This is a genomic window from Corynebacterium sp. HMSC14B06, from assembly GCF_001807075.1.
In the GTDB taxonomy this organism is placed as follows: Bacteria; Actinomycetota; Actinomycetes; order Mycobacteriales; family Mycobacteriaceae; genus Corynebacterium; species Corynebacterium jeikeium_D.
This window is the reverse complement of sequence record NZ_KV787359.1, coordinates 1-57,671: the sequence shown is the minus strand read 5'-3', so window position 1 is coordinate 57,671 and position 57,671 is coordinate 1. Positions and strand designations below refer to the sequence as shown.

The following is a 57,671-nucleotide window of genomic DNA, read 5'->3' as shown; positions in this document are numbered from 1 at the left end:
AGCGGCTCACACTGGATGCGTTGTTCCCCTACTGTATGTGATTCGGCGCACTTATGAACCGTCTTTTTCCATAACCGCCAACCGCCAGCCCGGTATAGCGCCGCTCACATTTGCCATTTCATTCGCTTTACGACGAGCACCCTGCGAACAGACCCCACCCCTCCCCAATGACCATTCGGGCATTCAATCCTGACGCCACAACCAGCCCTCCCCCACCCGCATTGACTGCAGCATCCCCGGCACTCTTTCCTCCAGCCACAGAACACCACACACAATGGGAAAGTGTCGCGCCTCACAGACATTTACTATTGCGACCTGCGTATCAACGGCCAGCGACCAATCACGTCGCTACAGCCTCGGCCTTCAAACCAGACCATAAAAGCGAGATGACAACCGAGACCCTGGCCACTACCCAGGGATGCTCCGGCGGGGTACTGACGGTGTAACGGCAGTGTATTTAGAAGCCCGTTTCCACCTTTACGGCCATAATTTCGGGGGTAGCGAAACACCCCCTAAACCCCAAACACTGTTAACGGCCGGCTTTGATAAATACCAAAATATAAATCACCCCAAAGCGGGGGGAACATTATTCGCGAGCCCGCCATAGGGAAATAACAGTACAAATGTACCGGCCGGTCACAGGCGAAAATTGTTAAAGCCAAGCTACACATCACAATGTTTGCAATCTTCACAAGTGTTATCCGTATTACATACTTGAATTCACATCGGAAGCTGCTTGACGAACGTAGCGCTATGCCCCAAAATGTGAGACATGGCACGCGGAAGCGGACATTGTTTTTGTTCGCGTGTTTGCGTGCAGGGGTACAGCACTTTGCTAGCGCCCCCTGCATTCACGTGACACCGCGGTCACTATCGGGTCAGCCTGTAGATCGGTTCTGTCGGAATTGTTCTTAAGTCAGCACCCGGAGTTCAAAAAGCAAGCAAAAGGAAGTGACTCCGTTTATGTCTAACGTTGGTAAGGCACGTACCGCCGCCGAAATCCAGAAGGATTGGGACGAGAACCCGCGCTGGGAAGGTATCACCCGCGACTACACCGCTGAGCAGGTTGCTGAGCTCCAGGGCTCCGTCGTCGAGGAGAACACCCTCGCTCGCCGCGGCGCTGAGATCCTGTGGGAAGGCGTCAACGTTAAGGACGACTCCTACATCAACGCTCTGGGCGCACTGACCGGTAACATGGCCGTTCAGCAGGCTCGCGCTGGCCTGAAGGCTGTCTACCTCTCCGGTTGGCAGGTTGCTGGTGACGCTAACCTCTCCGGCCACACCTACCCGGACCAGTCCCTGTACCCGGCCAACTCCGTGCCGAACGTCGTTCGCCGCATCAACAACGCTCTGCTCCGCGCAGACGAGATCGCTCGTATCGAGGGCGACGACTCCGTCGACAACTGGCTGCTGCCGATCGTCGCTGACGGTGAGGCTGGCTTCGGTGGCGCTCTGAACGTCTACGAGCTGCAGAAGGCTATGATCAACGCTGGTGCCGCTGGTACCCACTGGGAGGACCAGCTCGCTTCTGAGAAGAAGTGTGGCCACCTGGGCGGCAAGGTCCTGATCCCGACCCAGCAGCACATCCGCACCCTGACCTCTGCTCGCCTGGCTGCTGACGTCTCCAACACCCCGACCGTCATCATCGCCCGCACCGACGCTGAGGCCGCTACCCTCATCACCTCCGATGTTGATGAGCGCGACCAGAAGTTCATCACCGGTGACCGCACCTCCGAGGGCTTCTACCACGTCCAGAACGGCCTGGAGCCGTGCATCGAGCGTGCAAAGTCCTACGCTCCGTACGCTGACATGATCTGGATGGAGACCGGTACTCCGGACCTCGAGCTGGCTAAGAAGTTCGCTGAGGGCGTCAAGGCTGAGTACCCGGACCAGCTCCTGGCTTACAACTGCTCCCCGTCCTTCAACTGGTCCGCTCACCTCGAGAAGGACGAGATCGCCAAGTTCCAGAACGAGCTGGGCAAGATGGGCTTCAAGTTCCAGTTCATCACCCTGGCTGGCTTCCACGCCCTGAACTACGGCATGTTCGACCTGGCTTACGGCTACGCTCGCGAGCAGATGTCCGCATTCGTCGACCTGCAGAACCGCGAGTTCGAGGCTGCCGAGAAGCGCGGCTTCACCGCTGTCAAGCACCAGCGCGAGGTTGGCGCTGGCTACTTCGACCGCATCGCCACCACCGTCGACCCGAACTCCTCCACCACCGCCCTGAAGGGCTCCACCGAGGAGGGTCAGTTCTAAGTCACTCGACTTAGGGCTTAGGTCAAGGACCTAACTTCAACACCCAGCGAGGGTTGCACTTACAGCCCTCGCTGGGTGTTTTTGTGTGTTCATCGACGTGTCGACTCCGGGCCGTCGTGAAGCGTGCCTGAGAACCTCAGCACCTACACACGTAAGCAAAGGTTGCAACGGTTTTCTACACAAGTTCAGCAAAGCCCGCGATATGCTGGGCAGTATGTCGAAAACCTATGTCGGATCCCGCCTCCGCCAGCTACGCCGCGAGCGCGACCTCAGCCAGGCTGCGCTCGCACAGGCGTTGGGCCTCTCGGCTAGTTACGTCAACCAGATTGAGCACGACGTCCGCCCGCTGACTGTGCCCGTGCTGCTCCGCATCACGGACACATTCGGCGTTGACGCGACTTTCTTCTCCCGAGATGACGACTCCCGCCTCCTCGCTGAGGTTCAGGACGTGGTGATGGACAAGGAGATCGCTAAGTCCCCCATGGACCTGCAGGCGATCTCGGAAATGGTTCGCGACCATCCCGACATCGCCCGCATCATGGTGGATATCCACCGCCGCTACCGCAACGTCACAGACAAACTCTCTCTGGCCACCGAGGAGCGCAACTTCGGCAACAGCACCGACACCGCCTCCGGCTCACAGGCGCTGACCATGCCACATGAGGAGGTCCGCGACTACTTCTACGCCCGCCAGAACTACATCGCTTCGGTCGACACCGCCGCCGAGGAGCTGGCCCGCGAGCTGCGCATCACCGACGAGACCACCGATGTGGTCTCTGTGCTGGCCGACAGGCTGTCCAACGACCATGGGATTCGGATTGCGCTGGAATCGTCGTTAGGCGATGTGCAGCACAGCCTTGATCGGCGGACGAAGACGCTCTACCTCGCGCGGCACCTCTCGCCGGGACAGCGGGCCTTCCGCATGGCCACGGAGCTGGGGTTTTTGGAGCAGGGCGAGACCATTTCCGAGGCTGTCGCGTCCGGGCATTTCATGTCGGAGGAGTCGCGGAAGCTGGCGCAGCGCGGAGTCGCGACGTACTACGCGGCGGCCCTGATTCTGCCGTATGAGTCGTTCCATGCGATGGCTGAGTCGAAACGCTACGACATCGAGCTGTTGTCGCGCACTTACGGCGTGGGCTACGAGACCATCTGCCACCGACTGTCCACGATGCAACGCCCCAGCTTGCGCGGTATTCCATGGACATTCGTGCGCGTCGACCGCGCGGGTAACATGTCCAAACGCCAATCCGCCACGGGCTTCCACTTCACGCATTCGGGCGGTACCTGCCCGCTGTGGAACGTCTACGAGACTTTCTCCTACCCCGGCAAAGTCATGCGGCAGGTCGCACTCATGCCGGATGGTCGGCCGTACATGTGGATTTCGCGGACCGTGGAGCATCACGCGGCCCGTTTCGGCAAGCCAGGTAAGGTTTTTGCCATCGGTTTGGGCTGCGAGGCCCGTCACGCTGAGCGCACCGTGTACGCCGATGGTCTCGATCTCGCGGACCTCGACGCCGCCACTCCGATCGGTGCCGGCTGCAGGGTCTGCTCCCGCGAGGCCTGTCCGCAGCGCGCGTTCCCGCCGATCCATCGCGATATCGACATCAACATGCACCGCTCCACCGTCTCGCCGTACTAGTTCGCTTTACGACGGGCGCAGGGCCGGCCTGTTTGCGGGGGGCTTGGTTCGCGCAGGATGCCCCCCCCCCCCCAAAAAAAAGGAAGACCCCAAAAAGAAAGTGCTTAAGTTTATGACACTTTCGCACCGATTTTCACGGTCAAACTGTCATAAACTTAAGCACTAACTCGTATTTGCCTGAACCGGAACCAGCCCAGTGAGAGCCAGGACCAGCGAAAACTGGCCCCAGGCCAAAGCCACAACCTCTTACAGGTTGATCATCTTGCCCATAACGCCCTCAGCTGCTTCCTTCATAGCCTCGGACATGGTCGGGTGAATGTGGACGGCGCGGCCGATTTCCTCAGTGGTCAGCTCGTACTTCTCAGCCAGAACCAGCTGCGGCATGAGCTCCGAAACGTTGGCGCCCACCATGTGACCACCCAGCAGCTCGCCGTACTCAGCATCTGCAATGAGCTTCACGAAACCAGCCGGCTCCGCCAGACCCTGGGCCTTACCGTTGGCAGAGAACGGGAAGGTGGAAACCTTAATCTCGCGGCCGTTCTCCTCTGCCCACTTCTTGGCCTGCGCCTCGGTCTTACCGAAGGAACCAACCTGCGGGTTACAGAAGGTTGCGCGCGGCATCATGTTGTAGTCCGGGATGGTCTCGGTCTCGTGTCCCGCCATGTGCTCAGCTGCGATAACGCCCTGTGCCTCAGCGACGTGTGCCAGCTGCAGCTTCATGGTGACGTCACCGATGGCGTAGATGTTGTCGACGTTGGTGCGCATGTACTCGTCGATGACAATCTCGCCGCGCTCGCCCAGCTCAACACCGGCCTTGTCCAGGCCGATGCCCTCGGTGCGCGGTGCGAAGCCGATGGAGACCATAACGCGGTCGACGGTCAGAGTCTGCTCGTCGCCGCCATCCTTGGCCTCGACCTTGACCTCAACCGAGTCACCATTGTCCACGATGGAGGTGGTCTTGTGCCCGGTCATGAGCTTGACGCCCAGCTTCTTGTATTCCTTGGCAATAACCTTGGAGACGTCTGCGTCCTCGTTCGGCAGAACGTTGTCCATGAACTCGACGATGGTGACGTCCACGCCGTAGTTAGCCAAGACGTATGCGAACTCCATACCGATGGCGCCAGCGCCGACGATAACCATGGAGTCCGGCAGCTCGTCGGAGAGAATCTGCTCTTCGTAGGAAACGATGTTGCCGCCGACCTCAACGCCCGGCAGGGAACGGACGACAGAGCCGGTTGCAATAATCGCCTTGTCGAAGGTAATTTCCTTGCCCTTGTCATCGCCATCAGTGATGGCCATGGAGGTCGGGCCAGTGAATTCACCGAAACCGTTGATTTCGGTGATCTTGTTCTTCTTCATCAGGAAATGAACACCCTTGACGATGCCCGCGGACACCTTGCGCGAACGCGCGTGTGCGGCACCGAAGTCAAAGGAGACATCGCCGGAGATACCGAAGGTCTTAGCCTCATGGTTGAAAATGTGCGCCACCTCGGCGTTCTTCAACAGAGACTTGGATGGGATACAGCCAACGTTGAGGCAGACACCGCCCCAGTATTGCTTCTCCACCACAGCGGTCTTCAGCCCCAGCTGGGATGCACGGATTGCTGCGACGTATCCGCCAGGACCGCCGCCGAGTACTACAAGATCAAAATGTTCAGCCACGTGCACAAGTCTACGCACGACTTGTCTTTACTTCACGCGCGAGTCCCGGTTTTACCTACTGCGGTCGGCTACGGTGGTGGGCATGGGCACCGACACGGACACCGACTTGGGCAACAATCTCTCCTTCCTCTCCACTGATCTTGTCCCCGATTGGCTGGACGATATCGACGGCTCCCAGGCGCTGGCGTGGGCTCGCGCGCAGTCGAAGGCCACCGTCGCAGGTGTCGATTCGCTTGCCGACGACACCAGCGACCGCACCAACCTGGAACAACGCATCCTGGCTGCGCTCAACACCGATGCCCGGATCGCATACCCGGTGCGGCGCGGCGAGTACCTCTATAACTTCTGGCGGGATGCCGAGCATCCTCGGGGCCTGTGGCGGCGCACCTCGTTGCAGAGCTATCTGGCTGGCCAGGAGGATCCGCAGGCGACCGAGTGGGAAAATCTCATCGACCTCGATGCGCTGGCGAAAGCCGAGGGAGAAAACTGGGTCTGGAAGGGCACGGTGTGCCGTTATCCGGAGTATGACCGCGCGTTGATTCTGCTCTCTCGCGGCGGGGCCGATGCCACTGTGGTGCGGGAGTTTGACCTCGTCAACTGCACTTTTGTGGAGGATGAGCCGTTCTACCTCCCGGAGGCGAAGTCCGATGTCTGTTGGTTGGGTCGTGACGAAATTCTCGTTGGCAGTGACTTTGGTCCGGGGTCACTGACGGATTCGGGCTACCCGCGGCAGGTGCGGAGGTGGCGGCGCGGCACGCCGTCGTCAAGCGCGGATGTGATTTTCTCGGGCCACAGTGATGATGTGGCCGTGGGCGGCTGGTTCGACGCGACGGAGGGGTTCGAGCGGCTGTTTGTCGAGCGTGCGCATGATTTTTATAATTCGCAGCGGTTCGTGGCAGCGGAGCGTTCGGGCAAGTTGGCGGCGCAGCAGAATGGGGACTTTTCCCTGCAGATCCTGGAGGTACCGCAGGACTGCCGGACGAGTGTCCATAGGCAGTGGTTGGTGCTGATGCCGCGCACGGAGTTCAATGGCATTCCGGCTGGTGGCGTGGCCGTTGTGGAGCTCGAAAAGTGGCTGGCGGGCTCGCGTGAGGTGGAGGTGATTTTCACCCCTGATCCGCACACCTCGTTCCAGCAGCTGGCGTGGACGAAGAACTTCCTGGTGTTGACGCTGTTGGAGGATGTCGCGACGAAGTTGGTCGTGTTGCGGGAGGGCTCGTGGGAGCCGGTGGAGGCTTTCGGCGAGTTACCGGCACAGGCCACTGTGAGCGTGATTGATACGGCCTCTGAACGCGACGATGAAATCTGGTTGGTGTCGACCTCGGCAACGCAGCCGGCAACTCTCTGGTACGGGCAAGTCGGCAACCCGCTCACGGAAGTGCGGCGTGCTCCGGCGCTCTTCGACAGTGAGGGGATGGAGACGCGGCAGCACTGGGCGACCTCGGCCGATGGCACGCGGATTCCGTATCGCATCACCGGCCGCTTCAGCGCGGGCGCTGGTGCAAGTGCTGACGCAGGCGCTAGTGCAGAGACAACCACAGCCACACCCACTCCGAACCCAGCCCCTACCCTCGTGCACGCCTACGGCGGTTTCGAGGTCTCACTGGTCCCGCAGTACTCGGCGATTCGTGGCCTGACCTGGCTCGAGCGGGGCGGGTACTTCGTGGAGGCCAACCTGCGTGGCGGTGGCGAATTCGGCCCGACCTGGCACTCCTCGGTGGTCAAGACTGAGCGGATGAGGGTCTATGAGGATCATCAGGCCGTGCTGCGCGACCTGGTTGAACGCGGCTACTGCACGCGCGAGCAGCTGGGCGTGCGCGGTGGTTCCAACGGCGGGCTGCTGACCGCAGTCTGCCTCACCTCCTACCCGGAGTTAGTGGGCGCAGTGGTGTCCCAGGTGCCGCTGGCGGACATGATGCGCTATCACAAGCTGTCCGCGGGAGCCTCCTGGATGGCCGAGTATGGAAACCCGGACGACCCCACCGAGCGGGCTGCGATTGCGCAGTATTCGCCGGTCCAGCGCGTCGTCAAGCGAGAGCAGCGCGCCTACCCGCCAGCGTTGATTACGACGTCTACCAGGGACGACCGCGACCACCCGGCACATGCGAGGAGCCTGGCGTGGCTGCTGGAGGAAGCGGGACAGCCGGTGGATTATCACGAAAATACCGAAGGAGGCCACGCCGGTGCGGCGGATAATTCGCAGGTCGCGTTCGTCGAGGCACTCATATCTACGTGGCTGTGGAACAAGCTCAAGTAAGGTAACAGCCGTGAGTAGCGCTGATTTCACTAATCCTTATACCGGTATTGCGTTCAACCTGGGTTTCCGGGTGAACAAATACGAGCTGGACCTCGACTATCGGGTCGGGCCGAATCGTCTGAAGGCGACGGCGACTCTGCATATCGAAATCAATGCTTGGACCTCACACATCACGCTCGACTTTGCGGATGCGCTGGGGGCCGATTCGGTGGATGCGATTTCCGATTCGCAGGCACACTCAATCGATGTAAAGCGCTGGCGCCATTCGGGACGCAAGCTGCGCGTCACCTTTGACCGCGAGTTGGCTCCCGACGAGACGCTGCGGCTGATTGTGACTTACTCGGGCACGCCACGTCCGGTGCGCTCGAAGTGGGGCGAAATTGGCTGGGAGGAACTGGAAAACGGCGCGCTCGTGGCATCGCAGCCGGTGGGCGCGGCGTCGTGGTACCCCTGCGATGACGATCCCGAGGTCAAGGCGTTCTACGAGTTCACAATGGTCACCGACGCTCCCTACGAGGTCGTCGCACCAGGGCTTGCCGACGCTCCGGTGAACGTGGGCGGATCGCGCCGCCGCTGGCGGTTTGTCACCGAGGAGCCCATGGCCTCCTACCTGGCCACCATCAATGTCGGCCAGTTTAAGAAGGTCGAGCTGCCGTGCCAGACCTCGACCGTAGTGGCCTGGGTGCCCTCTGAGTTGGTGGCCAATGCCCGCCATGACTTCCGAGATCAGGGCCGCATGCTCGATGAATTCGCCAAGCTCTTTGGCCCTTACCCCTTCCGCGCCTACCAGGTGGTCATTTGTGAAGACGACCTGGAGATCCCCATCGAGGCACAGGGTCTGTCCATCTTCGGAGCCAACCACGCCGACGGCAAGGACACATGGAATCGACTGATTGCCCACGAGTTGTCGCACCAGTGGTTCGGCAACAGCGTCGGCATTTCGCAGTGGCGCGATATCTGGCTCAACGAGGGTTTTGCCTGCTATTCCGAGTGGGTGTGGTCCGAGGTCAGCGGCGGTGCCAGCGCGGATGTGCACGCCCGCAAGCACTACCTGGACCTGCTTCAAGATGATCAGGACATCGTCATCGCCAACCCAGGGCCCAAGCTGATGTTCGACGACCGTCTGTACAAGCGCGGCGCGCTGACTGTGCACGCTCTGCGTCTGCTGCTGGGCGACGAGGTGTTCTTCGACCTGGTGCGCCAGTGGACCACCACCAACCGCCACAGTGTGGTCGATGCAGTGGACTTCCGCGCACTGGCCAACCGCGTATGCCGTGAGCGTGGCATCACCACCTCGCACCTGGATGTCATCTTTGACTCCTGGCTGTCACGCAGCTCCTTGCCTGACTTCCCCACTGATCCGACGCGCTCCCCTGCTGACCAGGGCATCGGCGATAATGGTGCTCCAATCGTGGATGAGGAACTGACCGCTCAGTTTGAAAAGCTCGGCTACTCGAAGGCCAAGGACTAGAGAGCTAGAGGCACGTCAATGTCCGGTTTCAAATGGTTGTCGCTGGCCACGATTGTCGCGGCGATAGGCAGCTTCGCGGTGCTGATTATCTCGGCCCGTGCACTCCCCAATGCGGTAAACCTGCAGTTCGTGGCGTTCTGGGGGCTTTTCTTCGCGCTCACGGGTGTTCTCGGCGGGCTGATGCAGGAGACCACGCGCGCAATCGGTGCTGCGGAATCGCGGGAGCGGGATCGGGATCGAGAGCAGGGGCAGAGCCAGGAGCAGGAAGCCTCGGAAGCGGGTCAAACTCTCGGTGCTCGTCCCATCACAGTGTCCCTGGGCGTCGCCGCAGTTACTTTCGTCACCATGGCAGTGACGGGTCCGCTGTGGGCCCCACTGGTCGTGCAGGATGACGCCGGCACTGCAATTCTGCTCATGGCTTTTGGTCTGGCGCTGTACTCCATGCAGGCCACCACCTCGGGTCTGCTCAGCGGCCGCCAACTGTGGGGCCCCTACGCCGCGCTAATCATGATTGACATTCTCGTGCGCGTGGCTCTGGCACTCATCGCCTGGTACTTCGGCTGGGGCCTGCTGGCGTGGCTGATTATCACGGCCTTCGGCACTGTCAGTTGGCTCATTCTCGCGCTGTTTTCCCCGGCAACCCGCTCGGTCATGTTCGCGCGTGCCGACGTCCCGGTGCGCCGCTTCATCACTCTCATGGTCACGGCCATGGGCGCATCCGGCGCATCTGCTGTGCTGGTCACAGGTTTTCCGACAATCGTCAAGATTGCCGGCGAAGCGGTCACCACTGGCGCCGGGATAGCCGAGTCGCTTACCCCGCCGCATGCCAACAACTTCACCGCAGCGGTGACCATTGCGGGTATCGCCTACGCTGTAACGCTGACCCGCGCTCCGCTGCTCATGCCCTTGGAGAAGTTCCAAAACGCCATCATTGTGAGCTTTGTCCGGCATCGCTCCGAAGGCGTGCTGGCAGCGCTGGCCAAGCCGTTGGGGGCGCTGGCTGCTTTCGGCACCTTCGGGGCGGGCCTGGCATGGCTCATCGGCCCGTGGATTATGACTCTCATCCTGGACGATAGCTATCACGTGTCCGGGCCGGTGCTCGCAGCGCTGACGCTCGGTGCGACGTTGACCGCCATGTTGATGATTACCGGCTCGGTCACCTTGGCAGTGGAAAAGCACCACATGTATCTGATCGGTTGGTTGGCTGCGACCACGATCGCCGTTGCCATTCTTTTCCTCCCTGGGCACCTGTCGGTACGCACGGTCGCGGCTATCGCCGTAGGCTCTGCAGTAGGTGTTGTCATTCACCTGCTTGCGCTGCGCAAACTTTCCCCACGTGCTGCCAGGTCAGCCGTATCGGAGGCTTTTGCGGTGGAATAACACCACCCACATCCAATGCCGTCCCCCCCAAAAAAACCGTCCACATCCCCCTGCAACTCCCAAGGTTCGAGACTCACATGTCCACCATCACTAACCTCACGGTTCTCATGACCGTCTACCACCGCGTCGTCCCCGACCAGCTCGATGCTGCGCTGCAGTCGCTGTGGAACCAGACGCGTCCGGCCGCGCACGTCATCGTGGTTATCGATGGCCCGATCGGGCAGGAACTCGACCGGGTCGTCGTCAAGCATGAGCAGGCGCATTCGGAGATGACCGTGCTGCGGTGTGCGGAAAATGGCGGCTCGGGAGTGGCTTCGCAGGCGGGTCTTCAGTTGGTGGAAACGCCATGGGTGGCGCGGCTGGATGCGGACGATATTGCGCGTGCGGACCGCTTTGAAAAGCAGTGGGACGTGCTGACCGCTAATCCGGAGTTGGATGTGCTGGGCAGTGCAATGGCGGAGTTCGAGGGCACGCCGGACAATGTGGTGCGTGTGCGGACCCTGCCGCAGACGCACGCCGAGATTGCGCGTTATATCAAGATCAATTCGCCCGTGAATAACCCCTCCTCGATGCTGCGAACGGCGAAGGTGCGTGAGGTCGGTGGGTATCGCGACATCCGTCTGATGGAGGACTACGACCTCTGGGTGCGCCTCATGGCCGCCGGCGCGAAGTTTGAGAATCTGCCCGAGCCGCTGGTGTACTTCCGCGCCGACGGCATGTTCGAGCGGCGAACCTCGCGCGGCATCATCCGCGGTGAACGTCAGCTCCAGCGCACGCTGGTAGCTGAGGGGCTGATTTCCAGGCCGCGGGCGGTGTTTAACTTGGCGGTGCGGACACTTTTCCGACTTTTGCCAACTCAGCTCATGTCACGCGCGTATCGACGATTGTTTGTGCGGTAGGCTTCGGAGCGATGACTGACAACATGGATTTCTCGGACACCTGGCTGATTGTGCCGTGCTACAACGAGGGCCAGGTTATTCGTGAGGTTCTCGAGCACGCTCGCGAGACCTTCCCCAACATTGTCGCGGTCAACGACGGCTCTTCGGATAACTCCAGCCTGGAGATCCACAGGGCTGGCGCTCACCTGGTCAACCACCCTGTCAATTTGGGTCAAGGGGCGGCTATCCAGACCGGCGTGGAATACGCTCGCGCGCAGGCTGGCTCGAAGTACTTTGTCACCTTCGACGCCGATGGCCAGCACCAGGTCAAGGACGTAGTCGCCATGGTGCAGCGACTGCGCAGCGAACCAATCGACATCATTGTGGGGACCCGTTTCGGCCGCCCTCGCGCCGAAGATGACCAGGTGCCGCTGATTAAGCGAATTGTCCTCAAGACGGTGGTCATGTTGTCACCACGCACGCGCCGGCTCGGTCTTACCGACGCCCACAACGGTCTGCGCGCCTTCAACCGCACGGTGGCAGAGCAACTGAACCTGCGCATGAACGGAATGAGCCATGCCTCCGAATTTGTCGAGGTCATGGACAACAGAGGCTGGCGTACCGCTGAGCAGTCGGTGGATATCCTCTACACGGAATACTCCATGTCCAAAGGGCAATCCTTGTTCAACGGTGTCAATATCCTTGCCGACTCCCTGATTTCGAAGAGGCTGCCATGACCGCATCCATCGTTCAAATTATTTTGCTGCTGGCGATGGTGGGCCTGGTGGCTTACTTCGTCGCTAACCGTCGTAAAGCGCGCGCCAAGGCGGGCGTGAAGCTGGGCTTCGTCCTTTTCGTCGTCGCGTGCCTGTGGGCAATCGTGCGTCCCGACGATCTGACCGTGGTGGCCAACTGGATCGGTGTGACCCGGGGCACCGATTTGCTGCTCTACGTACTGGTGTTGGCGTTCGTGTTTACCACGGTGTCGTCCTACATCCGCTTCCGAGAACAGGAACTGCGCTACGCGCGACTGGCTCGTGCAGTGGCTTTGAAGACCGCTGTGCGTCCGGAAGAGGAAATTGTGATTTCGGGCAGCCAGCAGAACAGCCAAAAGGACAGCACGACGAAGGTCGAGAACAACGCTCCGTCCGACTAATCGGCACGCTAAGCGCATGTGAATCTGAGGCTGTGGTTCCATAGAAGCCATGAGCGAAGAAAATAAGGACAACGCCGCCGCTGACAACAGCAGCGATTCGCAGCAGCCCTCGGCAGACGCAGCGTGGCAGGAGACACCGCAGGAACCCCAGCAGGGTTCTCAGCCGGTACCCACTGAGCAGGACTTGGAGTCCTGGTCTGCCGACAGCGGTGGGAAAACTAAGTCGTGGTACTCGATCCCGAACGCCGCATGGGCGCTAGCTGTCGTCGCATTGATCGTTGTCGGCGCAGCGGGCTTCTTCGCTGGTTCGCGTTCGGCTAGCTTCAACGGCGTGAGCACCGTCAACATGGCGGGCGTTGCACCAGGCAAGGGGGAAATTGCGCCTGTACCTGGCCCGAATGGCTCTTTCGACGCCAGCATCTACGGCCCAAAGGCGGGAGCGCAGCTGAAGTCCCCGGAGGATATGGACAATGTCCACCGCCGCAATGAAAATGATCCTTTTGCTCTCGGTGCAGTGGATGCGCCGGTCGTAATCTCAATCTACTCGGACTTCGAATGCCCGTTCTGCGCGAAGTTCGCAAACGAAACCGAGTCTGCCCTCGTGGAAAAGTACGTCAATGAGGGACTGGTCCGCCTGGAGTGGAACGATATGGCCATCAATGGTGAGAAGGCCATCAAGGACGCTGAGGCCGGCCGTGCCGCGGCAGCTCAGGGCAAGTTCTGGGAGTTCTCCCGTGCGCTGTTTAAGAAGGCCGGCGAAAAGGGCCAGGGCCACCCGGAGTTCACTGAAAAGGAACTGATTGCCGTCGCTCGTGAGGCCGGTGTGCCGGACATGAAGCGCTTTGAAAAGGAACTTAAGGACGGCAAGTGGACCGAGGCGGTCGAGAATGCCACCCAGTTCGGTTCGATGCTGGGCATTTCCGGTACTCCGGGCTTCCTCGTTGGTACTCAGTTCGTCTCGGGCGCACAGCCTCTCGACGTGTTCGAGGACAATATCGAGCTGGCTCTCATCCACGCCAAGCGCGCGGAGGAAGCTGGCAAGTAACCTGGCTGACTCACGGCTAACCTACGCGGACGACTGCGCGAAGCCGCCCGCGTAAGCTGCGCTAGCCCTGATTCCGGAAGTACTCCACAGTACGAGCAACACCTTCCTGAATACTCATAGCTGGCTCCCAGCCGAGTACCTCACGCGCCCGCGTGGGATCCAACGCCGACCGCGCCACATCACCAGTGCGCGGCGGTGCAAACTCTGGATTATCCTCGGCATCCGCAGCCTGCGCCACCAACGAGTGCAGCTGCCGATCCGAGGTTTCTACGCCGGTGCCAATATTAAAGCGCATTCCACCACCGACCTCGCCGGATGCGCGGTAGAAAGCATCCACCACATCGTCGACATAGACATAGTCGCGGGTATTTCCGCCGTCGCCGAATACCTTGGTTGGCTCTCCCGCCAGCAGTCGCTGAGCGAAAATAGCCACCACACCGGCCTCGCCGTGCGGATCCTGCCGCGGGCCGTACACATTCGCCGGCGCGATGTGCGAGCATTCGAGCCCGTAAAGATTGCGGAACATATTCAAGTACAGTTCGCCCGTCGCCTTTGAGGCGGCATAGGGGCTCATCGGATTGACCGGCACGCTTTCCGACACCGGAAGCTCCTCCGGCGTGCCGTAGATGGAACCGCCCGAAGATGTAAACACAACCTTGCGGACACCGTGCTTTCGGGCCGCATCGGCAAGTTTGATTGTGCCAATGATGTTCAGCGTCGCATCCCGCACCGGGTCGGCCACGGAAATCCGCACATCAATCTGCGCTGCGAGGTGGAAAATAACCTCCGGACGGTTTTGCTCGAGCAGCTCGTCCCAGTCCACCTCCAGCACATCGGCGGTTATGAACTCAAAATCGTCGTTAAGCGATGCCTGCTGGAGGTTTTCCAGCTTTCCGTGGGAGAGATCGTCCAGCGCCGTGACCGCGTATCCTTCGGCCAGCAACCGGTCAACCAGCGTCGAACCGATAAATCCCGCACCGCCCGTCACCAGCGCACGCGGTTTCGCGCTTGCCGACGATTCTGTCATCGCGGTGGCCGGTGATTCGTTCTTGTGCTTCTCCATAGGAAGAACTATAGGCGCTTAGTAAGGAAAACCGCTTATACGTGTGCCAACCTCACATTGACGGGGTTGATTAGTCTTCCAGGGAATGCGAGATTACTCAGCGCGCTGTGGCAGGTTGACAGTGGAATTGAAGAAAATAACCAAGCCCATCAAGATGGCGATGACCATACCGCCACCGAGCATGACCGGGTAGGTCATCCAGGAGATGGACTCGGAGAGCTTGGTCAGAATTGCTGGGAATGCGAAGCCGATGTAAGTCAGGCAGTAGAAGATACCGGTCAGCCCGGCCATGTCGCGCGGGCCGGCGATGCGCTGTACTTCGTTGAGGCCGGTAAACATGGCCAGGCCGTAGCCGGTGCCCAGCACCAGCGCTGCAATAAACGCCGTCACTGCGGTGGGGTTGGTGGACATCCATGCGGCCATTCCCATGCCGATAACCACAATGCCCATTGCGATCAGCGAGCCGCGGGCGTTGTGCTCGGTTACAAAGCGTGGACCAATCTGCTGAATGCCAAAACCACAGAGCAGCGCAAACAGTGTGACCATCGCGGAGTAGAACACTGGCTGGGAGACGTGGTCCTGAAGCAGAGAAGGAATGATTGCATAGGCAACACCGGCTGCACCGAAGACCCACGGCGCTCCCATCGCGGCGACGAGCAGGAAGCGACGGTTAGTTACCGAAGGGGTGTGTAGAGATTCCCAGACGCTTTCGTGCGGAGCATTGCTGCCGCCCAGGTGCGGCGACTGGCGGGTCTCCGGCACAGCCACAAGACCGAAGATCGTTGGGATGGAAATCAGGATGTGGATGATATAAGCCAACTGCCCCGGCAGCGGTGCGAACTGCGCCAACGTGCCGGCAATACCCGCACCCAGGCCAAAGCCCAAGGTCAACGCCATGGACTGACGCTTCGCGCCCGAGGTGGAAGTGGCCTTGGGGTCAAAGCGTGGATCGGAAAGCTCCTTTACCCACGAGCCGCCCACGGCCATGACAATGCCGACTGCCAGGCCCGAGATAAAGCGACCGGTGAGAATGAGCGGAGCGATGGTCTCGCCCAGCGCGATGAGAGTCGAGCCCAGAATCGAGAGCACCGGCGCGGCGAGCATCACCGGCTTACGGCCGATACGGTCCGAGATTGGGCCAGAAATCAGCAGTGCCGGCGCGATGCCGAGAGCGTAGACCAGCAATAGAAGGTCAATGAACACCGGCGCCAGGTCAGCGTTTTCGCGGTACATCACCATCAGCGGTGTGAATTCATTGCCACCCCACGCGACGGCGAAAACTGCAATTGCGGCGAGCAGCCACAACGGCGTGCCTTTATTGGATTTGGCCCTGCCGTGAGGTACCTCATTTTCATTGCCGTTAGTTCCTGCGTGAGAAGACATGTCGTTTACTTTACGACGGTCCCCAGCGCCTTACGCACAATGGTGCAGATTTTAAGCCACCGGAGCTAACCACAAGAGGTGTGCCGAGATAGTTGAGCAGGCGGGGCGGGGCAACTGAGTCGGTTAGTGCTGTGGCGACTAGTGGAGTGGTGGCTAATGCGGTGGCGTGCCCAGTTTGGTCACCTCGGGTTGGTCTCGGCACAAATGCCCCTGAAACCTGGGGCTCACACCCCCGTCTCGGGGTGGCATGTTGCCGACCTTGCATCCCTGCCCCATCCGGGGGCAATGACCTTTTCGACACTACATCGTTATTGTTCCGTTACTTCTTTCGTATCTTGCGCCCCTTTCGCCGCACTATTCACACCACTTCTGATTATATAATTACAGATTAGTTCAATGTGGGGGTAGCCGAACAGCCATAAAACGCAGATTTCCCCTATTTAAGACAGTCTCACGCACAAACGGCCATCAGCTCGCGCACATCAGGCCGGAAACGGCCCGTCGTTAAGCAGCATCCATTCCACACCCTTTACATACCCCCGATTCCACCTTTTTCAGACATCTAGAAAATGAATTCGGTCACAAACAAAGGAAATCTACCGCCATTCACCAACCCCCATTACCCCCGTTGCCCACTTTTTGTCGTCGCTCGCTGAAGTTCAAACGCTGGTCGCTACCGGTCTGGCTGTGTAAGAATTCGACACCGTCAAACAATCTGTCCATTCCCCAAACGCTGGCTGAGAAAAACCTGGGGCGATTTCTGCACGACCGCTGAGATCGCCAAGGTCCTCGATGGCCGTGCGGACGGGTATGTAAAGAAAGTCTTGTTGTTTTATGACTACTTCGATCATCGCGAATGATCCCAAGCAGCGCCGCAAGGTGCTCACGGGAACTCTCGTGGGTACGACCATCGAGTTTTATGACTTCCTGATTTACGCTCAGGCCGCAGCTATCGTGCTCGCTCCGCACTTCATCGAGCCGGCTGCGAAGTCGAACCCACAGGTCGCTCAGGTGCTCGCCTGGGCAACCCTGGGTATTTCCTTCCTCTTCCGCCCGCTTGGCGCTATCGTCGCCGGCCATATCGGTGACCGCTACGGCCGCAAGATGATTCTGGTCTTCACCCTCATCGGCATGGGTGCAGCTACTTTCTGTATCGGTCTGCTGCCGACTTATGAGTCAATCGGCATCGCTGCACCTATCCTGCTGGTTCTGCTCCGTATCTTCCAGGGCCTTTCCGCGGGTGGCGAATGGGGCGGTGCGGCCCTGATGTCCGTGGAGTACGCACCGAAGGAAAAGCGCGGTATCTACGGCGCATTCCCGCAGGCCGGTGTTCCGCTGGGTCTGACCCTGGCTACCGGCACCATGCTGATTGTTATGGCTATCATCGGCGAGGAAGCCTACATGGACTGGGGTTGGCGTGTGCCATTCCTGCTGTCCTTCATCCTGGTTCTGATTGGTTACATGATTCGTCGCACCGTCGATGAGTCCCCGGTCTTCCAGGCTATGCAGGCTGAGTCTGCTGAGCGCTCCGCTCCGCTGCCGGAGCTCTTCCGCAACCACTGGGGCAAGGTCATCCAGGGCGCCCTGATCTTCGCTGCTCAGCAGGCTACCGGTTACCTCGTGATCGCATTCTTCGGCGCTTACGCACAGAAGACACTGGGCTACTCCGCAACCGTCGCTTGGACAGGCACTCTCGTCGCCGGTATCTGCTGGACCATTTTCATGTTCATGGCTGGCGCTTGGTCCGACCGTATCGGCCGCGCCAAGACCTTCATCATCGGCTACGTCCTAATCATGATTTGGGAAGCCGTCATGTGGAGCCTCCTGGATAAGGGCCCGTTCCTCTACGTCATGACCGTCGCAGTCCTCACTCTGCCGCTGGCACTGACCTTCGGCCCGCAGCCGGCCATGTACTCCGAGATGTTCCCGGCTGAGGTTCGCTACTCCGGCGCTTCCATCGCTTACGCCATCGGCGCTGTCCTGGGTGGTGCATTCGCACCGATGATTGCCCAGATGATCATGGACGCCACCGGTAACCCGTTCTACATCTCCATCTACCTGATGGCCATGGCTATCCCGGCACTGATTGCCCTGTTCCTGCTGCCGAAGGGTCTTGAAGACCGAGACCTCATCGAGCACCCGGAAACTAACCTCGACGAAGTTAAGTCGCGCGTCTAGTTCCCACAGCTAGGGGGGTCTGCCCCACCGAGGGTCTGATTACGCGAGCCGTCGTCAAGCACTGCACAACGCAGTATTTGCTTGACGACGGCTTTTGCGTTTCCGCCTTCGTTCTATCCCGGTAGCTTGTTTCCGACCCGTGGCCCCGATTTCCTCATGAGTTTCTCAGTCGAAAGCGGCTGACAAGCCCCAGATATCCCATTAACGTTGGGTTATGGCACAGACTTCTTCCAGCTCCACGCGAATCCCCCGCCGTCGCTCGACCGATGGTCCGAAGACGCTCCCCTCCCGTCCTGAACCGGAAGTGGCAGGTGCACTGCAAAAGGCCCTGGACGGCTATTTCCCCGAGGCGCGCGCTGATGTCCGCGTCCTTCTAGAAGACCCCTCCCTGCGGCCCACCTCTGGGCTGACCGTGGAGGAGGCCAGGCAGCACACCACCGAGTCACTGTCCAAGGTGCTTAAGACCGGCATGCCCTATGGGGCTTTCCGCACTGACCAGGGCGGCACAGGAGATACCGGTGGCACTCTCACCGGGATTGAAATGCTTGGCCACACCGACTTGTCGTTGATGGTGAAGTCCGGAGTGCAGTGGGGCCTTTTCGGCGGCGCTGTCAGCAACTTGGGAACTGAGCGTCACGGCGAGTTGGTGCGTGACCTCATTGAGCTGCGGGCTCTCGGCTGCTTTGCGATGACCGAGCGCGGCCACGGCTCGGACGTCCAATCACTCGAGACCACGGCGCACTACGACCCCGAGACGGAAGAATTCATCCTCAATTCCCCTACGGCTTCCTCTGAGAAGTGGTTTTTGGGCAATGCCGCGCGCGATGGGCGCTGGGCTGCGGTCTTTTGCCAGCTCTACACACCAGGGCAGGAAGAATCCCATGGTGTGCACTGCATTGTCGCTCGAATCCGCAATGATGATGGTTCGCCTGTCGACGGAGTTGCTATCGGCGACCACGGCACCAAGGGCGGCCTCTTGGGCGTGGACAACGGCACTCTCATGTTCGATCACTACCGCGTGCCGCGGGAGAACCTGCTTAACCGTTTTGCAGATGTCTCGGCCACTGGCGAGTACAGCAGCGATATTGACAGCCCCAATGCACGGTTTTTCACAATGCTCGGTGCCCTCGTGCGCGGCCGCGTGACAGTCGGTGCGGCCGCTGGTGCGGCAACCCGCACCGCATTGACCATCGGCACCAAGTACGCACACTTGCGGCGCCAATTTGCTCCCGACGATTCGCTGCCGGAAAAGAAGCTCATTGAGCACCGCCAACACCGAATCCGACTACTCCCCCGCATTGCGCGTTCGTACGGTCTGCAATTTGCCACCAACCTGCTAATCAAGCGGATTCACGACCTCGAAGCGGAGGGGCTGGACCGTGCGAATCTCACCCCGGAGCAGGCTCGCGATTTGCGTGAAGTGGAGGCGCATGCCGCCGCATTGAAGGTCGCCAACACCGCACATGCCACCGACGCCATCCAGGAGATGCGTGAGGCCACCGGTGGAGCTGGCTACATGGCGGAGAACCTGTTGACCATTCTCAAAGAGGACTCTGACGTATTCACTACCTTTGAGGGCGACAACGTGGTGATGTTGCAGCTGGTCACCAAGGAACTTTTGGGTGGTTTTGCCCGGGAGGTACAGAGTTTTTCCAACCTGGAAATGGTGCGCTTCGGCCTCGACAATTTCAGTGGCATTTTGCGCCGTCGCACCGGTGCGGACGCCGTCGTTCAGAACCTCTTGGATGCGCTGACTGACGCTGATGAGTCCTCGCTCTTTGACCCCGCCAGCCAGATGCAATTGCTCATCGAGCGCGAGAATCGACTTCTCAAGTCCCTTGCTCGCAGGCTGCGCCCGGCGCGGAAACTGCCTGTGGAAAAGGCCGCGAAGCTGGTGGACAAGGTCCAGGACCACATGATTTCCTGCGCGTGGGCGCATATCGATCGCATGATTTTGGAAGCGTTCTTTGAAGCTGAATCCACACTCACAGATGAGCGCTCTCAAGAGGTGCTCGAGCAGGTTCGCGATGTGTTCTTCCTGTCGGTGGTCTGCGATAACGCCGGCTGGTTCTTGGAGCAGTCACTGCTCACCGGTACTCGCACCAAGGGCGCGCGGGCGGGCTTGGCCGATCTTGTTGATTCCCTTGGCCCCTGGTCTGAGGTGCTTGTCGACGCCTTCGGTGTCCCCAGCACCATGCTGGATATCCCCATGATGGAGCCTCACGACGCGATGACACCGAAAGCTAAGGCAAACCCGGCTAGTTAGCGTGTTGGCCGGTTGGCCGCTGTGGTGGCTGCTGTGGCGGTGACTGGTGTGAGGTAGCTACGGCCTGGATGCGCAGGTTGGCTACTGCGCCAAGAAACCTTCCAACCCAGCCACAGTGGCCTCTGCCAAGCGCTGACGGCCTTCGTTGGAGGTCAAGAGGGCAATGTCGCTGCTATCACGCATGTTGCCGTATTCGACCAGTGCCTTTGGTTTCGTCGATAGGTTGAGTCCGGTGAGGTCAGCGCGCGGATTCAGCCCCTGGCTACCGAGGTAGTTGGATGGAGCAAAACCGGCTGCGACAAAAGCATCGCGCAGCGCGGTTGCCAGCGCGGTAGATCCCTGCTCGTCATTATTGGCGAGCGGCTGCGAAATCGCAGACACATGGAATCCGCGGTTGCCCTCTCCAGCACCATCTGCGTGAAGGCTCACCACGGCATCGGCGTTGGAGGCATTTTCCTTCTCTGCACGGGCATCGATGCAATCTGCACGACCGGTGTCATCGACGCGGCTGAGCAGCACCTGAGCACCGCGCTGTTCGAGCAGCTGCTTAATTTCCTGCGCCATCAGCCAATTGAACTCATGCTCCGGGAAGCCGTCATTGGAAGCGGTACCGGAGGTATTACATGGCTTCTGGCCACCGCGGCCGTCAGTGACCATCATGTCCGCTGGTGGTGGGGTGCCGGCGTGTCCCGGGTCGAGGTAGATGACCTTGCCGGCTACAGCGCTGGAGCCGTCGGCACGCGAAGTAGCGCGATTAGCTTGCTGTTGTTGTGCATCGCCAGAAGCGACTGCGTCGGGGTTAGCAGAATCAGACATTGCAGACTCCTCATTCGGCGGAGTGGGGTTCGGCATCTGCATAGCCTCTTCTTCAGCTGCCAACGACGTTTGCGTTTCTGTCGACGCAGCTTGCTGAGCGCTTCCTGCTTTGGAAGCCTCCGTGTCGATGGTGCAAGCTACAAGACCGGCTGGCAAAATTGCCGCAGCCACCAAAGCCACAGCTAGTCGTCTTGCTGATCGCTGCACTGCTAGTCCCTGGTGTCCGGGCTGCCGCATAGTGCGTTCTCCTAGTTTCCGCGTACCTGCTATGTGCTGAGTAACAGTAGCAAACACTCGATTGAGAGTCGCCGGCTCCGAGATTTCCTCCCCCTTCGTTTCGGGAAGCACCGCACGTCGGGACGTGTGCAGGATTTTTCAGGACTTATCACCGAGGGGTTTAGTGATTCCCCTTCGCCTGTGCTGCCAAACCCGTAAGCATTAAGTCCACAAGCTTTTCTTGCACACCGGGAAAGTACTGCTCGACCGCTGCAGAGTTAGGAAGGGGACGCGACACCACAGCGAGCCCAAGGTGGAAATCAAGCGGTGCAACGTCCTCCGGGCATAGCCCAGCTGCTTTTGCCTTATCCAGCAGTCGCGTATAGCTCTGACGCAACTCCGTCATTCGCTTTTCGATAATGCCATCAATCTTTTTCGCCTCGCTCCCCAAACTGGTATTGAGATCGCTGAATAATGCCTGGGCAAGTGCCGCAACACTTAATTTCGCGATCGCGTGGACTGCTTCGTGCCAAGCGCCGTCCGGATCGTCGTCAAACTGAGCTACGGCTGCCTCAGTAACCCTGTCGATATCAGCTGCAACACGAGCACTGACTGCGCCGAGAAGCTCAATCCTGCTGGGAAAGTGCCTGCTTGCCGTAGCTAAACCGACACCGGCCTCCCTGGCAATCGCACGCATGGATACACCGGCTCCTTGCTCTATCAAGAGTTTTCGCGCTGCTTCCACGATGGCATCACTGTTCATCACTGCATCTTGTCTCACACTTGCATCCTAACAAACGGAACACTATGCTCCACTTTGTAAGTGAAACACTCTGCTCCAGTTAGGAGATAGGCCATGTCAACAGCTACGACTGAGACGAAAAAAGCCTCACCCGCCCCCCAAAGCAGTAGCCGTGATCTTCGGTATTCCGCTCGTCATCGGGCTCATGCTCTTCGCGTTCCTGGCACCGACATTTGCCTCCGGCCCGAACGATGTCCCCATTGCGCTGACTGCCCCCGCCCCAATATCCGAACAAATCACCCAAGCCATCGAACACAAAGCTGGCGACGATGCTCCTGATATCCAGGTGATGGACACCCCTGACGCCGTACGCGAGTCAATCCTCAATCGCGAAACTGTTGGCGGCATCGTCATCTCCCCGACGGGCGCTACCGCCTACACCGCTTCAGGCAACGGCGCACCTTACTCGCAGCTTATCGACGGCATTGCGACGACCCTCGAGTCTCAAAACATCCCTGTAGAGCGGGAGGATTTGGCTCCAACCACACAGGATGACCCACAAGCTTCCGGTGTCGCGCTCCTCGGCTTGCCGCTGGCTTTCGGCGGTATCATCTCGGCAGTTATAGCCACCTTCCTCTTCCGAGGTAAGAAGTGGACGAAATTGGGTGTCCTCGCTGGCATCGCAGTCTTCGGAGCCCTCGTGGCAACGTGGATGCTCCACTCTGTCTACGGCACGCTTTCGGGCAGCTTCGGCATGGAATGGCTGGCTATTTCTCTGGGAATCCTGGCTACCTCAATGCTTACCGCCGGGCTTGCGGCCATTATTGGCACTCCCGGTGTGGGCATCGGCGCCATTTTGACGATTTTCTTGGCGAACCCGCTCTCTGGACTGTCCACCGGCCCCTGGCTGCTTCCGGCCGGTTGGTCCACCCTTGGCCAGTGGATGCCCATTGGGGCGACTGGCTACCTAGTCAGGTCACTGTCATTTTTCGATGGCAACGGTGCTGGGGCAGCGTGGTGGGTTCTCATCGTCTGGGTTGCCGCTGGATTCGCTCTCCTCATGTTTGACCGATCCAAAAAATAAAAAACGGGACCCTTTTTAAAGGATCCCGTTTCAAACCGAGCCGCCTGCGAGAATCGAACTCGCGACCTTCTCATTACGAGTGAGACGCTCTACCGACTGAGCTAAGGCGGCACGCACATTGCGCCGAGCTTTCAAGCAAGCAGAAATAACCCTGCACAAAATGTACAAGCGGTAATACTACTGTACTGCCCCCATCGCTACCAAAATGGGGCCTGCAGTCCGCTGCATTAGGCGCGGCTACCGGCTTACCTACGACCAACCTGCCCCGCGATCTGCAATTTAGCCATCAATTCATCCATCAAGACCGTCAACTTCACTGCAGTCACGAGCATGCCGCGCACCTCGGTGACAGCATCGATGGAGGCCAATATCGCCTCCGGCGGAAGGCGTCGGGCTAGCTCCGTGGCTGTCCGACGACGGTCTGGATTTATGAGGTAGACCGCGCCATCGCCAAACTCAGAACCAGCACCAAAGCCCGAATCCCCCGAAGCAGTCTCACCACCACGTTCCGCCCCAAACGCCAGCACCAGGGCGTCACGGTAAAGCCCCATAATGTCGGTCAACGACAGGTCGATCAGATCTGACTCCGCGCGCCTGCGCCGCCGCTTCTGATTTTCCTCCAGCTCCTTGATAACCCCCTTAGAGCCGCGCAGTGCCGCCTGCGCACCCTTGCCGGACGCACCTACGCCCAGTGAGCGCTCGAGGTTCTCCAGCTCCTCAGCCTCTAGTGGCTCCATCCGCCGCTTGACCTCGCCTGCTACTTCGTTGGCCAGCTCACGCGCCGCCACGTATGACTTCGCCGGATCGAACACAGCCTCCACGAAATCCAGGGCCTTACCCCGCCAAGCACGCGAGCCCTCATCGGAGACAAAGCCACGCGCACGCCCAATGTGACCGTTGGACACCGTCGCGGCCCAGACCGCTTGCTCGTCGGTAAGCTCTGGCCGCTCGGCGCGCAGGAGGTTTGTGACATCGTCGATATGCGGCGTCGGCACATAGACATGGCGGCAGCGCGAACGGAGCGTAACGGAGAAATCCTCCGCGTTTGTCGTTGGTGCGCACATGATGATGACGGTGCGCAGAGGCGGCTCTTCCACCACCTTGAGCAGCGCATTTGAGGCGGATTCGTTGAGACGGTCGGCGTCTTCGATGATCAGCACGCGGCAATCCGCCGTCGTGGGCATCTTGTAAGCCCAGGGCCGCAGCTCGTCCCTCACCGTCGCCACCGAGATAATGGTGCCCTCCGGGCGCACGATTTTGATGTCGCCATGCGTTCCCGCCAGCGCCGTCCGGCAGCCCTCGCACTCACCGCATCCGGGGTTGTCATGCCGCGTGCACAGCAGCGCCGCCGCAAACGCCGTCGCCGTCACCGACCGCCCCGACCCCGCAGGTCCCGTGAACAGCCAGGCGTGCGTCATGTCCGAGTCGCGTGGCACATCGCTTAACGACGACCCCGCGTCCCCACCTTCCGGCGAAACCTCCACCCCATCGCCTGCCAGCGGTTGACCGTTGGCAAAGCGATAATGCGCAGCGCGCACAGCAGCCTGCAGCCGCTGGCGAACCCCACCGGTTTCGGGCATACGAGAAAACACGCTGCGCTCTGTCATCGGCTCTGTCATGGCCACAACTCTAGCGCGCCCCACGAGACTCTTGTGAGGTAACTACTCCCTGCAATCCGGGGTTGCCACTAAGGTAGTAATCATGCAACGGCTCTGGCGAAATCTGAAATGGCTAAGCGGGACAATGTGGCCTGCTTATGCCTCATTTATCTTCGTCTGCAACCTTGTCGGAGCCATGATTGTCGGCTTGTTCCTCGGCATGCTGTTGCCACTGAACCAAGAAACTCACCTGCCGCGGTTGGCTAATGGGGTCATCTATGCCCTGGCTGGTTACCTGGTTCTGGCAATTATTGCGGGAATCGGCACTACTTGGATCCTGTTCAAGCCGTTGTTGAAATGGCAGCGTCATCCGGATATGCACGATCCGCGGCGGGTACGATATCTGGTCATGCGCGTGCCTGTCTATCAGGCACTCTTGGGTACCGTCATCTGGTCTCTGGGCGTGATTGTCTTCAGTGGAGTCGCGTTCGCCTATGACAGCAAGATTGGCCTGATGGTGCTGCTCACCTCGGTGCTCGGTGGCGCCATGGTGGCACTGTTGACCTATCTAATTGCGGAGCGCATGGTGCGTCCGGTTGCTGTGGAGGCGCTGGCGCGTAGGGCCCCGGATTCTTCGCTGGAGCCACCGATTGGTCACCGCCTGCGCCAGACGTGGGTGTTGACCAGCGGTGTTCCAGTGGTAGCAATCCTGCTTGTGCTGATAGGTCAGCGCCGTGGTCTATTCACAGATGACGCGGCAGATTTGCTGCCCACCATCACCGCGCTGGCAATTCTGGCTCTGATTACCGGCTATTTCGGCACGATGTTGGCCACTATGTCCATCGTCGACCCGATTCGTGATCTCACGGGTGCGATTAACAAGGTCCGCCAGGGCCAGGTGGATACGCGCGTGCCTATTTACGACGGCTCCGAGATGGGCGTTCTCCAGGCGGGTTTCAATGAAATGATGCGTGGCCTGCAGGAGCGTCAGCGGGTCCGTGACCTCTTCGGCCGCTATGTCGGGTCTGAGGTCGCCCGTAAGGCTCTGGAAGAAAAGCCGACTTTGGGCGGCGAGAATCGCCTCGTCGCGGTGCTGTTTGTGGACGTGATTGGTTCGACCAACTTCGCGGAGAAGAACTCACCAGAAGTCGTTGTCCGTGAGCTCAATGCCTTCTTCGACCACGTTGTTGACTGTGTGCACCGCAATAAGGGCATTATCAACAAGTTCCAGGGTGACGCGGCTCTGGCTGTCTTCGGCGCTCCCCTGCCCCTCGATGACACTGCTGGGCACGCCCTCACAGCCGCCCGTGAACTGCGCGAGGAACTGCTCGACCTCCAGCTCACCGCGGGTATTGGCGTCTCCGCCGGGCACGTTGTCGCCGGCCACATCGGCGCCCGCGACCGCTTTGAGTACACGGTTATTGGTGACGCGGTTAACCAGGCTGCCCGTCTGACCGAGCTGGCCAAGGACACCCCGGGCCGTGTGCTCGCCACGGCTTCTACTATTCGCCTGGCTAACGAGGACGAGCAGGCTCGCTGGACCACCCTGAAGTCTGTGGAGCTGCGTGGCCGTACGCACATGACGCAGCTTGCACGCCCGGTGCGCCCGACGCTTGCCGACGAAGCCTAGGGCTCGTTGGGCGCCCAGTACCCCTAGACTTCTCAGACGGCGAGCACACTTACTCCACCGAGAATAAATCTCCTGGCTGGCAGTCCAAAGCTTCGCACAACATACTGAGCGTCGTGAATCGCACGGCCTTCGCCCTGTTGTTTTTCAGCACTGAGAGGTTGACCGGAGTGACCCCGACCTGTTCGGAAAGGGCTGCCAACGTCATTCCGCGGCTTTCAAGCAGCTCATCTAAGTGGCACACAACCTTCGCCATTTAAATGAGTCCTTCCTGGTCTTCCTGCATTCGCGCAGCTCGGAACAACATAACTCCGAGAGTGGAGATGACTATCATAAGGACAAACCATATTCCCAGGTGCTCATTGAAATCGGCATGATCACGCTGGTACCACGTGCTCAGATTCAGGCTACTTGCGACCCAGTTTTCGCCCATATGCTGCAGGAAACTACTTGCCGGATACATCGCTACCAGCCAGGAGATAGCCATAACTCGTCGCGCAGTCTTAACTGTAAAAAACTCGCCTTTCAGGTACGAGAGTGAGAACAACACGCAGAGCACGGCAATCGCGGCGACGATAGCGCATCGAACAACAGTCGCAGCAATAAACAAGGAGAGGACTCCACCACTCATAACCTCGATAGGAACCCCTTTGTCACTTCCCAGCACTTCGGGCAAAAGCAGGGTCAGATCACTGGGGAACTGCTGATGAAGAACCGGATGGCGGAGCTGGAGCAAAATGTAAGCCAGTGCAAACACTCCGGCAAAAAGGCTCACGATTACATCCCGGCGCTCCTTAGTTTGATTGACATACGGGTCATTTGGCTTCTTGGTCTGTGGAGATACCATAGCTAACTTCCTTACTGCACCGTAATTGGCGCGGTTAGTGAGATTATTCTGTGGGCAGACTGGGTCCGCCACCCAACACCAACACATCGTTATTCGATGTATCGATTTTCGATACTATATCGTTTTTCGATATACCGCAAGACCCCTGCAACAATCGCTGTCCACCGCGAACCTGCGCACCCTCCCGCCAATCCTTTACGTTGGAGGAATGACTGACAACCGCCCCAGTTCTAGCCCCACCCCTAGTCCCCGCATGCTTGTCCCCGATGCTGCGCGCGGGTTCGCTCTCCTCGGTATCGCAATCGCGAACATTGCCACTGCCTGGCTGGTTGCAGATCCCGAATTGCCCGCAGCATTCTTCGGCGGCGTCATAAACGACAGCATCGCCGACAAGGCCACCGTGCTGTTTACCGCAGTGACCGCGCATAACCGCGGGCTGCCGATGTTCGCAACGCTGCTCGGCTTCGGTGTGGGACTCATCGTCCGCAGTTTGGCCAGGAGGAACTTTCCACGGTCGCGGGCGCGGGTGGTCGTCGTAAAGCGTTATGCGTTCCTGGGGCTGTTCGGCATCGCGCACATGCTGTTTCTGTTCTTTGGCGACATCATGTTTCTCTATGGCATCTGCGGCATCATCCTGGGGCTGCTTATGGGGCTTAGCAACAAAGTGCTGACGATTCTCGCGTGGATTGCGTTGACAATTAATGCGGTATTGAGCCTGCTGTTTTTGGTTTTCACAATTGTGATGCCCGACGTCGGGTTGGACGGTTCCGACATGACCGAGCTCGTCAACGGCGGCGCGATTGAAGCGAGTTACCTGGATATGCTCGCCGCGAATCTCCAGGTCCTGACAATGAGCATCACTACCCTGCCGCTGCAGCTGTTCCTCTACCTGCCGGTGATGATGATTGGCTTCGTGTGGGCTCGCAAGGGCGTGCTTGACGACGTTGACGCGCACCGCCCCCTGCTTATTCGGTGGCTCGTGGTGGCTGTGGTCGTGGCTTTCGGTATCGGCATCCCTATGGGGTTGGCAGCGATTGGTGTTCTTCCAGCCGGACAGCACATGGCCTTCTTGGTAATTAATAACTTTGCCGGAGTGTTCGCCGGTCCTGGCATCCTAGCCGGGCTGGCGTTAGCGCTGCAGCCGCTCCAACGACGCCTGAACGAGGGCGCCGCTGTACCTGGTTGGCTGGTGCCGATTGTGGCGCTCGGCAAGCGTTCGATGACGGGCTACCTGATGCAGTCGGTGATCTTCTTTGCGCTGGTGTACCCGTTTACTCTGAACATCCCGCGCGATATGGGTGCATTTGTGCAAACTCTCATTGCTGTGGGCGTCTGGTTGGTGACATTGTTCGCCGCGTGGGCGATGGAGCGTCGTGGCATGCAGGGGCCGTTCGAGAAAGTGCATCGCCGGCTGTCGTACGGGCCGACAATGCGGGCGGAGTTGGCCGGGGTCGGTGGCCCCAAACCGGCTCCGCAGGGTGCACCGAGCGCGGCGGGCGCGGCGGGCACGCCAGGTGTGGCGGACGCGGCGGGCGCTTAAGACCTACTTGCCCTACTTGCCCCGGCGCGTCGCCTTCACCACGCGCTTGGTGGTGCGCTTGACTGCTTTCCTGGTGGTCTTCTTCGCAGCCTTCTTCGTGGTCTTGCGAGTCGACTTCTTCGCCGCCTTCTTTGTGCCACCATCGGCGGCTTCCTTCGCACGACGCTCAGACAGCAGTTCGCAGGCGCGGGCATCAGTCAGCGTCTCAGGGGTATCCCCCTTGCGCAACGAAGCATTGGTGACGCCATCGGTGACGTACGGGCCGAAACGGCCATCCTTCACCGACATCGGACGACCGGAGACATCGTTGTCGCCCAGCTGCTTCAGCGGCGGCTTCGCAGCAGCACGACCTCGGCGCTTCGGCTCAGCGTAGATACGACGCGCCTCGTCCAAAGTCACGGTGAAAATCTGCTCTTCGTTGGCCAACGAACGCGAGTCTGTGCCCTTCTTCAGGTACGGACCGTAACGGCCATTCTGAGCAGTAATAACCTCGTTATCGACCGGATCGACACCGACCTCGCGCGGCAGGCTCATCAGCTTCAGAGCCTCTTCCAGCGTCACGGTCGACGGTTCCATGGAGGAAAACAGCGAGGCCGTCTTCGGCTTCAGAGTTTCCTCGATGATTTCCGCGGTGCGCTTTTCCTTCTGCTTGGCGGCGGTCTTGGTTTCCCAGTTCTTCTTCCGCTTGCCCTCGGCAGCGCGCTGAGCGTCCTCTTCGGCGCGCTCAGCTGCGATGATCTCCTCAGCCTTGGCTACGACACTCTCGCGTTCTTCATCGGTGACCAGCTCGGTGACGTAGGGGCCGTAGCGGCCATCGCGAGCAACAATCATGCGACCATTAGCCGGGTTAATGCCCAGTTCACGGCCACCCTGTGGCATGGCCAGCAGCTTCTCAGCGGCAGCCAGATCCAGCTCGTCCGGAGTCATGGCCTCCGGGATGTTGGCACGCTGCACCTCGTCGGCACCGTTTTCACCGGCACCCGGGCACGTACGCTCCAGGTACGGCCCATAGCGGCCAACGCGAACGATAATCGGGTTGCCCTCGGCATCGTCGAAAAGGTGGAGCGAATTGACCTTCCGAGCATCAATCGATTCCAAGTTCACATCGATGATGTTCTTCAGACCACCGTGGGTCGCAATAGCGTCGGCTCCCTTGTGGCGGTGATCCTTGTCATCGCCGAAGTAGAAACCGGTCAGCCAGGTCGTGCGATCCTTATTGCCCGCAGCAATGCCGTCGAGCTCATCCTCTAGCTCGGAGGTGAAGTCGTAGTTGACCAGATCGGAGAACGCTTCCTCCATCAGCCCCACCACGGCAAAGGCCACCCACGAGGGCACCAGAGCGTTGCCGCGGGAGTAGACGTAGCCGCGATCCTGAATGGTCTTGATAATCGACGCGTAGGTCGACGGACGCCCAATTCCCAGGTCCTCCATCTTCTTCACCAAGCTGGCCTCGGTGAAGCGCGCAGGCGGGTTGGTGGAGTGGCTGTCGGCACTGAAGTCCGTGGCCGTCAGGCCCTGGCCTTCCGTCAACTGTGGCAGACGCTTCTCGGCGTTGTCGGCGACCTTGCGACCGTCGGAAAGCGCGGAGACCTCGACGTATGCCTTGAGGAAGCCCGGGAAACGAATCGTGCGTCCGGTGGAGGCGAACTCGACGGCGTGCGTGTCGGTGGCGCCGGCGATGGTGACCTTCATGGACGTGCCGCGTGCGTCGGCCATCTGCGAGGCGACGGTGCGCTGCCAGATTAGTTCGTAGAGTTTGAACTCCTCGGCATCCAGCGAGCCAGCCAGCTGACCTGGCGTTGCGAACGTCTCACCAGCCGGGCGAATCGCCTCGTGCGCTTCCTGCGAGTTCTTCACCTTGCGCGAGTACTGGCGCGGCGCATCGGCGACGTACTCCGAGCCGTAAAGCTCCAACGCCTGCTTACGCGCGGCGTCGATGCCGGCCTTGGACAGCGTCGTGGAGTCGGTACGCATGTAGGTAATGTGACCGTTTTCGTACAGACGCTGCGCCACACGCATCGTGCGCTCAGAGGTGTAATGCAGCTTTCGGCCGGCCTCCTGCTGCAGCGTGGACGTCATAAACGGCGGGTACGGCCGGCGGGTGTACGGCTTCTCCTCCACCGACGCGACCTTGAGCTCGGAGCCCACGAGGTCCGCCGCCAGGGTTTCGGCGAGCTGCTTATCGACGACCCGAATGCCCTCAGACTTCTTCAGCTGGCCACGGTCATCGAAGTCGCGGCCCTGCGCTACGCGCTGACCATCAACGCTGGTCAGGGTTGCGACGAATTCCTTCGGCTGGTTGGCATCGGAGGAAGCCGAACCGGTGTCCAGAGTTGCGGCGACGTCCCAGTACTCAGCGGAGATAAACGCCATGCGCTCGCGCTCACGCTCGACGATGACGCGCGTTGCCACCGACTGCACACGGCCTGCCGACAGGCGCGGCATGACCTTCTTCCACAGCACCGGGGAGACCTCGTAGCCGTAGAGGCGGTCGAGGATACGGCGACCTTCCTGGGCATCAACCAGGTTCTGATCCAGCTCACGAGTGTTGGCCGCGGCCTCCAAGATGGCCTGCTTGGTGATCTCATGGAACACCATGCGGCGCACCGGCACCTTGGGCTTGAGAACCTCCAGCAAGTGCCAGGCAATAGCCTCGCCCTCACGGTCGGGGTCCGTTGCGAGATAGAGTTCGTCGACTTCCTTGAGCTTGGCCTTCAGGTCAGCGACTTTCTTCTTCTTATCAGCGCTGACGACATACAACGGAGCGAATCCGTTGTCGACATTCACGCCCAGACGAGCCCAGGGCTCCTTCTTGTAACGAGCCGGAACGTCGGCTGCGCCACGGGGCAAGTCGCGAATGTGGCCCACCGACGCCTCCACGATGTAATCATCGCCGAGATACGGCTGAATCTTGCGAGCTTTCGTCGCCGACTCGACAATTACAAGGCGCTTGAGGCCGTCTGAATTCGCCATAGAAGTTTTTCTATCCTGCAACGTTGAATGTTTTTGACTGTTTAGATTCTTGTTTTCGTTTAAATCTTGGGGTTCTTGGCCGGACTCTGGCTGGGCTTCAGCTGTGAGAGGCCCGCAATCGGTTCCAACCGGTTCCGATCAGTGCAAATCAGTTCCCGGCCGCGTTCTCCCCGGAAGATTATCTGGAAAGAATATGAAGAATATAAGGAATACCGTACACACAATCTAGTTTGTCGCATGGATTCCTCAAGTATCGGGCGGATTATGGGTGTGACTGAAGGGGCTGCTGTGGGGGATCCCGGTGGCCGGCAGTTGCCGACCCGACGGCTGCTGTGCGGCTGGCCATGATCATCCCCGTGGCTGTCAGTGGCTGGCCACGACAGGCCGCAGCGGGCGCAGCCGCCGCAGCGGCCGCGTGATCGCGGGCTGCAAATGTGAAACTGTATGAGTTTATGACACTTTCAGGCCATTTTTTGGCCATTTTTGTCATAAACGTAGTCAGTAACTCGGATTGACCCACTGCCACCAGAAACACAAAAACCCCACGCAGAAATTACTTTCCACGTGGGAGAATCAAGGTTCACAGCATGAACACAACATGAACCTTGAAAAAGCCAAAAATTCCGCGAGTCAAACCGAGCAAAAGCCCAGTTCAACCCGGAAATGGCTACCTTACAGAGGCTTCACGTCCAGAGCCTGCGGCCCCTTCTGGCCCTCACCAATCTCGAACTCGACTGCCTGGTTCTCTTCCAGCGTCTTGAAACCAGTGCCCTGGATCTCGGAGTAGTGAACGAACACGTCGTTGCCACCGTCAGCTGGGGCGATAAACCCGAAGCCCTTCTCCGAGTTGAACCACTTCACAGTACCCTGTGCCATTACAAAACTTCCCAACTTCAGGATTCGATAAAACAAGTATTCGCCACGCACATCCGGCCACACACGATGGGGTAAACACGGCCAAAGCACCCTTTCGCCTCGTGCGAGTTTTTGCTGGGTGCCCGTTGGCGGGCGATACACTCAAAAAGTCTGCCACGTTTGGGGCGCGAGCGCCGATTAGGAACAGCTTCTTGCCACCCCCGTAAACCCGTGTTCGGAGTCCGGAGAAACTGGGGTGTCGAATAGCGAGAATGTGGCTGATAGGAAGCGTCGTCAAACATATGAAGTGCGCGTTTACAGGAAAGGGTGGCGTCGGTGGAGTCGTTTGGGCGGGAGCTGCTGGGGCCGGTTATTCGTGCGCATCCGCGGGCGACGGTGACGCACATTGCGGATCTTCCTGCGCGTGCTGGCGTGACCGCGCCTTGGCCCGAATGGGTGCCGGGCTGGCTGAAAGAAGTGCTGGTAGATCGCAAAATTGAGAACCTGTGGACTCATCAGGCGACAACCGCGAACCTTGCCCGCGAGGGCGTGCACTGCGTCGTCGCGACGGGCACGGCGTCGGGTAAATCGCTCGGCTACCTGCTGCCCGTGCTCACAGAACTGTCCGCCACCCCCGCGGCCACCGCGCTGTACCTCTCTCCGACCAAGGCGCTGGGCGCCGATCAGCTGGACACTGCACGCGCGATGGCACCGGCGTCACTGAGTTCGCTGATTTCGCTTTACGACGGCGACACCCCACAAGACGCCCGGCGCGCCATCCGCGACCACGCCCGTTGGGTGTTTACCAACCCCGATATGCTGCATGTTTCGGTGCTCGGCAACCATGTTCGGTGGACGCGGATGCTGCGCAACCTGCGCTATATCGTCGTCGACGAATGCCATGCCTATCGAGGCGTGTTCGGCGCCAACGTCTCTCAGATTTTGCGTCGCCTCCTGCGGCTATCCCGCGAGTACGGTGCCTCGCCGACCGTGATTTTTGCCTCTGCGACGACCAACGACCCCGCTGACCAGGCTCGTCGCCTCATCGGCGAGCCTGTCGAGGCCATCACCGAAGACGGCGCCCCGGTCGGCGAGCGAACGATCGCCCTGTGGGAACCCGGCCTGCTCCCCGACCTCCAAGGCGAGAACGGCGCACCCGTGCGCCGCCCCGCCCCGACCGAGGCCGCGGATATCATGGCCGACCTGCTTGTCGAGGGCGCCCGCACCCTGACCTTCACCCGTTCGCGAAGCAGTGCTGAGAAGGTAGCGCTCGGCGTGCGTGAGCGCCTGGAGAAGCGCCACCGCAGCGATATCGCCGAGCGCATCGAGTCTTACCGCGCCGGCTACCTGGCCGAAGAGCGCCGCGACATCGAGCGCATGCTCGATGACGGCACCCTGCTAGGTGTGGCCACCACCAATGCATTGGAGCTGGGCATTGACGTCGGTGGCCTCGACGCGGTGGTGCAGGCCGGTTTCCCGGGCACGGTCGCTTCATTCTGGCAGCAGGCCGGCCGCGCGGGTCGTCGTGGCCAGGGCGCGCTGGTGGTGCTGGTGGCTCGTGATGACCCCATGGACACGTACTTGGTCCACAACCCGTCCGCACTGCTGGGCAGGCCGGTGGAAAAGACCGTCTTCGATCCCCGCAACCCACATGTGGTGTGGTCACACCTCTACTGCGCGGCTGTGGAGAAACCCGTCACCACCAGCCAGCTTCAAGCGTGGGGAACTTTGCCCGTAGCCGAAGACATGGTGTCCGCAGGCTGGTTGCGCAAGCGCACCTGGGAAGGACAAGAGCCCGTCTACTACCCAACCGACCGCGATGAAGGGCCGCGTATCGCCACTGCTCACGATGCCGTGAACGTCCGTGGCGGCGATGGCCAGGAAGTAGCTATCGTCGACCAGACCGATGGTCGACTGCTTGGCACCATCGATCTTGGCCGGGCGATGCAGCAGGTCCACGACGGTGCCGTCTACTTGCACCGCGGCGAGTCCTACGTTGTTGACCAACTGGACTTCGACAGCCTCGTCGCCCTAGTCCACCCCGAGCAGCCACGCTATTCCACCAGCTCACGCATGGACACCACCATCCGCATTCTGGACGTTGACGATATGCGCCACTACCAGGGCCTACAGGTCGCCTCCTGCCAGGTCGAGGTCTTTCACCAGGTCACCTCCTATCTTCGTCGCCTGGATACCGGCGAGATTCTCGACAGTGTTGAACTTGACTACCCTCCGCAACGTTTGGTCACGCGCGCCGTGGCCTACACAATGCCCGAGTCCACCCTGCGCTCCTGGGGCGTGGGCTCCGACATCGCGCCGGGGGCTCTTCACGCAGCCGAGCACGCGGCTATCGGCATGCTGCCTCTGATTGCCACCTGCGACCGCTGGGACATCGGCGGTGTTTCCACGGTCATGCACGCCGATACCCAGCAGCCCACCGTTTTTGTGTACGACGGGCACCCTGGTGGTGCGGGGTTTGCCGACCGTGGCTACGAGGCCTTCGCTCAGTGGATTCGCGCAACCCGCGATGCCGTCGCCGCCTGCGAGTGCGAATCCGGCTGCCCATCGTGCATCCAGTCGCCCAAGTGCGGCAATGGCAACGATCCGCTGGACAAGGCCGGCGCAATCAAGGTGCTCAGTGGGGTGTCGCGCGCGCTTAACGACGGCCAGTAGCAGCATCCTCCACCGCTACCGGCCCTGCCCTGGACGTGGCTTTTCTCTCCTTTCGTTCGACGCTGACCTGCACGTCCTCCCCATCAATCTCACAGGTCACAAGGAGTGCGTGGTTAGCTTTTGCGATTGACCCCGCAGCTTTGCAGGCATCGTCGCTCTCTTGCGCAGCCACAGCGCCGGCCACCGCAGCCAGATCCGCTGCTACCGCTGCTTGCCGAGCCTGCACCACCCTCACCCCGGCTGTAACTCCAACCAAAGTCAGAACGACGAAAGCGGCGATGAACAGTGCAGCTGCGACTGTGGTGGAACCTTCTTCTTCGCGGAGAAGGCGGGCTGTCACGTTTCTCATGACGATGCCGCTCTTTCCCGCAGTGCGACCGCGCGTGCTTCCAGCGAAAATGGCCCCGCTGAGCGCCGAATGGTCACGCGCACGGTACCGGAGGTTTCCGATATCGCGACCTGCCCATCCGCGTCTGCGCGAAGCTCGGCTACTGTCTCCGCATCGCCCCGCGCCTCAGCCCGTGCGATGGCTCCGGCCGCGTCGGTAAGCCCTAGGTACATTGCGATTGTGACCAGCCCGGACAGAGCCGTGACCATGACCGTGACCAGCGCCGCGAGACCGAAAGCGGTTTCTACCGTCGTTTGGCCTTCGTCGCCGACGCACAGGCGATGAAGCGTAGAGCGGATGCGGCTAGACATCGGTGTTGAGCGCCCTTTCGATGATGTCGGTGAGCGCCTGGGTGATATCGCCGCCGGTCACGACGGTGTAGAGCAGGGCTCCGAAAGCGGCGGCAGCGATCGTTCCGAGAGCATATTCCACGGTTGACATGCCGTTTTCCTCAGTTGCCAGAGCGTGCAGACGCTTGTGCAAATACGAGCGCAGCTGGGACTGCGCAGCGGTCAGCGGATTGGTTGGACGGTTGGAGTTTTGAGTGGTCATGAGTGTTTCCCCCTGTGTGGATGTCGAGTGACAGGTCAGTTGTGAGGTGTGATGTGCATTGACGCGCGTTGATGCGGGTTGATGCGTGTTGGAATGCGGCGCGGCAGGCGGACCACGCGCACAACCGAAGTCACAGCTGAGAGCGCAACCAGCACTGCATCCGGCGCGTGCCAGCGCGCGGGGCTTGGCGCAGAAGTGTCCACGCTTCATGACGGCATCAGTCCTGCAAACATTTCGTCGGCAAGCCCAGCGATGGTGGGCACCAAACCCAGCACCACAAACGCGGGTAGAAAGCACAACGCCAGCGGCCCGGCAATGAGGACACCAGCCTTTTCGGCGACGGCTTGCGCCGCATCGTGCGCTTGACTGCGGTACATGGCAGCGGTGTCCTCCAAGGCCTGCGCCAGAACGGTGCCGGATTCGCTTGCTCGGCGCCCAGCTGTCGCCAGGGGCACGAGCGCGGGTGTGGCAGCAAGGCTTTCCCAAGTGGAGTGCGCGCCCACGGACAACCTGGCGGAACACTGTCGAAGTGGCTCGGCCAGCTCAGGGTTTGCACCATCGGCAGCTGCTGCCATGGCCTGTGACAACGGCATACCGGAGCTCAAACAAGCGCCAATGATGTCGAGGGCCGCTGCGGCATCGAGCAGCACAGCCGAGCTGATGCGCTCACCTCCAATGAGAGTTCGCACACGTTCCCGCACCTGTGCGGCAATCTGCGACACCCGATTGGTCACCTGTCGACGTAGGCCTCCTCGCACACGAGCATCCGACTCGGCTACCAATTCGGGCAGTCGGCTGCGGACGGGATTGAACGTCGGCAAGCAGAGGTAGACGGCGATGAGAAGTGCGGCGGCAATCATTGTCCGGCCTCCGCACGATCGATGATGGCGACCGCCCATTCGATGCCCGCGCACACCAGCCCGACACCGATGACCAGCACAATTCCTCCGATACCGCGACTGAGGAACTCGAATGGGGACGCTCCGAAAGCTTGCCCCATGACCAAACCGAACACCGGCAGCGATGCCAAGATGGCGATCGTCATGCGCGGTCCCGCCAGCGCGGCAGACGTCTGTGAGCGATGCGCCTGACGAGCCTGCAGATCACCCCGCGCGCAGTCCAGCAACCCAGCCAAACTCAGACCGTGTTGCTGCGCCACCGTCCACATACGCCCAATCCGGCGCAGTTGCTCCGAAGATTCTTCGCCCTCCCACGGGTCGGCGAAGTTCGCGCGATGCGCCGCGTGCGCGAGATGATCAGCCAACACAGTCTCATCCCCTGACCTGCGCAATTCCGCTGCTGCCGCGTTGAGCGCTCGTGAAGCCGCCGCTCCTGCGCGCAGCCGCGCGGTCAAAGTTTCCAGCGCTACCGCAGCGCTGTCCGCTTCCCGACGTTCACAGCGCCTCTCCCCCACAGCGCGCACTACTGCCCCTGCGGTGCGACCCAGCAACAGCCCGGCTATGACACCTGGAATCCCGGCGAGCCACAGCAACACGAGTGCTGGGCCTGCAACGATGAGGATTGATAGTCCTGCAGTTCGATTCGCACTGCCAGTGCTTACTGCACTCGACCCCGTGGAACCAGCACCAAGTCCAACCATGCGCTGCAACCACTTCAGCCCGCCGGACACCTCGCGGCCACGGCCTGCCAGTGCTCGCGAGCGCACCGCCGCCGAGCTGTCCGGCCAGATAGCGACCGCCGCAGCCGCTCCCCCAATGAGCATCGCCACGCTAAACCCTTCCCCCATAGCTGTTAATCTCCCCGTCTAATCCCCTGACTTTTCCTCTAGTCATTCCATCGGGTATTCCACCGGTTATTCCCCGCCGACCAGCAACTTCTGCAACGCTTCCCAACCCGGCCCAGGCCCATCCCGAGCAGTCCAGACCTCCACCACCTCCGGTGGGTTACCGCGTAGCAGCCCGATCTGTGCCAGCCTGCGAACATCAGCGCGTTCGACCACCAACACCACCTGCACCGCCGAGACCAACTGCGCATGCAGCCCGGCGCGACCAAGGCCACCGATCAGCCCCAAGGTCTCAAAGCGCGCCACGACATCCCCAATGCGGTTGGCGTGAATTGTCCCCGCCCCACCGCGATGCCCCGTATTCAACGCTGCCAGCAGATCCACCACTTCGGCGCCTCGAATCTCCCCGACGACAATGCGGTCGGGACGCATGCGCAACGCCTGCTTCAGCAACTCCTGCTGCCCAATCGCACCGGCGCCCTCCAGGTTGGCGGCCCTGGTCACCAGCTTCACCACATGCGGATGCTGAGGCTGCAGCTCCGGAGTGTCCTCGATACACACAATGCGCTGGTCAGGATTAACTTCTGAGAGCATCGCCGCCAATAGCGTGGTCTTTCCCGCACCCGTGCCACCGGCGACAATAAACGACAGCTGTCTCGCCACGATTCCCCGCAACACCGGCAGAATTTTCGGTGGAAATAGCCCGACATCGCATAGCTCCGCAAGTCCGCGACGAGCCGGACGCAGCACCCGCAGGCTAATCTGAGTGCCGGTCGCCGACGGTGGGGAAAGCACCGCATGAACTCGCACACCACAGCCGCCGACACCACCAGGAATATGGCCGTCTGCCCAGGGTTGCGCGTCGTCAAGCCTTCGTCCACACCGCGACGCGAGCCGCACCGCATACGCGCGCACCTCGCCCTCGTCCGCGAAGGAAATCTCGGCGCGCTCCAGTCCGTTGCCGGCGTCGACCCAGACCTCGCCCGGCGCGGTGACCAGCACATCGCTGACACCCGGGCGTCGCAACAGCGCATCCAACACACCCGCGCCCACTGTTTCCTCGCGAATCGTGCGTAGAATCTCCAGCACCTTCACATCGGAGACAACCCCCGAGGTCTCTGCGCGAATGATGTCGGCGACCTCGCTATGCGATGCCACCCCAGGCCGCTCCGCAAGCGCCGTCCGCACCGCCGCCAACAGCCTGACGTCATCCATCGCCACCACCGCCGACAAGGGCAAACATCGCTTCCAATCCCCGCGTCAGCTTGCCGACGGTTCCAGCGAGCCCGCCCACATCTATCTCGTGAGCTACCTTCTTGCAGTACTCAATCTCACCAACAATAGGCAGGTCGAGAGCGTATTCCACCTCTTCGACACTGATATCGCGGTGCTGCTGGTACCTCACTGCAAGATTTGGGGTGAACCCCGCCTGTGCACAGATGCTCGCCAAGTGCCCAGCGGCTGCGATGGCTCGAACGGAGGTGGGCAGGACTATGACGGTGTCATCGGCAAGTGCGCCGAGAGTGGTGACGTACTCCACCTGCTTCGGGCAGTCCACGATGACCGTAATTCCGGCATGAATAAGGCAACTAATGGTGCTGGCAATGTGCCGGACATCGTCGGGCCTGTCGGTTCTGTCGGCGCTGTCGAATTTGTTGTTCGCCGAGGCGTGGTTGTAAGTCGTCTCGGGCGTGCGACTGCGAGTCCACGTCAACACTTTCAGAGCGGGTGATCGCGGGCAGGATGGCAGTGCTTCGTAGAGTGCCGCTCCGTCGAGACGACCATCAGCAGCCGAGAAGTCCTGCCACCTCAATCCCGGTTCCGTTTCCATCCCGAGCACCAGATCAATGCCTCCCGCGAGCACGTCCGCGTCCACCAAACAGATGGGCCTTTCACGGGAAAGAACCAATGCACTCGCCGCCGCGGCAATGGAAGCCCCGGCACCGCCGACCGCAGGAACCAACATCAGGCACGTTGCCGTGGAATCGGTTGTAGTTGCCGGCACGTTCGGTACGGGTTCTGTACCCGGTGCTGTAATCACGTCTGCGAAGGCAGGTGACGCTGGGTTCTGATGGTGGTTCAGGTGGTTCGAGCGGTTTTGGCAATCGGAGGGCTTCGGAGCATCCGGGCGTACGTCGCCACGGCCGAGCAGCTCGACAATATCGACGTTGTCCGCGGGCAAACTGGCGCTGTAAACAGGAGCTAAAACCTCCGCTACCTGCGCATCTTCCGCCTCAGTATCACTGCGGACCAGAAAGATCGCTCCCTCACTATGAGGCCGTCCGGTCAATCTTCGGGCTGCCGGTGCATCGACGAACACCGCTGGTGCCCGACGCCACAGGGCCGATGACACTCCCGCTCCTGTCGATACTGATGATGGGGAAGGCTCTGGGGCTGATGATGATAGTGATGCTGGCGGCGAAGCAAATGTTTGTGCGGCCACTGACGCTGCAGCCACAGGTGGCACGGTCTCCTGCACACAGTCACGACCGGTAGCAGCGACTATGAGCGCAACCTCTTCACGCAGCGCTTCATCATCGACGGCGTTGACTACTGGATTTGTTGGAGCCTCGGTTCGCTGAGCCATGGACAGTTTCTTGATCGCCATGGCCATAGCGTGCACTACAGGGCGGATTCAATGATGCCCACAAGGGGCCAAAACCTCGCTGTCTGTGGATAATTTTCAGACTGTGGATAACTGCAGAACGCCACGTCGCCTTTGCCTTATGCCACTGCGTGGCATGACTACTGCGCGGCCTGGCCAATGCAAGTTAGTGACTGCGTTTATGACAAAAATGGCACGAAAAATGGCTTGAAAGTGTCATAAACTCATACAGTTTCACATTTGCAGCCTGTAACTTTTTCTACATAACCCTCAACATTGGGCAAAAAGGGGCGACGCCCCGCGCCGGGGGGGGATTGGCGCGAGGCGTCTTTAACCGGCTCGGGGGGGGGGGATTGAGCCGGGGCGGCCTCGCAGTCTGTTTCTAAAAAGAACAAGAAGGGGCCAGCCACGTCCAAGTATTACATATCCCGAGGAATCTGCAAATACCTTTCAAAGGATTTAATGCCCAATATGTTCGATGTCACGTCTCCTCGATTAATCGCGCCCAAAACTGCCACGCCCCAATCGCCCCAGTTCCCCACCCAGCAGTTAAACACTCATAATGCTCTCCCCGTGCCCGACATCCATGGGTAAGCTCGGAGTCTATGAACACCGGCGAGAACAAGGCTTCAACAACGCCGCAGCCGCGCGCTTCTACGGACACGAGCAGCTCTAAAGATGCCCAAATCGCTGCAGGCCTCCACGCCACCGCTGACTCTCGCGTCGCTGCGTTCTTTGACCTGGATAAAACCATTATTGCCAAGAGCTCGGCATATGCGTTCAACAAGCAATTCCTCGAGCGCGGCATCATTTCGCCGACAGACATGCTGCAAATGGCGCTCAGCCATGCCCTATACATGTCGCAGGGGCATGATGAGGCGCAAATGGAGGCCACCCGCGAGCAGTTTTCCGCTCTTATCGCTGGTCACAGCGCCAGAGAGCTGCGCCAGGTCGCCATCGAAACCCTAGAGCAGAACATCACGCCGTACATCTACGCCGAGGCTTTGGAGCTCATTCGTGAACACCGCGCACAGGGGCATCAGGTGTTCATTATCTCGGCATCGGCTCGGCAGATTGTTGAGCCCATTGCGCAGGCACTCGGTGTCTACAACGTGGTGGCCACCGAACTGGAGGTCCGCGATGGGATCTTCACGGGTGAAACGGAATTCTTCTGCCGCGGCGAAAACAAGGCCGTGCAGATGCGTCGGATAGCGGAAAAGCGCCAGTTCGACCTGGCCGAATGCTTCGCATACTCGGATTCCATCACTGATGAGCCCATGCTGTCTGCAGTCGGCCATCCCGTCGTGGTCAATCCCGATCGCGCCCTGCGCAAGATTGCGACGGAGCGTGAGTGGCCTGTGCGCCAATTCCGGAATCCCGTCCCGCTGTTTCGCGCGCCGTCGAAACGCAATGCTGCAATCCTTTCCGGTGTCACGCTGGCGCTTGGCGCGGGTGCGACGTTGTTGGCACTGCGCAAAAACGACGACGAGTCAAAGGCCGACTAACCCACCATCCAGCAGCCGGCCTGCCTACACCGCTTCGGCGATACCGCGTGCTTCCACGGCACCGGCCTTCAGCCCCTCCAGGTGCAGGAGAATCCACGCACGCAGGCCATCAGCGCTTCCCGACGCAAACCCCTCTGCGGCCTCGAAATACTCCTGGCGGTGGCGAGTCCAGTAGACCTCGGGCACGGCCAAGCCACGCGGATCCAGGCCGGTTGCGACAGTTGTCAGCCGCGAGGCGGCGCGGGCGATGATGCCGTTGTGGTACTCGAAGGGACGCAGAGTCAGCAGCTCACCGTGCACAATCGCCGAGAGCACGCCAGCATGGATCTGGCTGCGGCCAGTGATGAAGTCACCGAGCACGTGCAGACGCTGCTCCTTCATCGCGGATGAGAGCTTGTCGTCACCGACCGGACGGCCGGCCTTCATCCGCGCCTCGGAACCGTCTTCAGTTTCACCTGCGGGCGATGCGTTCAACGCAAACTTGGCCAGCACCTGCTGCGGAGCGCGCTGCCACACGCGGGTGGTCTCACCAATTGACTCCGGGGAAATGGTGTCGGCAACCCGCAGGGCTGCTGCGAGTACGGGATCGGTGATGTTGCCGTCGTCGGGAAGCGATGGCTCGCCGCCTTCTAGCCACGCCGATGCCCGAGCGCCACGCAGGACCGACTCGGAACCGGTGACGTTGTGCTTGCGCAGGTTGGCTTTGTGCCTATGGACGGACTGGATGGCCTTGGCCGCGACATCAGCCGCGTGTGCAACGCCGTCGAGCTGCCACAGGGGCGCGAGGGGGTCCTTGGGGTCAAGCTGCGGAATAGCAGCGGCGGGAGCACTGTCAGCGCCACCGGCACCCGATTCAGATGCCTTCGCCTGCGCTGCCTCACGCTCTGCGCGCTTCTTCGCCGACACGGAGGACACACCCAGGCTCATGCCAGCTAGGCCACCCTTTCCGACACCGGCGCCATTGCCGACAGCATTGCCGGCACCGGCACCAACTCCATCGGCTCCACGCACGTTCTCAGGCTGATTGTTCATATCCCACACCCTAATTCTTCACCGCTAAGTAAGTGACAAACTTATATAGAAATGGTCAAAGATGAGAAAAACTTCAACGAGTTCTTGGCTTTTTCGCCCTTATGGCGCGCCCTACCCACAATCAGAGGTAGTATGGCAGTTTGTAACTGCAGTTTTAAAGTTTCAAACCATCTTTTCCAACCATCTGCGTAGGAGGAAGTACACGTGAGCAACGACGATACGAAGGGTCTCTTTACCGACGGCACCGAACCGCGTGTTACCGCTATCCCGCTGAGTGATGTGGATAGCAACGCATCGGGTGATGCTAGCGTCGGCCAGCTCGTGTCTAATGCTTCTTCGCAGATTTCCGCTCTGGTTCGCTCTGAAATTGAGCTGGCCAAGGCCGAAATTGCTGGCGAGGCTAAGAAGGGCGCAGTTGGCGGTGGCTTCTTCGCGGTTGCCGGCGTCGTCGCGCTGTACTCCTCGTTCTTCTTTTTCTTCTTCCTCGGCTGGCTGCTGGATGTTTGGCTGCCAACCTGGGCTGCATTCCTCATCGTTTTCGTTCTGATGCTGGTCATCGCCGGTGTCGCGGCGCTGCTGGGTCTGAAGAAGGTCAAGTCGATCCGCAAGCCGGAGAAGACCATCGAGTCGATGCAGGAGCTGAAGGGGGTCGTGCCGTCGGGGTCGGCAAAGAAGTCTTCGCAGTCGAACGGTATGTACACCTAAAGGCTTAAAAAGTAATTGGGCGGGACTTGTTGGTCTCGCCCTTTTGTCTTATTCAGTCCCGGTTTAAGCCCTTCGGAAAAGGTATTTTCCCCTCATGACCTCCCTCAGCGATTCTCTTACCGGCCCCTGGCGTCATCGTCTCATTCACGTCCGCGGCCAGCGCCTACACATCGCCGAGTGCGGCCGCCCCTCCGATCCGCTCGTGTTGTTTATTCACGGCTCGACTGGCGGTTGGTTTGAATGGCGCGAGGTTTTGCCACTGCTTAACGACGACTCGGGCGACCCCCTCCCCGTGCATGCTGTGGCTATTTCTATGCGTGGCTACGGTCAGTCCGACCGAACACCGCATGGCTACGATCCGTTTGAGGCGGCCCAGGACATCGCCTCGTCGATTCGCTCGTTGGGGCACTCGACCGCACTGCTGGTCTGTCAGGGGTTCGGCACGTGGGTGGCATGGACGCTGGCCTCGCGGCAGCCGAACCTTGTTGCCGGAATTATTGGTTGTGGTGCTGCACATCCGAAGGTGTGGCTCAACCAGTTGAAGAGCCCGTGGTCGGAGGACTTCCGCAATAGCCTTGCCCCGCTGCTGCGCCGTTCGTGGTGGGACTCGCGGCCACGGGTGCCGCGTTTTCGCCGCAATAAGTTCAGCACGCAGGCAGCTGAGGCTCGCCAGCAGCGACTGATTGACCGCATTGTCCGCGAGTCCATGTCCACCGCCGGAGAGGGGTTCGCCGAGACCCCTGAGGGGAAACAGACCGCGGAACTCATGGCTGACAGCCTGGCCAGTGGCGCACTCCGCCCTGCACTGGCTCACATGAATTGGTGGACGCGACCGGCCCCAGTCGCTTTCCGCAAGTGGTTGGGTGCGATGGAGGGCTCGTCGAAAAGCGATGAGCACACGGTGCTGCTCGTCGGCGAGCAGGACACTCGTACCCCACCTGCGCTGGTGGAGCTCAGCTCCACCCACGTGCGCGTCATCCCGGGCTGTGGGCACTTCCTGCCGGTAGAAAAACCGCAGGCTGTGGCGCAGGCAATCAGAGATCACCTGCACTGGTTGCCGGAGGGATCTTAGGCTCCGGCACGGCTGAAGCCAGCCAGAACTCTCCTGCGGCTGGGACTAGGGGCTGCCCTGCCCACAGACACACAACTTACCGCTTACCCCGCCACGCACTCCCGCGTGCTGATGGCCCCGTAGTGATCCATCGCCTCATCAATGTGTGGCTGGACCTCGGCGTGCGTCAGCGCGTAACCAGTCTGGTCATTGTTCACACCGGCACCGAAGACCAAGCCCAGGATCTGGCCCTGTGGCGTAATCAGTGGGCCGCCCGAGTTGCCGTGGCGCACATCTGCCTTCAGAACATAGGACTGGCGCTCGTGTCGAGTCGACGAATAAATATCCGGGCCTCGAATAATAATGTTCTCCGTCACGCGCGCAGGCGTGGCTTTAAAGGGGCCGGACTCGGGAAAGCCCAGCACTACCGCGTCATCGCCCGGACGAGCTTCCTGGTCCGCCCACTGCATAGGCTCCAGGGGTAGGTCGGTGGTCCGGAGCAAGGCGACGTCGTCAAGCGGATTGTAGTGCACGACGTTTGCGTCAGCCATGCCGACCACAGTTTCCAGCCGAACAGTGGTGGCGCCGGCGACCACGTGCGCATTGGTGAGAATCAGATCCGGTGCGATGACAAAGCCCGTGCCCTGCAGCAAGCGTTCGCACTGCGGGGCCTCGCCCAAGACGCGGACGATGGACGGTCGAATACTGTCGACGACACCTTGTGAAATCACATTGGGGTCGGCGGGTTCGTCGGGGACGTTCTGCTTGTAGCCGAATGGCGGAGCGATGGCGGGCATTCCATCGTCGCGGAGCTGACGGAGGATGCCACTGAAGCCGTCACTCCATTCGTCGGGCGCGACCTGGTCAATGAGGTTCATGCCCTTGGACTCACGCACCCAGTCGGCGAACTGCCCGGGCACGGCGGTGGCCAGGGGTACGGCGATCATCCATGTCACTACCAGCGCAGTCACGGACTGCACGATGGCACCAAGGCTCGAATCCAGGCCGACTGCCAACGGCGAGCGAATGGTATTCCGCAGCGACTGCCCTGCCACTGTTCCCACCGCATGACCAATCAGGGCGAACAGAATCACTGTGCCGAGGCCCAGAAGAACCTTTCCCGACTGGTTCTCGACCTGCGCCATAGCTAGCGGCGCCAAGGGCACACCAATGACCAAGCCCAGGACAACGCCCAAAATGGCCATAATCGACGAGACGGCGCCCTGCTGCCAGCCGACGATAAGCGCGAAAATGAAGACCGCCAGCAGCGCAACGTCAAACACAGCGATTGCAGGCATCATCGTCGGCCTCCCTTCAGTACGGACAGTTTTTCACCATTAGCGGAACGCGCGAGCACCGGCAAAAGTTTCTGCACGTTGGTGTCGTCCCACGGTTCCGACCAGCCGGCCACGTCTAGCAAGTAGGACAGCACGCCGCCGGTAAAGCCCCAAACGACGAAGTCACCAACCTTAAATGCCGGTCCTGTCCAGCCGTGATAGCCCAGCATCATGCGGTTGTCCGGATTCGTCAGGTGGCTAATTGGCACATTGAGCACCGATTCCGTCTCTGCAGGGTCGACCACACGCAGCGGATGCGGTGCATGCCAATACGCCAACACCGGATTCACCGCGAAGCCAGTCCGCGAAATGTCAATCGAGTCCAGCACCCGCACCGGCGTCACCGTCTCCCGGTTCAGCCCGGTCTCTTCTTCAGCTTCGCGCAGTGCGGTATCGACCTCGTCCACGTCCTCCGGGTCCACGCGACCGCCCGGAAACGCCATCTGGCCCGCATGCTTACGCAGCGTGGTCGCCCGGTGCGTAAGCACCACGCTGGCATCCTCCGGCCGCTGGTGCACCTGCGCATCACCGCTGAGCAGCACCAACACTGCCGACCGCGCAGGATTCCGCAACGGCTTTTCCTGCGTCGAGGAGTCTCGCCGCAACTTCGCAAACGCGCGCTTCACGCTTGACGACGAAGCGGAGCGCCCGGCCCCCTGCTCCTTCGAGTAGCCTGCTGTGGCGTGGCTGGTGCTGGAGCTGGTGGCCTGGTTGGTGCCGGCAGCCTGGCCAACTGCGTCGGAATCAGCGCTGACCAGGTGCGGCGGCAAACTATTGGTCAACCACTTCGGCAGATACAGCCCCGAGCTTGCGTCACGATTCCACGACTGTCCCTGAGTCACTTCAATGCACCTCGCACGAGATCAGTAATCTGCTGCGCATCGGTGAATTCACCGGGATGAATGGTCGCCACTGTGCCATCTGCCTTAAACACCACGGTGATGGGCACAACTCGCGGTAGATTCAACGCTGGTCCGACCACGTCGACCGTGTCCGAGTAGGTCGGTAGATTCACTCCGATTTCCTGCAGGAAGGCCTGGCCACGCCCCGCCTCGCGAGCCGCATGCACCGTCGCCACCTGCACGTCCGGATTGTCCTTGGCCCATTGCTCAATAAGCGGTAGCTCTTGGCGACACGGCGCACAGTTCCACGCCCAGACATTAAGCACTGTCGGCTTGCCCTCGACGACCTGGCCCATGTCTACCAGTTCCGTTCGGCCAGCCTCGTTGCTCTGATCCGCTGAGTCTCCCGACTCCGCCAACAGCGGCAAGCGCACACCGGCCAGCGAGCCACTACCCGCTACCGCCGCGATCTCGTCCTTCGACATCGCTGGCGCCGCCGATGCACCATCCACCTCATCATCACTGCCGGTGCCATCACTGCCAGCGCCATCCACACCGGCACTCACACCAGCTCCGGCCCCACCATCATCGGCCTCGTCATTGCCACCAGTGGTATTCACAATCGCGAAAACCACCAGACCCACAATGCTAACTCCCGCGATGAGCAGCGTAATCAGCGATGCCGAACGGTTAACGTCCACCTGCCGATCCTCATAGTGGCCACCATTGTGACTATGACCGCCCTGCTCATTCACGAAAAGTGCTCCTCGACTAGTCCTGTGTCGCTGTGGTGTTGCGCGCGCTATCCCCGTCGTCAAGCGCGGAAAGTTCCTCCCCACTGTAGCCGTCATTAAGACCGGCCAGGTAGAGAAGCCATTCCCTGTCGTCTGACTTAATCAACTTCTCCGCAGTCTCCGGCTCCGCCGGACCCGCGACACCATACGACGGGCAATCCGCCGCCAAGAAGCACGCCCCGCACGCCGCCCGGCGCGAATGGCACACCCGGCGACCGTGGAAAATCAGGCGATGCGAAAACCACGTCCACTCCGCGCGCGGTAGCACCTCCATCATCTCGTGCTCAACGCGCACCGGATCTTCCTGCTCTGTGAGCCCCATGCGCCGCACCAGACGCCCAAAATGCGTATCGACCGTCAAACCCGGCACCCCAAAAGCATTCCCCAGCACCACGTTTGCCGTCTTTCGCCCCACGCCCGGCAGCTTCACCAGCTCCTCCAACGTGCCCGGGACCTCGCCGCCGTGCTGCTCCATCACCCCCTGCGCAAAGCCGATAATGTTCGCAGCCTTATTCCTATAGAAACCCGTCGGCCGAACGAGCTCCTCGACCTCCTCCTGATTCGCAACCGCCAAATCGGCAGGGCTGGGGTACCTAGCGAACAGCGCCGGCGTGGTCATATTCACCCGCACGTCCGTACACTGCGCCGACAGAATCGTCGCCACCGCGAGCTCATACGGATTACGAAAGTCCAGCTCACAGTGAGCATTCGGGTATGCCACCGCCAGCGTGCGGTTAATCCGCCGCGCGCGCCGCACCATACCCAGGCGCGTCTCCTTCCCTCGCGCCGCCGGATGCGCCCCCACCGCCCGACGCTTCTTCGACGTCAGGGATCCCTGCGGGTGCGTGGGCTGGGGTTTGTTTATCTGGTGCGTGCTTAACGACGATGCCTTGCCAGTCGTATCCATGGTCGTAGTGTATCGGCTACCCCGGATTGCAATTCGCGTGCGCACCTTTCGCGGGCCGAATCTTTAGATTCGTCCGGGATGCGGATGGAACCGGTAGCGGCTCGGGCATATTCGGTCAAAAACCAAAGAAGTCATGCCCCACCACATCTTGGAACACCGTTAGCGAATTATTAGTTATAAATACACAGTTCAGCGGCTTTTCACCAGAATTCCCCACAGGCGCAGTGGCTCGTTTGCTACAGTGGTGCTTATCACATCTTGGTGACGGCGTAGTTTTGGGATGCATCTGTAGAGGCGATTTGTCGTGAAATTCGCCCAGGGATGAACCTGCCTTGAAGGCTGGCAGCGGCGTTACCGGGAAAGACCGAAAGTAGTGGGACTAGTGGGACGGGGTAGTTTCTCTTCCTGTTTGGCCACTGCAATCTGTAGTCGAGTGCTAATTTGGCGGCTGCTGGCCTGTATTTACGGTGGTTAGTGGCCAAAGACAGGAGAATTTTACCGTGGATGACGTCAAGGAGATTCTCTCCCGGGCCGGTGTATTTCAGGGAGTCGACCAGGAGGCTGTGCAGGCCTTGCTCGGCGAGCTCGAGACGGTTCGCTTCCCGCGTGGAACCACCATCTTCAATGAGGGTGAGCCGGGCGATCGGCTCTACATCATTATTGATGGCAAGGTGAAGCTGGCTCGTCGCTCAGCCGACGGTCGTGAAAACCTGTTGACCATCATGGGCCCGTCCGACATGTTCGGCGAGCTCTCCATCTTCGACCCGGGCCCGCGCACCTCTTCGGCGGTCTGCGTCACCGAGGTTTCCGCCGCATCCATGAGTGCCGATCAGCTGCAGGAATGGGTTGGTTCACACCCGGATGTTCCAGCTCAGCTGCTGCGCATGCTGGCCCGCCGTCTGCGCCGCACCAACAATTCACTGGCTGACCTCATTTTCACCGACGTCCCAGGTCGCGTTGCTAAGTCCCTGCTTCAGCTGGCCAATCGCTTCGGTGTTCAGGAAGGTTCTGCTCTCCGCGTGAACCACGACCTGACTCAGGAGGAAATCGCACAGCTCGTCGGCGCCTCCCGAGAGACCGTTAACAAGGCTCTGGCAGAGTTCGCCCACCGCGGCTGGATTCGCCTTGAGGGCAAGTCCGTGCTCATCTCCGATACGGAGCGTTTGGCCCGCCGCGCACGTTAGCTTGTTGCGCACGTTAGCTTGTGGCGCTTGCGGCGCTGCCCAAACGACTCACATCCCGCAGCCTCTGCTTTTGGATCCTCGGTTCCCGTAGGAGCACATGAAACGCATGAGGCTCGCGGGATTTTTGTTGTCTTCCCCCGCTGGCCTGGCATGCTGACCTGGTATGCCGGCCTGCCATGCTGACCTGGCATGCCGGCCAAGTTTGGCGCACTTATCGATGCTTTTCTGCCACTTATCGATGCTTTCCCGGCACCTATCGATGCACCATTCACCGATTTCTCCTTGCATCAATCACTTATCGATGCGCTGTTCACTTGTGCGCGCGCTATAGCTCATCGACAAGTGGATACCTCATCGATAAGTGATTGAGCTGGCCCCGACGAGGCCAACCCACCCAACCGGCACTAGCCCACCCCAACTAGCACTAGCCCAAACAAAAAGCGCGCAACCCGCAAAACTGCAGGTCACACGCTCTTTTCATGCGGTGAGTCAAGCTCAGCTTCACTCAAGCTCGGCTTCAGCCAAGCCTCAATTAAGCTCAGCCCAGACCAGCCCAGCAACCGGCCAAAGCCAAAGCCAAAACCCAAGCCGAAGCCCAGCAACTACTCCCCGTGATCGCGCAGGTAGCGCAGGGTCACACGAGTCGACTGCTCAGCAGCATGACGCAGCACCGGATCGACATCGGTGTAAATCTCATCCACAATCTGGTCGACCGTAGCTTCGTCGCCCAGCTTGGCAACGGCATCTTTCACCTGCTGAAGGCGCAGCTTACGACGCTCAATGTACTTCTGCGTCATCACAGTGATGTCCGGCAGGTCAGCACCATGACCAGGCAGCAGACGAACACCCTTGCCGCGCGAATCCAGCATTTTCAGGGTTTCCATGTACTTACCCAGGTCGCCGTCGGTCTCCGAGATCATAGTGGTGTGGCGGCCAGCGATCGTGTCACCGGTAACGATGCCTTCAACATCGTCCTCGCCATCACCAGTGTGGATGAAGAAGCAGACGGAATCAGCGGTGTGACCAGGGGTTGCCACGACCTCAATCTGCGGAGTCACTCCGTCGAGGACGATACGTTCGCCGTCGACAAGCGGATCCTGACCTCCCGCGCAGTACTGAGACTCCAGCTCACGAATCGGCGCGCCGGTGAGCTGGCGGAAACGTGCGGCGCCATCAGCATGGTCGCCATGACGGTGCGTCAGCAGAATCAACGCAACGTCGCCGGCATAGCGCTGGAGGACGTTCAGGTGTCCCTCGTCCTCCGGACCCGGATCGATGACAATGCTGCGGCTATCCCCCTCAGCCTTAATAACGTAGGAGTTCGTACCCTCCAGCGAAGAGTAGCTGGGGTTCGGGCACAGAACGACGCCCACAGACTGAGAAATCTGACGCAGTTGGCTATACGCAGGATGCTCCATGTCCTCTATCCTACGTGGTTGCGCAATCCGGGGAGCGCGCCACGTCGTCCAATTCGGCTCATTTGGGTGTAAGCACGCTTCACGACGTCCCGGAGAACGCAACATCCCCACTGGTCACGGCAGCAAATACAGCAGCTACTGGGTTACTTCAACGATGATCTCGACTTCCACGGGTGCGTCCAGCGGAAGCTGATTCACACCCACTGCCGAGCGAGCGTGCTGGCCGCGTTCGCCGAAGACGTCGCCGAAGAGTTCCGAGGCTCCATTGATAACGCCCGGCTGACCAGTGAATCCGGCGGCGGAATTGACGAAGCCGACGACCTTCACGATGCGGGTGACATTGTCGAGACCGACCTCGGCATCGACTGCGGCCAAAGCGTTGAGAGCGCAGGTGCGGGCGGCCTCCTTGGCCTCCTCAGCAGTGACCTCTGCGCCGACGTGGCCGACGTGGGTGAGCTCGCCGTTAACGAATGGGAGCTGACCGGAAGTGAAAACAAGGTTGCCCGTGCGCGTTGCGGGTACGTAGGCCGCAACTGGCGCGGCAACAGCAGGCAGGGCAAGCCCCAGGTCCTCGAGGGCCTGGGAAGGAGTGCGAGATTCAGAGTTGCTCATTTAAGTTAAGCCTTTCCACGGCGGCTAGGGTCCGGCGAATAAAGCCGGGCAAAGAAAGATGGCAGCCAACCGTGAGTCAGCTGCCAATCGAAAGCACAACCGCCGTTGCTAGTTAGGTGCTAGACACCGAGGTAATTAGTCAGCCTTCGGGCGCTTGAAGTACCCAACGTGGTTTTCGCCGGTCGGGCCCGGGAGAACGGTGACGAGTTCCCAGCCGTCCTCACCAAAGTTGTCCAGGATGGCCTTGGTGTTATGAATGAGCAGCGGTGCGGTGAAGTATTCCCATTTAGTAGTCATGGGAGCTACTTTATCTGTCCCCCAGCCTCGCGCGCTGGGGGTTCAATTTTACTTCGGTTTTACTTGGTACTTAGCCAGCTGTCCGCCAGTTCGGCGGCTTTACTTGGCCAGCTTTGCCTTGCGCTGAGCTGCGTACTGCTCAGCGTAGAAGTCGGCCCACGAAGTAATTTCCGGGTGCTCGCGCAGCATTGCGCGGCGCTGACGCTCGGTCAGGCCACCCCAGACGCCGAACTCGACGCGGTTATCCAGAGCGTCGGCACGGCACTGCAGAACCACTGGGCAGTGGCGGCAGATAACTGCGGCTTCGCGCTGTGCGGCGCCGCGAACGAACAACTTATCCGGGTCAATATCGCGACACTTAGCGCGCGGGACCCACTCCTGGCGATCGCGGAAGCTCTCTACACCGAGCTCGTATTCTGGCGTAGTAGCAGTGCGGTTGCGATCTGGAATCGTGGCGGTCATTGTAGCCTCCTCGTGCCTGCGATTTTCGTTATTTCGAAATAGTTTCAACTAAATAGTGCTGAAATTTTGTTGTAAGTCTATTCACACCACCCAAATAATGTCGATTGGGTCACACTAGAAGGGTGGACGTGGCGCATCTCTAAATATAACGATGCAGGTGGGGCAACTTTTTCCAACAAAAGCACGGGGGTGATTTGCGTCACTATGAAAACCTTTTTCCGGAAACCACTACACGACGAGTTGCGCGGTGTTGTAAGGGCATTCGTAGCGCCCCCTCCCCCGCTCGCCAGGCGTTTTACTGGACTCCCCGGGCATGTCACTAGGTGGATTTTCGAAAACCCACTTCGGCTCAATCCGCCCTACCTTGTAGTGTGATTGCTGTGAATAAAGGTTCGACGCTGTTCAAGCTCTCCGTTGCCACTGTGTTGGCAGCGTTGATTATGGCCAGCGCCCTCTTTCCTCTTGTGGGCGGCTCGGCCTACCTCGTTGCGCGCACGGCTGATGAATTCACGTCGGCGTCGCGGTCGGTGATTTCTAAGGACGCACCAGGGGTCACCACTATTACGGATCGTAATGATCAGCCAATTGCGTGGCTCTATGATCAGCGGCGGTTTAATGTGCCGTCGGAACGCATCTCGCCAGCTATGAAGGATGCGCTGGTCAGCGTGGAAGATAGGCGCTTTTATGAGCACTCTGGTGTGGACTGGAAGGGTACTGCTCGTGCGGCGGTAAAGAACTTCATGTCTCAGTCAGTGCAGGAAGGCGCCTCCACGATTGAGCAACAGTTGATTAAGAACCACACGCTGCTCGTAGACGCGCAGTCGGAGTCGGAGCGCCGCGCTGCCACTGCCACGGATTATGGCCGCAAGATCCGCGAGATTCGCATCGCGTTGGATCTGGAAGATGAGCTGACGAAAGACGAGATTCTGACCAAGTATTTAAACTTGGTCCCCTTCGGCAATGGCGCTTTCGGCGTCGAAGCTGCAGCTCAGACCTACTTCGGCATTCCCGCGTCCGATCTGAATGTCCCGCAGGCCGCTCTGCTCGCGGGCATGGTTCAGCAATCTTCCGGGCTCGATCCGTATACAAATCCGGAAGGTGCGCATGCACGGCGTAACGACGTGCTTGCGGCTATGGAATCCACGGGGGCAATTGGCCCGCAGGAGGCTCAGGACGCCAAGGCAGCTGATCTCGGTATTCTTCCGGAGCCTCAGCGCCTGCCGCAGGGTTGCATCGCGGCGGGCGATCGCGGTTTCTTCTGTGACTATGTGGTCTCTTACCTGGAGAACCACGGTATTGATGCCAAAAAGCTGAAGCGCGGTGGCTTCCATGTGAAGACCACACTGGACCCGCGTGTGCAGGACAGCGTGCAGGAGTCTCTGCGTCAGCAGGCGTCACCGACTGCGGATGGCGCAGCTGAGGTTATGAGTTTGCTTGAGCCTGGGGATGACTCCAGGAGGTTGCTCGCGATGGCGTCGTCACGCGTATACGGCCTCGATGCGGAGCAAATGCAGACCGTGCAGCCGCAGCCATTTACGCCGGTAGGCAATGGCGCGGGCTCGATTTTTAAGATTTTCGCGGCAACGTCGGCGGTGGAAAAGGGGCTGGGTATTGATACCCACTTCCCGGTGCCGCGTCGTTATGAGGCCTCCGGGCTGGGCACCGGTGGCGCAGAGGGCTGCCCTCCGGGCCTGTACTGCGTGGAGAACGTGGGCAGTTTCCCGCCGTCGATGTCACTGCGTGAGACGCTCGCGCGATCGCCGAATACTCCTTTTATTCAGATTTCGGAGCTGGTCGGCGTTGATGGCGTGATGGACATGGCAGTACGCCTGGGCATGCGCTCATACACGGAGCCGGGCAGTTTTGATGGCGAGTCCTCGGTGGCGGACTATGTCTCGGAGCATAAGCTCGGCTCGTTCGTGCTGGGTCCGACGTCGGTGAATAACCTTGAGCTGTCCAATGTCGCTGCCACCCTGGCCAGTAATGGCCGCTGGTGCGAGCCCTCTCCAATTGAGTCGATTACGGACTTCAAGGGCAATGCGGTCAAGCTGAATGTGCCACCGTGCGAGCAGGCGGTGGAGCCGGGGGTTGCGCACGCGATTGCTAATGCGCTCAGCAATGATGCCACCGATGGCACTGCGAAGGATGCCGCGAAAGAGCTGAATTGGGACGGCCCAGTCGCGGCTAAGACCGGCACCACCGAGTCGAACCAGTCCGCGGCATTCCTGGGCTTCACCGGCGGTCTGGCCGGATCGGTTTACGCCTACAACGACACCCCGACTGTCACGGAGCTGTGCACGTCACCACTGCGGCAGTGCCCGAGCGGCAACCTCTTTGGTGGTCGTGAGCCCGCGCGCACATGGTTCGGCGCAGTCGGCCCAATTATCGAGGACTATGGCGGAAAGAATCTCCCCCCATTGGATTCGGACTACGGCCTGGGCACCTCTATCACCCAAATGCCGAATGTGGTGGGCATGCAGAAGGCCGAGGCTCGGGAGACCCTTAAGAAGGCTGGCTACAAGGTAGAGGAACGTACAGTGTCCCACACGGGTGAGTCGCGCGGAATCGTGGTCGGACTGGATCAGCCACCGCTGCTTCTCAAGGGTGGCACCGTCACAATCCGCGTGGCCGATGGCACCCGTCGTCCGACCCCGCCACCAGCGCCGTCACCGCGACCGGAGTCGACGACGCCCCGGCCGGATCCACTACCGCAGTTCCCTCGGCCAAACACTCCACCGGCGCCGAGCTTGCGGGATCTGATTCCGCTGCTGCCGTTCTAGTTCACCCTAGAAGGCAGCTCCAACGCTTATCGCCGAAAAGGGAAAACGGCGAAAGGTCGCGCTAGCCCTGCAGGGCAGCCTTAACGGCCTCGGAAAGCCGCTTGCCATCGACCTGGCCAGCGGCCTTTTCCTTAGCCACCTTCATAACCTGGCCCATGATCTTCATGCTCGGCGCATCATCGCCAGCAACCTCGGCCACGGATTCCGCAACGAGGTTCTTCACGGCGTCGTCGTCAAGCTGTTCCGGCTGGTAGCGGGCGAAAACCTCTGCTTCGGCGAGCTCGGCGTCGGCAAGTTCCTGGCGGCCGTTCTCGGCATACATCTCAGCGGACTCGCGACGCTTCTTGACCTCCCGTTCAATCACACGCAGCACCTCGTCATCGGTGAGCTCGTGCTTGGAGCCGGAAACCTCTTCGGTCTGGATAGCGGCCTTCAGCATGCGCAGCGCCGCGACGGTTTCCTTGTCGCGGGCCTTCATTGCGGCGGTCATATCGGAGACAATTGTGTTCTTCAGTTCACTCATACGCCCTAGATTACCGCTGTAGTTGATAGTGTCTCTGTCATGACATCGCGCGCTTTTTCCAACCGAATTCTGCGGTCTGCCGCAGCTATCGCCACGCTTGGCTTGACGACGTTCCTCTACGCGAACCAAATCGAATTGCGCGCATTTAAACTCCACCGTGTGCAAGTTCCCGTGCTGGCACCCGGCACGCTCGCCCGGGCGGGAAAGCGCGAGGGTGAGCCTTTCCGGATTCTGCATGTCTCCGACTTCCACATGCTCCCCGACCAGAAGCTGAAGCAGAAGTGGGTTGCCAGCCTCGATGCTCTGAACCCTGACCTGGTGATTAATACCGGCGACAACCTGGGCAGCGACAAGGCCGTTCCCAGTGTCCTCGCAGCGCTCGGCCCCCTACTGAACCGTCCGGGCGCCTTCGTGTTCGGTACGAATGACTACTTCGCGCCACGGCCTGTCAATCCGCTGAAGTACCTGACAGGCAAGAAGCGCAAGCCCTCACGCGTCGAACTGCCGTGGCGCGGCATGCGCGCTGCGTTTATCGAGCACGGCTGGCAGGATGCCACCCATGCCCGGCTGGAGTTTGTGGCGGGTGGCGTGAAGGTGGCGCTGTCCGGTGTAGATGACCCTCATCACGAGTTGGAGGATTATTCGCAGATCGCCGGTGCTCCGAATGCGGATGCCGACATCGCTATCGGCCTGTCGCACTCGCCAGAGCCCCACGTGTTGGATGCTTTTGCGGAAGACGGCTACGACCTGGTGCTTTCTGGTCACACACACGGTGGCCAGGTGTGCCTGCCCGGCGGGAAGGCCATTGTGACCAACTGCGGTATCGACCGCTCGCGGGCCTCGGGGTTGTCGCGCTGGACCGAGAAGACATGGCTGCATGTCTCCAATGGCCTTGGCACTTCCCCTTACGCTCCGGTGCGCTTGTTCTGCCGCCCATCCGCGACCTTGATTGAGGTTGTGGAGCGGGATTCGTAGTTCGTAGTCCGTCGGGGTGCAGTTCGTAGTTTGTAAGGGCGCGGCGGAGGCCGCGGCTTGTCCCCGCAGCCCGTTAAGCAGGCGTTTTGCATTCTGACTCAGCGTCGGGCTAAAGTAAGTCCTCGCAAGCACAGCACTGAGACGTATGTTCCCAGTTCGTGTCTGTGGCCTCGGGGTATGGCGCAGCTTGGTAGCGCGCTTCGTTCGGGACGAAGAGGCCGTGGGTTCAAATCCCGCTACCCCGACCAAGTAGAAACCCTCTCTCACCTGGAGTTATCCAAGTGAGGGAGGGTTTTGTCATTGGCTTCTGGGCCTACTTTTCGGGTTAAGTAAAGAAAAGTGTGTCCGCATGC

49 protein-coding genes and 2 tRNA genes are annotated in these 57,671 nt (G+C 60.3%); 22 read left to right on the top strand and 29 right to left on the bottom strand.

What is annotated here, in order from left to right:
• Positions 1-963 precede the first annotated feature (963 nt).
• Both aceA and ramB read left to right on the top strand, forming a co-directional pair.
• Entirely contained in the window at positions 964-2,256 is a 1,293-nt protein-coding gene (aceA, locus tag HMPREF3130_RS02390; protein WP_016421960.1) for an isocitrate lyase, read from the top strand.
• Between the two features lie 214 nt (positions 2,257-2,470).
• The gene (gene ramB / locus HMPREF3130_RS02385) at positions 2,471-3,895 is read left to right on the top strand and encodes an acetate metabolism transcriptional regulator RamB (protein ID WP_246815098.1); all 1,425 of its coding nucleotides are present in this window, start codon (positions 2,471-2,473) and stop codon (positions 3,893-3,895) included.
• 246 nt (positions 3,896-4,141) lie between these two features.
• Here the strand turns inward: ramB and lpdA are convergent, their stop codons facing one another.
• Entirely contained in the window at positions 4,142-5,557 is a 1,416-nt protein-coding gene (gene lpdA, locus HMPREF3130_RS02380) for a dihydrolipoyl dehydrogenase (RefSeq protein WP_049189521.1), read from the bottom strand.
• Between the two features lie 82 nt (positions 5,558-5,639).
• Here lpdA and HMPREF3130_RS02375 point away from each other — a divergent pair, with 82 nt between their 5' ends.
• From HMPREF3130_RS02375 to HMPREF3130_RS02345, 7 genes are all read left to right on the top strand, one after another.
• On the top strand, positions 5,640-7,814 hold the full coding sequence (locus tag HMPREF3130_RS02375) for a prolyl oligopeptidase family serine peptidase (protein ID WP_083276327.1): 2,175 nt from the start codon (positions 5,640-5,642) through the stop codon (positions 7,812-7,814).
• A 10-nt stretch (positions 7,815-7,824) separates the two neighbouring features.
• On the top strand, positions 7,825-9,285 hold the full coding sequence (locus HMPREF3130_RS02370) for a M1 family metallopeptidase (RefSeq protein WP_070429263.1): 1,461 nt from the start codon (positions 7,825-7,827) through the stop codon (positions 9,283-9,285).
• 18 nt (positions 9,286-9,303) lie between these two features.
• Complete coding sequence (locus HMPREF3130_RS02365; RefSeq protein WP_070429262.1) at positions 9,304-10,665, top strand: lipopolysaccharide biosynthesis protein; 1,362 nt, start codon at positions 9,304-9,306, stop codon at positions 10,663-10,665.
• A 77-nt stretch (positions 10,666-10,742) separates the two neighbouring features.
• A complete protein-coding gene (locus HMPREF3130_RS02360; RefSeq protein ID WP_049192969.1) occupies positions 10,743-11,564 on the top strand; it encodes a glycosyltransferase in 822 nt (273 codons plus the stop codon).
• 23 nt (positions 11,565-11,587) lie between these two features.
• On the top strand, positions 11,588-12,280 hold the full coding sequence (locus HMPREF3130_RS02355) for a glycosyltransferase family 2 protein (protein WP_070429286.1): 693 nt from the start codon (positions 11,588-11,590) through the stop codon (positions 12,278-12,280).
• Positions 12,277-12,699: a DUF2304 domain-containing protein gene (locus HMPREF3130_RS02350; protein ID WP_069359070.1), complete on the top strand. Its 423-nt coding sequence runs from the start codon at positions 12,277-12,279 to the stop codon at positions 12,697-12,699. The genes HMPREF3130_RS02355 and HMPREF3130_RS02350 overlap by 4 nt, the downstream gene beginning before the upstream one ends.
• Positions 12,700-12,748: 49 nt before the next feature.
• Complete coding sequence (locus tag HMPREF3130_RS02345; protein WP_070429261.1) at positions 12,749-13,744, top strand: DsbA family protein; 996 nt, start codon at positions 12,749-12,751, stop codon at positions 13,742-13,744.
• A gap of 61 nt (positions 13,745-13,805) precedes the next feature.
• Here the strand turns inward: HMPREF3130_RS02345 and HMPREF3130_RS02340 are convergent, their stop codons facing one another.
• Positions 13,806-14,771, bottom strand: a complete 966-nt coding sequence (locus tag HMPREF3130_RS02340; protein WP_070429285.1) for a GDP-mannose 4,6-dehydratase — start codon at positions 14,769-14,771, stop codon at positions 13,806-13,808.
• Between the two features lie 129 nt (positions 14,772-14,900).
• Positions 14,901-16,190, bottom strand: coding sequence for an MFS transporter (locus tag HMPREF3130_RS02335; protein WP_048732299.1), 1,290 nt, complete (start codon positions 16,188-16,190; stop codon positions 14,901-14,903).
• A gap of 834 nt (positions 16,191-17,024) precedes the next feature.
• Between HMPREF3130_RS02335 and HMPREF3130_RS02330 the strand changes: the two genes are divergently transcribed.
• Positions 17,025-18,368 (top strand): MFS transporter, encoded by a 1,344-nt coding sequence (locus HMPREF3130_RS02330; protein WP_070429260.1) that lies wholly within the window; start codon positions 17,025-17,027, stop codon positions 18,366-18,368.
• Between the two features lie 214 nt (positions 18,369-18,582).
• Positions 18,583-20,634, top strand: a complete 2,052-nt coding sequence (locus tag HMPREF3130_RS02325; RefSeq protein WP_048732295.1) for an acyl-CoA dehydrogenase family protein — start codon at positions 18,583-18,585, stop codon at positions 20,632-20,634.
• Between the two features lie 81 nt (positions 20,635-20,715).
• Here the strand turns inward: HMPREF3130_RS02325 and HMPREF3130_RS02320 are convergent, their stop codons facing one another.
• Positions 20,716-21,687, bottom strand: a complete 972-nt coding sequence (locus tag HMPREF3130_RS02320) for an N-acetylmuramoyl-L-alanine amidase (protein WP_016421946.1) — start codon at positions 21,685-21,687, stop codon at positions 20,716-20,718.
• A 160-nt stretch (positions 21,688-21,847) separates the two neighbouring features.
• On the bottom strand, positions 21,848-22,429 hold the full coding sequence (locus HMPREF3130_RS02315) for a TetR/AcrR family transcriptional regulator (protein WP_042388357.1): 582 nt from the start codon (positions 22,427-22,429) through the stop codon (positions 21,848-21,850).
• Between the two features lie 151 nt (positions 22,430-22,580).
• Here HMPREF3130_RS02315 and HMPREF3130_RS02310 point away from each other — a divergent pair, with 151 nt between their 5' ends.
• Positions 22,581-23,492 carry an SNG1 family protein gene (locus HMPREF3130_RS02310; RefSeq protein WP_241482050.1) on the top strand — a complete coding sequence of 304 codons (912 nt, stop codon included), beginning with the start codon at positions 22,581-22,583 and terminating at the stop codon, positions 23,490-23,492.
• Positions 23,493-23,530: 38 nt separating this feature from the next.
• Here HMPREF3130_RS02310 and HMPREF3130_RS02305 read toward each other — a convergent pair.
• Positions 23,531-23,603, bottom strand: a tRNA-Thr gene (locus HMPREF3130_RS02305).
• A gap of 134 nt (positions 23,604-23,737) precedes the next feature.
• The gene (locus HMPREF3130_RS02300; protein ID WP_070429259.1) at positions 23,738-25,111 is read right to left on the bottom strand and encodes a DNA polymerase III subunit delta'; all 1,374 of its coding nucleotides are present in this window, start codon (positions 25,109-25,111) and stop codon (positions 23,738-23,740) included.
• A gap of 82 nt (positions 25,112-25,193) precedes the next feature.
• Between HMPREF3130_RS02300 and HMPREF3130_RS02295 the strand changes: the two genes are divergently transcribed.
• Positions 25,194-26,720, top strand: a complete 1,527-nt coding sequence (locus tag HMPREF3130_RS02295; protein WP_076773268.1) for an adenylate/guanylate cyclase domain-containing protein — start codon at positions 25,194-25,196, stop codon at positions 26,718-26,720.
• A gap of 49 nt (positions 26,721-26,769) precedes the next feature.
• On the opposite strand, the gene HMPREF3130_RS02290 is transcribed toward HMPREF3130_RS02295, so the two are convergent.
• Both HMPREF3130_RS02290 and HMPREF3130_RS02285 read right to left on the bottom strand, forming a co-directional pair.
• On the bottom strand, positions 26,770-26,973 hold the full coding sequence (locus HMPREF3130_RS02290; RefSeq protein ID WP_069359064.1) for a helix-turn-helix domain-containing protein: 204 nt from the start codon (positions 26,971-26,973) through the stop codon (positions 26,770-26,772).
• Entirely contained in the window at positions 26,974-27,564 is a 591-nt protein-coding gene (locus tag HMPREF3130_RS02285; RefSeq protein WP_070429258.1) for a hypothetical protein, read from the bottom strand.
• Between the two features lie 208 nt (positions 27,565-27,772).
• Between HMPREF3130_RS02285 and HMPREF3130_RS02280 the strand changes: the two genes are divergently transcribed.
• Positions 27,773-29,104 (top strand): DUF418 domain-containing protein, encoded by a 1,332-nt coding sequence (locus HMPREF3130_RS02280; RefSeq protein WP_368664905.1) that lies wholly within the window; start codon positions 27,773-27,775, stop codon positions 29,102-29,104.
• Between the two features lie 12 nt (positions 29,105-29,116).
• On the opposite strand, the gene topA is transcribed toward HMPREF3130_RS02280, so the two are convergent.
• Together topA and HMPREF3130_RS02270 are read right to left on the bottom strand one after the other, a co-directional pair.
• Positions 29,117-32,077, bottom strand: a complete 2,961-nt coding sequence (topA, locus tag HMPREF3130_RS02275; protein ID WP_070429256.1) for a type I DNA topoisomerase — start codon at positions 32,075-32,077, stop codon at positions 29,117-29,119.
• A gap of 672 nt (positions 32,078-32,749) precedes the next feature.
• Entirely contained in the window at positions 32,750-32,953 is a 204-nt protein-coding gene (locus HMPREF3130_RS02270; protein ID WP_005511370.1) for a cold-shock protein, read from the bottom strand.
• A 315-nt stretch (positions 32,954-33,268) separates the two neighbouring features.
• Between HMPREF3130_RS02270 and HMPREF3130_RS02265 the strand changes: the two genes are divergently transcribed.
• A complete protein-coding gene (locus HMPREF3130_RS02265) occupies positions 33,269-35,605 on the top strand; it encodes a DEAD/DEAH box helicase (RefSeq protein WP_070429255.1) in 2,337 nt (778 codons plus the stop codon).
• On the opposite strand, the gene HMPREF3130_RS02260 is transcribed toward HMPREF3130_RS02265, so the two are convergent.
• The 8 genes from HMPREF3130_RS02260 to HMPREF3130_RS02230 form a co-directional block, all read right to left on the bottom strand.
• Positions 35,589-35,954, bottom strand: a complete 366-nt coding sequence (locus HMPREF3130_RS02260) for an Rv3654c family TadE-like protein (protein WP_049171052.1) — start codon at positions 35,952-35,954, stop codon at positions 35,589-35,591. The genes HMPREF3130_RS02265 and HMPREF3130_RS02260 overlap by 17 nt on opposite strands.
• Complete coding sequence (locus HMPREF3130_RS02255) at positions 35,951-36,304, bottom strand: TadE family type IV pilus minor pilin (RefSeq protein ID WP_053092999.1); 354 nt, start codon at positions 36,302-36,304, stop codon at positions 35,951-35,953. The genes HMPREF3130_RS02260 and HMPREF3130_RS02255 overlap by 4 nt, the downstream gene beginning before the upstream one ends.
• Entirely contained in the window at positions 36,297-36,545 is a 249-nt protein-coding gene (locus HMPREF3130_RS02250) for a DUF4244 domain-containing protein (RefSeq protein WP_049189400.1), read from the bottom strand. Before HMPREF3130_RS02250 ends, HMPREF3130_RS02255 begins: the two co-directional genes overlap by 8 nt.
• A gap of 35 nt (positions 36,546-36,580) precedes the next feature.
• A complete protein-coding gene (locus tag HMPREF3130_RS11315; RefSeq protein WP_155877871.1) occupies positions 36,581-36,748 on the bottom strand; it encodes a hypothetical protein in 168 nt (55 codons plus the stop codon).
• 3 nt (positions 36,749-36,751) lie between these two features.
• Positions 36,752-37,405 carry a type II secretion system F family protein gene (locus tag HMPREF3130_RS02245; protein ID WP_016421934.1) on the bottom strand — a complete coding sequence of 218 codons (654 nt, stop codon included), beginning with the start codon at positions 37,403-37,405 and terminating at the stop codon, positions 36,752-36,754.
• Complete coding sequence (locus HMPREF3130_RS02240; protein WP_070429254.1) at positions 37,402-38,292, bottom strand: type II secretion system F family protein; 891 nt, start codon at positions 38,290-38,292, stop codon at positions 37,402-37,404. Before HMPREF3130_RS02240 ends, HMPREF3130_RS02245 begins: the two co-directional genes overlap by 4 nt.
• Before the next feature lie 66 nt (positions 38,293-38,358).
• Positions 38,359-39,504: a TadA family conjugal transfer-associated ATPase gene (locus HMPREF3130_RS02235; protein WP_016421932.1), complete on the bottom strand. Its 1,146-nt coding sequence runs from the start codon at positions 39,502-39,504 to the stop codon at positions 38,359-38,361.
• Complete coding sequence (locus HMPREF3130_RS02230; RefSeq protein WP_246815097.1) at positions 39,497-40,897, bottom strand: CpaE-like family protein; 1,401 nt, start codon at positions 40,895-40,897, stop codon at positions 39,497-39,499. Before HMPREF3130_RS02230 ends, HMPREF3130_RS02235 begins: the two co-directional genes overlap by 8 nt.
• A gap of 602 nt (positions 40,898-41,499) precedes the next feature.
• Here HMPREF3130_RS02230 and HMPREF3130_RS02225 point away from each other — a divergent pair.
• Positions 41,500-42,399 (top strand): HAD family hydrolase, encoded by a 900-nt coding sequence (locus HMPREF3130_RS02225; protein ID WP_083276324.1) that lies wholly within the window; start codon positions 41,500-41,502, stop codon positions 42,397-42,399.
• 24 nt (positions 42,400-42,423) lie between these two features.
• On the opposite strand, the gene HMPREF3130_RS02220 is transcribed toward HMPREF3130_RS02225, so the two are convergent.
• A complete protein-coding gene (locus tag HMPREF3130_RS02220) occupies positions 42,424-43,431 on the bottom strand; it encodes a Fic family protein (RefSeq protein ID WP_083276323.1) in 1,008 nt (335 codons plus the stop codon).
• A 204-nt stretch (positions 43,432-43,635) separates the two neighbouring features.
• Between HMPREF3130_RS02220 and HMPREF3130_RS02215 the strand changes: the two genes are divergently transcribed.
• Positions 43,636-44,136 (top strand): phage holin family protein, encoded by a 501-nt coding sequence (locus HMPREF3130_RS02215; RefSeq protein ID WP_016421928.1) that lies wholly within the window; start codon positions 43,636-43,638, stop codon positions 44,134-44,136.
• Positions 44,137-44,230: 94 nt separating this feature from the next.
• Positions 44,231-45,208, top strand: coding sequence for an alpha/beta fold hydrolase (locus HMPREF3130_RS02210; protein ID WP_070429252.1), 978 nt, complete (start codon positions 44,231-44,233; stop codon positions 45,206-45,208).
• Positions 45,209-45,291: 83 nt separating this feature from the next.
• Here the strand turns inward: HMPREF3130_RS02210 and HMPREF3130_RS02205 are convergent, their stop codons facing one another.
• From HMPREF3130_RS02205 to nth, 4 genes are read right to left on the bottom strand one after another with little or no spacing between them, the layout of a single operon-like run.
• The gene (locus HMPREF3130_RS02205) at positions 45,292-46,488 is read right to left on the bottom strand and encodes a MarP family serine protease (protein WP_070429251.1); all 1,197 of its coding nucleotides are present in this window, start codon (positions 46,486-46,488) and stop codon (positions 45,292-45,294) included.
• The gene (locus HMPREF3130_RS02200; RefSeq protein WP_070429250.1) at positions 46,485-47,366 is read right to left on the bottom strand and encodes an NUDIX hydrolase; all 882 of its coding nucleotides are present in this window, start codon (positions 47,364-47,366) and stop codon (positions 46,485-46,487) included. The genes HMPREF3130_RS02205 and HMPREF3130_RS02200 overlap by 4 nt, the downstream gene beginning before the upstream one ends.
• Positions 47,363-48,121, bottom strand: coding sequence for a TlpA family protein disulfide reductase (locus HMPREF3130_RS02195; protein ID WP_070429249.1), 759 nt, complete (start codon positions 48,119-48,121; stop codon positions 47,363-47,365). Before HMPREF3130_RS02195 ends, HMPREF3130_RS02200 begins: the two co-directional genes overlap by 4 nt.
• 16 nt (positions 48,122-48,137) lie before the next feature.
• Positions 48,138-48,920: an endonuclease III gene (gene nth, locus HMPREF3130_RS02190; protein ID WP_052317827.1), complete on the bottom strand. Its 783-nt coding sequence runs from the start codon at positions 48,918-48,920 to the stop codon at positions 48,138-48,140.
• 647 nt (positions 48,921-49,567) lie between these two features.
• On the opposite strand from nth, the gene glxR reads away from it, so the two are divergent.
• A complete protein-coding gene (glxR, locus tag HMPREF3130_RS02185) occupies positions 49,568-50,251 on the top strand; it encodes a CRP-like cAMP-activated global transcriptional regulator GlxR (RefSeq protein WP_005511668.1) in 684 nt (227 codons plus the stop codon).
• Positions 50,252-50,853: 602 nt separating this feature from the next.
• Here glxR and HMPREF3130_RS02180 read toward each other — a convergent pair.
• From HMPREF3130_RS02180 to HMPREF3130_RS02170, 4 genes are all read right to left on the bottom strand, one after another.
• The gene (locus HMPREF3130_RS02180; protein WP_005511689.1) at positions 50,854-51,669 is read right to left on the bottom strand and encodes an MBL fold metallo-hydrolase; all 816 of its coding nucleotides are present in this window, start codon (positions 51,667-51,669) and stop codon (positions 50,854-50,856) included.
• Between the two features lie 135 nt (positions 51,670-51,804).
• Positions 51,805-52,281 carry a RidA family protein gene (locus HMPREF3130_RS02175; protein ID WP_070429248.1) on the bottom strand — a complete coding sequence of 159 codons (477 nt, stop codon included), beginning with the start codon at positions 52,279-52,281 and terminating at the stop codon, positions 51,805-51,807.
• Positions 52,282-52,416: 135 nt separating this feature from the next.
• On the bottom strand, positions 52,417-52,578 hold the full coding sequence (locus tag HMPREF3130_RS11210; protein ID WP_005511670.1) for a Sp36 family protein: 162 nt from the start codon (positions 52,576-52,578) through the stop codon (positions 52,417-52,419).
• 99 nt (positions 52,579-52,677) lie between these two features.
• Positions 52,678-53,040: a WhiB family transcriptional regulator gene (locus HMPREF3130_RS02170; protein WP_038627417.1), complete on the bottom strand. Its 363-nt coding sequence runs from the start codon at positions 53,038-53,040 to the stop codon at positions 52,678-52,680.
• A 380-nt stretch (positions 53,041-53,420) separates the two neighbouring features.
• Here HMPREF3130_RS02170 and HMPREF3130_RS02165 point away from each other — a divergent pair, with 380 nt between their 5' ends.
• Entirely contained in the window at positions 53,421-55,820 is a 2,400-nt protein-coding gene (locus HMPREF3130_RS02165) for a transglycosylase domain-containing protein (RefSeq protein ID WP_246815096.1), read from the top strand.
• A gap of 61 nt (positions 55,821-55,881) precedes the next feature.
• On the opposite strand, the gene HMPREF3130_RS02160 is transcribed toward HMPREF3130_RS02165, so the two are convergent.
• Positions 55,882-56,343, bottom strand: coding sequence for a GatB/YqeY domain-containing protein (locus HMPREF3130_RS02160; protein ID WP_049189436.1), 462 nt, complete (start codon positions 56,341-56,343; stop codon positions 55,882-55,884).
• Positions 56,344-56,382: 39 nt separating this feature from the next.
• Between HMPREF3130_RS02160 and HMPREF3130_RS02155 the strand changes: the two genes are divergently transcribed.
• Both HMPREF3130_RS02155 and HMPREF3130_RS02150 read left to right on the top strand, forming a co-directional pair.
• Positions 56,383-57,318 carry a metallophosphoesterase gene (locus tag HMPREF3130_RS02155; RefSeq protein WP_070429246.1) on the top strand — a complete coding sequence of 312 codons (936 nt, stop codon included), beginning with the start codon at positions 56,383-56,385 and terminating at the stop codon, positions 57,316-57,318.
• 171 nt (positions 57,319-57,489) lie between these two features.
• A tRNA-Pro gene (locus HMPREF3130_RS02150) sits at positions 57,490-57,566 on the top strand.
• The last annotated feature ends 105 nt before the right edge of the window (positions 57,567-57,671 follow it).

What these genes read in the sequence shown, in the direction of transcription:
- HMPREF3130_RS02345 (WP_070429261.1), top strand. Translation starts at nt 12,749, where the DNA reads ATGAGCGAAGAAAATAAGGACAACGCCGCCGCTGACAACAGCAGCGAT.
- HMPREF3130_RS02175 (WP_070429248.1), bottom strand. Translation starts at nt 52,281, where the DNA reads ATGAGCAACTCTGAATCTCGCACTCCTTCCCAGGCCCTCGAGGACCTG.
- HMPREF3130_RS02250 (WP_049189400.1), bottom strand. Translation starts at nt 36,545, where the DNA reads ATGACCACTCAAAACTCCAACCGTCCAACCAATCCGCTGACCGCTGCG.
- HMPREF3130_RS02160 (WP_049189436.1), bottom strand. Translation starts at nt 56,343, where the DNA reads ATGAGTGAACTGAAGAACACAATTGTCTCCGATATGACCGCCGCAATG.
- HMPREF3130_RS11210 (WP_005511670.1), bottom strand. Translation starts at nt 52,578, where the DNA reads ATGACTACTAAATGGGAATACTTCACCGCACCGCTGCTCATTCATAAC.
- aceA (WP_016421960.1), top strand. Translation starts at nt 964, where the DNA reads ATGTCTAACGTTGGTAAGGCACGTACCGCCGCCGAAATCCAGAAGGAT.
- HMPREF3130_RS02155 (WP_070429246.1), top strand. Translation starts at nt 56,383, where the DNA reads ATGACATCGCGCGCTTTTTCCAACCGAATTCTGCGGTCTGCCGCAGCT.
- HMPREF3130_RS02365 (WP_070429262.1), top strand. Translation starts at nt 9,304, where the DNA reads ATGTCCGGTTTCAAATGGTTGTCGCTGGCCACGATTGTCGCGGCGATA.
- HMPREF3130_RS02205 (WP_070429251.1), bottom strand. Translation starts at nt 46,488, where the DNA reads ATGATGCCTGCAATCGCTGTGTTTGACGTTGCGCTGCTGGCGGTCTTC.
- HMPREF3130_RS02180 (WP_005511689.1), bottom strand. Translation starts at nt 51,669, where the DNA reads ATGGAGCATCCTGCGTATAGCCAACTGCGTCAGATTTCTCAGTCTGTG.
- HMPREF3130_RS02245 (WP_016421934.1), bottom strand. Translation starts at nt 37,405, where the DNA reads ATGATTGCCGCCGCACTTCTCATCGCCGTCTACCTCTGCTTGCCGACG.
- HMPREF3130_RS02220 (WP_083276323.1), bottom strand. Translation starts at nt 43,431, where the DNA reads ATGAACAATCAGCCTGAGAACGTGCGTGGAGCCGATGGAGTTGGTGCC.
- HMPREF3130_RS02325 (WP_048732295.1), top strand. Translation starts at nt 18,583, where the DNA reads ATGGCACAGACTTCTTCCAGCTCCACGCGAATCCCCCGCCGTCGCTCG.
- HMPREF3130_RS02280 (WP_368664905.1), top strand. Translation starts at nt 27,773, where the DNA reads ATGACTGACAACCGCCCCAGTTCTAGCCCCACCCCTAGTCCCCGCATG.
- HMPREF3130_RS02285 (WP_070429258.1), bottom strand. Translation starts at nt 27,564, where the DNA reads ATGGTATCTCCACAGACCAAGAAGCCAAATGACCCGTATGTCAATCAA.
- HMPREF3130_RS02210 (WP_070429252.1), top strand. Translation starts at nt 44,231, where the DNA reads ATGACCTCCCTCAGCGATTCTCTTACCGGCCCCTGGCGTCATCGTCTC.
- HMPREF3130_RS02335 (WP_048732299.1), bottom strand. Translation starts at nt 16,190, where the DNA reads ATGTCTTCTCACGCAGGAACTAACGGCAATGAAAATGAGGTACCTCAC.
- HMPREF3130_RS02240 (WP_070429254.1), bottom strand. Translation starts at nt 38,292, where the DNA reads ATGGGGGAAGGGTTTAGCGTGGCGATGCTCATTGGGGGAGCGGCTGCG.
- HMPREF3130_RS02300 (WP_070429259.1), bottom strand. Translation starts at nt 25,111, where the DNA reads ATGACAGAGCCGATGACAGAGCGCAGCGTGTTTTCTCGTATGCCCGAA.
- HMPREF3130_RS02270 (WP_005511370.1), bottom strand. Translation starts at nt 32,953, where the DNA reads ATGGCACAGGGTACTGTGAAGTGGTTCAACTCGGAGAAGGGCTTCGGG.
- HMPREF3130_RS02170 (WP_038627417.1), bottom strand. Translation starts at nt 53,040, where the DNA reads ATGACCGCCACGATTCCAGATCGCAACCGCACTGCTACTACGCCAGAA.
- HMPREF3130_RS02315 (WP_042388357.1), bottom strand. Translation starts at nt 22,429, where the DNA reads ATGAACAGTGATGCCATCGTGGAAGCAGCGCGAAAACTCTTGATAGAG.
- HMPREF3130_RS02260 (WP_049171052.1), bottom strand. Translation starts at nt 35,954, where the DNA reads ATGAGAAACGTGACAGCCCGCCTTCTCCGCGAAGAAGAAGGTTCCACC.
- HMPREF3130_RS02340 (WP_070429285.1), bottom strand. Translation starts at nt 14,771, where the DNA reads ATGACAGAATCGTCGGCAAGCGCGAAACCGCGTGCGCTGGTGACGGGC.
- HMPREF3130_RS02355 (WP_070429286.1), top strand. Translation starts at nt 11,588, where the DNA reads ATGGATTTCTCGGACACCTGGCTGATTGTGCCGTGCTACAACGAGGGC.
- HMPREF3130_RS02230 (WP_246815097.1), bottom strand. Translation starts at nt 40,897, where the DNA reads ATGGCGATCAAGAAACTGTCCATGGCTCAGCGAACCGAGGCTCCAACA.
- HMPREF3130_RS02295 (WP_076773268.1), top strand. Translation starts at nt 25,194, where the DNA reads ATGCAACGGCTCTGGCGAAATCTGAAATGGCTAAGCGGGACAATGTGG.
- HMPREF3130_RS02290 (WP_069359064.1), bottom strand. Translation starts at nt 26,973, where the DNA reads ATGGCGAAGGTTGTGTGCCACTTAGATGAGCTGCTTGAAAGCCGCGGA.
- HMPREF3130_RS02320 (WP_016421946.1), bottom strand. Translation starts at nt 21,687, where the DNA reads ATGCGGCAGCCCGGACACCAGGGACTAGCAGTGCAGCGATCAGCAAGA.
- HMPREF3130_RS02350 (WP_069359070.1), top strand. Translation starts at nt 12,277, where the DNA reads ATGACCGCATCCATCGTTCAAATTATTTTGCTGCTGGCGATGGTGGGC.
- HMPREF3130_RS02235 (WP_016421932.1), bottom strand. Translation starts at nt 39,504, where the DNA reads ATGGATGACGTCAGGCTGTTGGCGGCGGTGCGGACGGCGCTTGCGGAG.
- ramB (WP_246815098.1), top strand. Translation starts at nt 2,471, where the DNA reads ATGTCGAAAACCTATGTCGGATCCCGCCTCCGCCAGCTACGCCGCGAG.
- nth (WP_052317827.1), bottom strand. Translation starts at nt 48,920, where the DNA reads ATGGTGCGGCGCGCGCGGCGGATTAACCGCACGCTGGCGGTGGCATAC.
- HMPREF3130_RS02360 (WP_049192969.1), top strand. Translation starts at nt 10,743, where the DNA reads ATGTCCACCATCACTAACCTCACGGTTCTCATGACCGTCTACCACCGC.
- HMPREF3130_RS02330 (WP_070429260.1), top strand. Translation starts at nt 17,025, where the DNA reads ATGACTACTTCGATCATCGCGAATGATCCCAAGCAGCGCCGCAAGGTG.
- HMPREF3130_RS02225 (WP_083276324.1), top strand. Translation starts at nt 41,500, where the DNA reads ATGAACACCGGCGAGAACAAGGCTTCAACAACGCCGCAGCCGCGCGCT.
- topA (WP_070429256.1), bottom strand. Translation starts at nt 32,077, where the DNA reads ATGGCGAATTCAGACGGCCTCAAGCGCCTTGTAATTGTCGAGTCGGCG.
- HMPREF3130_RS02255 (WP_053092999.1), bottom strand. Translation starts at nt 36,304, where the DNA reads ATGTCTAGCCGCATCCGCTCTACGCTTCATCGCCTGTGCGTCGGCGAC.
- HMPREF3130_RS02375 (WP_083276327.1), top strand. Translation starts at nt 5,640, where the DNA reads ATGGGCACCGACACGGACACCGACTTGGGCAACAATCTCTCCTTCCTC.